This is a genomic window from Candidatus Solirubrobacter pratensis, assembly GCF_000425945.1.
Classification (GTDB): domain Bacteria; phylum Actinomycetota; class Thermoleophilia; order Solirubrobacterales; family Solirubrobacteraceae; genus Solirubrobacter; species Solirubrobacter pratensis.
Genome location: NZ_AUEK01000003.1, coordinates 502070 through 559740 on the forward strand (window position 1 = coordinate 502070; position 57671 = coordinate 559740).

Below are 57671 nucleotides of genomic sequence, written 5' to 3' on the forward strand. Positions count from 1 at the left end.
GCGTCACGCTGAAGATCGAGCGCAACGTCGTGACCGCGATCATCGGCCCATCGGGGTGCGGGAAGTCGACGTTCCTGCGCAGCCTGAACCGGATGAACGACGCCGTCCCGGGCTTCCGGATCGGCGGCCAGGTCCTCTACCACGGCCACGACGTGTACGGCGGCGGCGTCGACCGCGTGGAGGTGCGGCGCCGGATCGGGATGGTGTTCCAGAAGCCGAACCCGTTCCCGAAGTCGATCTTCGACAACGTGGCCTGGGCTCCGCGCAACCTCGGGCTGCGAGCGGGGCTGAGCGAGCGCGTCGAGCAGGCGCTGCGCGGAGCCGCCCTGTGGGACGAGGTCAAGGACCGCCTCAAGCAGAGCGCGCTCGGCCTCTCCGGCGGCCAGCAGCAGCGGCTGTGCATCGCTCGCGCGATCGCGGTCGAGCCTGACGTGCTGCTGCTCGACGAGCCGGCGTCCGCGCTGGATCCGATCGCCACGGCGGCGATCGAGGAGCTGATGCACAGCCTCAAGCGGCGCTACACGATCGTGATCGTCACGCACAACATGCAGCAGGCCGCGCGCGTGGCGGACCGGACCGCGTTCTTCAGCCTCGACGACCAGCGCACCGGCGCGCTCGTCGAGTACGACGCGACGGAGACGATCTTCACGCAGCCCGCGGACCCGCGGACGCGCGACTACGTCAGCGGCCGGTTCGGCTAGGGGTCCGTTGAAGAATGGTCGTATCGGGATTCTTCAACGGGCCCCTAGGCCGCCGTCGATCGAGCCGGCCTGCAGCTGCTGCAGCAGCGGCTGGCCGCACTGCCAGCAGTAGGTGGCGCCCGGCGAGTGCGGCGCGGCGCAGATCCCGCAGGACCCGGCGGCGCCGGTCTGCTCCATCCGCAGCAGCCGCTCGACCTCGCCGAGCTCGGCGTCGGCCTCCTGGAGCAGCGCGGCGCGCCGCGCGAGCAGGTCGACGTGGACCTGGTTGCGGATGATCATCTCGTAGGCGAGGCCGCCGAGGTCGAACTGCAGCTCGCTGACGCGCGCGGCGAGCTGGTCGCGCCGGCGCACGAGGTCGATCGGCAGGTCCGGTCCGGCCGGCGGCTCGTAGCCCGGATCGAACGGTCCGGGCGCGGCGACGTACTCGCGGCTCGAGTTGCGTCCGAACATCACTGGCCGAAGAAGTCGCCGGTGAACTTGCCGTCCTTGTAGCCCGCGCCCTTGCCCGAGCTGCCGACCTTCACGTCGGGCGGCGGCGTCTTGGCGGCCTTCGGCGTCGGCGTGGGCTTCGCCTTGCCGGCGGACTTCTCCGGCTTGGCCCCCGTCTCGTCGGGAGCCGGAGTGGCGGACGCCGTCGCCGCGGCGGTCGCGGCGGGCGCGGCCGCGCCCGCCCCGGGCACCGTCACGATGCGCACGGGCGCGGCGGCGGTCGGCGCGGCCGACTTGGGGGAGGTCCGCCCGATCTCGACGCCGACGCCGAGCGCGATCAGCAGCGTCGCGACGCCGGCGATCAGCGTCGCGCCGGGCGGCGGCGCCGCGCGCCGCGGCCGTGCCGGCGGCAGCGCGGGCGGAGCCGAGGCGGCGACGTACCGGCGCGGGTCGTTGCGGCGCTCGCCGCAGACCAGGCAGTAGCGCTGATCGGGCTGCATCGGCGAGCGGCAGGCCGCGCACAGCTCGGCGCTCGCCGGCATCAGGATGTCCATCGGGCGGGTGATGGGGCCAGTCTGCTTCCCCGCGGCGCCCAAGTTGTGAACCATTCGTTGCGCCCGCCGCGCACGAGGCGCCGCGGCGGATAGACATCAGCGGCCGTGACCTGCGCGGAATGCCAGGCGCCGCTCGACTCCGGCCAGCGCTACTGCCTGGAGTGCGGCGCGCGCAACGACCCGCCGCCGCCGCGCTCGTGGCTGCCGTCGCCGCGCGCCGCCGCCGTCGTGATCCTCGGCGTGCTCGCGTTCGGCGTCGCGCTCGGCTCGGCGCTGGCGCCGCCGACCGAGGGCGCGGCGGCCGAGACCGTGGTGCTGGCGCTCCCGCCCGCCGCGACGCCCGTCGCCACGCCGGTCGCGACCCCCGCCCCGACGGCCGAGCCGACGCCGGAGGAGACGCCGGAGCCCGAGCCGTCCGCCACGGCCACCGCGACTGCGACGGCGACCCGCACGCCCAAGCCGACGCCGACCGCGACGCCCACGCCGGAGGCGCCGCCGGCCGTCAAGCACGTGTTCCTGATCCTGCAGTCGGGCGGCAGCATCGACGACGGCCTGCGCAAGCAGGGGGAGATGATCCCGAGCTACGCCGCCGTCACGCAGGGCGAGCTCGCGAACGAGATCGCGCTCGTCAGCGGCCAGGATCCGACGCCGGCCGTCACGGCGAACTGCCCGCAGTACGACTGCGTCTATCCGCCTGAGGTCAAGACCGTCGCCGATCAGCTGGCGGCGGCCGGCAAGACGTGGCGCGCCTACGTCGAGGATCAGCCCGCGGCGTGCAGCCATCCCGCGCCGGGCGCGTCCGACGCGCCGGCGGGCGACTACGTCACCTGGCGCAACCCGTTCGTGTACTTCCACTCGCTGACCGGCGGCGACGCCTGCGCGAACTTCGACGTCGGGCTCGACCAGCTCGGCTTCGACCTGACGGCGGCCGACACGACGGCGTCGCTGTCGCTGATCGTGGCCAACCGGTGCCACGACGGATCGGACACGCCGTGCCCGGCGGGCTCGGGCGATGCCAAGGCGTTCCTCGAGACGACCGTCGCGCAGATCCTGCGCTCGCCCGCCTACAAGGAGGGCGGTCTGATCGCAGTCACGCCCGCCCAGGGCGGCGGCCTGCTGCTGATCTCCCAGCAGGTGAAGCCGGGCAGCAGCGCCGACACCGGCGCCTACAACCACTATTCGCTGCTGCGCTCGATCGAGGACCTGTTCGGGCTCGATCCCCTCGGCCACGCCGCCGACCCGAGCGTGCTCGCATTCGACAAGGCCGTGTACAACGCCGGGGGGTAGCCTGGACGGCATGTCCGTCTCCGCACCCTCCCTCCCCGCGTTCGATCCGCTCGACCCGCTGGGGGTGGGCGCTCAGCTCGACGACGAGGAGCGGCTGATCCGCGACACCGTGCGCCAGTACGTGCACGAGAAGTTCCTCCCCGTCGTGGCCGAGCACTTCGAGGCGGGGACGTTCCCCGTCGAGATCGCGGCCGATCTCGGCCGGCTCGGGCTGCTGGGCATGCACCTGCACGGCTACGGGTGCGCCGGCGCGTCGGCGACCGCCTATGGCATCACGTGCATGGAGCTCGAGGCGGGCGACTCCGGCCTGCGCTCGTTCTGCTCGGTGCAGGGCTCGCTCGCGATGTACGCGATCCACCGCTGGGGCAGCGAGGAGCAGAAGGAGCGCTGGCTGCCGCGGATGGCCGCGGGCGAGGCGATCGGCTGCTTCGGCCTGACCGAGCCCGACGCCGGCTCCAACCCCGCGGGGATGCGCACGCGCGCGCGCCGCGACGGTGACGAGTGGGTGCTCGACGGCGCGAAGATGTGGATCACCAACGGCTCCGTCGCCGATGTCGCGGTCGTGTGGGCGCGCACCGACGAGGGCAAGGTCAACGGCTTCCTCGTGGAGCGAGACACGCCGGGGTTCAGCGCGCCGCGGATGGAGCACAAGCTGTCGCTGCGCGCGAGCGTGACGAGCGAGCTCGTGCTCGACGGCGTGCGCGTGGGCGAGAACGCGCGGCTCCCGGAGGCGACGTCGCTGCGCGGGCCGCTCTCCTGCCTCAACGAGGCGCGCTACGGGATCGTCTGGGGCGCCGCCGGCGCCGCGCGCGCGTGCTACGCGGCGGCGCTCGACTACGCGCGCACGCGCGAGCAGTTCGGCAAGCCGATCGCCTCCTACCAGCTCACGCAGGCCAAGCTCGCCGAGATGGCCGTGAAGGTCGGGCAGAGCTACCTGCTCGCGCTGCACCTCGGGCGGCTCAAGGACGCCGGGACGCTGCGCCAGGAGCAGGTCTCCTTCGGCAAGTACCACAACGTCTCGGCGGCGCTCGAGGTCGCCCGCAGCGCCCGCACCGTGCTCGGCGCCAACGGCGTCACGCTCGAGTACCCGGTGCTGCGCCACGCGAACAACCTCGAGTCGGTGCTGACCTACGAGGGCACGCACGAGATGCACACCCTGATCCTCGGCGAGGCGATCACGGGGATCGCGGCGTTCACCGCGTAGCGTCGCCGAAGGCGAGCGAGAGCGCGGAGCCCTCGCTCGCCTGGCAGGCGAAACCCCTCGTCTACGGGCTTGTCGTGGACAGCGTGAACGTGAGCGTCTTCGAGTAGCTGCCGGTTCGCAGCGCGTCGTTGGCGCCGATGTGCTGGGAGAACCCGATCGCGACGGCGGCGTTGGACACCGGTGCCGTCCACGAGGCCGGCGCCAGCGTCACCTGCAGCGCCTCCGGGAGGGAGAAGCTGCCGTTGGCGAGATGGCCGGGATCGCTGACCGTCAGCGTCGCGTCGCCGGCCGTGCTGATCACGTTGGCGGTGGTGGCCGCCGTGTAGGTGTTCGCGACGCCGGGCGTGAACACGCCGAACGACGCCGGACCGGCCAGCGTGAGCGCGAGCGTCGCCGGCACCGTGCCCGAGACGCCGCCCGGCGTCTCGGTCAGCGCGAAGCCCGCCGTCGTGGCGAGCTTGGACACCGCGTTCGCGACGTTGCCGACCAGCAGCTCGTGCTCGGCGTCGGACGTCAGCTTCGCGGACGCGGGCGTGATCGCCGCCTGCTGGGCGTAGTCGCGGGCGATCGAGACGACGAGGTCGTCGACCGTCCACGTGTCGGCGCCGGTCTGATCGAGCTGGCGGGCGATGCCCGTCAGCCGCAGCAGCACGTCGCGCTCGTCCCACGTGGGCAGCGCGGCGAGGGCGGTGAGCGCGTCCTTCGCCGGGCCCGCCGGGAGTGCGGCGGCGGCCGCGGACGCGCGCGCCGCCGGAGCGTCCGTGCGCAGGCCCCAGCCGAACGGGTACTGCGGGTCATATGACGCGTCGCCGACGTTGATCGGCTCCTGCGTGAGCGCCTTCGGCCACGTCATCGGCAGCCGGCCGGTGAACGGCTTGTCGCCGAACAGCACGTCGGCCACGCCCGCGCCCTCGCTGCCCGGCAGCCAGGAGGCGACCGCGGCGTTCATCTTGCCGAGCCGGTCGGAGATGGCCAGCGGGCGGCCCGAGATCACGAGCACGACGCACTTCATCGCGCCACAGACCTTGTCGACGGCCGCGCCGTCGGCGGCCGGGAGCGTCATGTGCTGGGTACCGCTGCCGCTCATCGAGACGTCGCCGTTGCCCTCGGCGTACGGCGTCTCGCCGACGACGACGACACCGACGTCCGAGCCGCTCATGTCGGCCGACGCGTCACGGCTGTAGGTGACCGTCGAGCCCGGAGCGACCTGCGAGAGACCCGCCCGGATCGACGTCGCGCCCTGGATCCGCGCGTTGCCGGAGGCACCCTGCCAGTCGACGGTCCAGCCGCCGGCCTGGTTGCCGAGGTCGTCCGCGCCCGAGCCGGCGAGGTAGATCTTCGCCGACTTGCTGAGCGGCAGGACGCCGTCGTTCTTGAGCAGCACCTGCGACTCGGCGACCGCCTGGCGCGCCGACGCGCGGTGCGCCGCCGAGCCGACCTCGCCGATGTGCGTGCGGTCGGTGAGCGGGTGCTCGAACAGCCCCAGCTCGAACTTCTGCGTGAGGATGCGCTTGACGGCGTCGTCGATGCGCGACATCGGGACGTACGTCGGCGAGCCGGGCGCGGCGTTGACGTCCGCGATCAGGTTGGTGATGAACGTGCGGTGCGCGGACGGCTCCATCGCCATGTCCATGCCCGCGTTGATCGACGTCGCGACCTGGAGCGTGTTGGGCTGGCTGCCCGTGCCGCCGGGGATCTGGTGGAGCGCGTTGTAGTCGCTGATCAGGAACCCGTCGAAGCCGACCTGGGTCTTGAGCCAGTCGGTCATGAACTCCTTCGACGCGCTCATCTTGAGCGGGTTGCCGATGCCGTCGTCGGTGAAGTCGTAGCTCGAGTACGACGGCATGATCGTGCCCGTATGGTGCTGCTGGACGGCCTGCACGTAGGGAGCCAGCGCAAGCCGCTCGAAGTCGGCGCGGCTGACCCGGTCGATGCCGGTGTTGATCGCGTTCGGCGTCTCGGCGCCGTAGGTCGCGAGGCCGTCGCCGGCGAAGTGCTTGGTGCTGGCGACGACGCGATCGTTGGCGGCCTTCGCCGTAGGCGTCGTGCCCTGGAAGCCGTCGATCGACGTCTCCAGCAGGGTCACGAGCGCGGGATCCTCGCTGTAGGACTCGTACGTGCGGCCCCAGCGGTCGTCGCGTGCGACGCAGATGCAAGGAGCGAACGCCATCTGCGGACCGGTCGCGCGCGTCTCGGTGGCGGCGATGTGGCCCTCCGCCTCGGCCAGCGCCGGGTCATGGGCGGCGCCGATGCCGATGTTGTGCGGGAAGATCGTCGCGCCGACCAGGTTGTTGTCGCCGTGCACGGAGTCGATGCCGTAGATCAGCGGGATCTGCAGCGGCGTCCGCAGGGCGCGCGTCTGGAAGTCGTCGATCATGTTGGCCCAGGCCGCGGGGTTGTTGCCGTTGGCCGGCACCGATCCGCCGCCCGACAGGATCGAGCCGATCCCGAGCGCCGCGATGAAGTTCGCGTTGTTGTTGGACGTCGCCTGGTTCTGCGCGTTGCTCGTGACCGAGCCCGACTGCGAGAACGCCGGCCGCTCCGGCTGCGTCATCTGCCCGACCTTCTCGTCGAGCGACATGCGCGAGAGGAGGTCGTCGACGCGCTGGGAGATCGGCAGCGACGCATCGAGGTACGGGAACCCGTGCGCGTTGATGACGACGGACGGCGGGCTCTGGTTGTTGGTGATGGCCGAGCCGTTGGCGCTCGTGGCCGTGAACGGGACGGTGATCGTCTTCGCCTTCGCGGCGCCCGTGACCGCCAGCGTGGACACGTCGACCGTCTTGACCGTGCCGGACGCGCTGCCGGCCGGGAACGTCACCGTGCCGGTCGCGGCCGTGTAATCGGTGCCCGGGACGGCCGTGTCGGGCAGCGTCTTCAGGTTCGTGCCCGAGCCGATGCTCAGCGTCCCTCCGGTGCTGTAGCTCACCGTGACGTCGGCGTCGGTCGCGACGTTGCCCGTCGTGGTGAGCCGGATGCCGACGTGGGCGGTGCCGCCCTGGTCGACCAAGTAGACCGCCTGATCCGCCTGCAACGTCACCGGCACGGCCGCGTGGGCGGGCTCCGTGATGACGACGACGGCAGCAGCGGAAAGCAACGCGGCGATCCCCGCCGCGCGCGCTTGCCAGCGCATTGACCCCTCCTCCTCCTTGGGACTGAACGGCCGCGACTTTCCCGCCGCGCCCATCCGATGTCAAGGTTCGAACGAAATCGAGCGTTCCCGCTCTCATTTTCGTTCGGACCCCGAAGGACTACGCGCCGAGATACGTCAGCACCGCCAGCACGCGGCGGTGGTGCTGGTCGTCGTGCGAGAGGCTGAGCTTGGCGAAGACCTTGCGGACGTGCTTCTCCACCGCGCTGTGCGAGATGTGCAGGCGCTCGACGATCGAGGCGTTGGTGTGGCCCTGGGCCATCAGCGCGAGCACCTCGGTCTCGCGCGGGGTCAGGCGATCGAGCGGGTTCTCGCGCTGCTGGCGGACGAGCAGCTGGGCGATCACCTCGGGGTCGATCACCGTCCCGCCGCCGGCGACGCGCTCGATCGCGGCGAGGAACTGGTCGACGTCGGCGATCCGGTCCTTGAGCAGGTAGCCGACGCCGCGAGCGCCGCCCTCCAGCAGGTCGGCCGCGTAGCGGTCCTCGACGTACTGGCTGAGGATCAGGATGCCGGTCTCCGGGTGGCTGCGGCGGACCTCGACGGCGGCGCGCACGCCCTCGTCGGTCTGGGTCGGCGGCATCCGCACGTCGATCAGCGCGATGTCGGGGCAGTGCTCCTCGATCGCGGCGACCAGCGCGTCGCCGTCGCCGACCGAGGCCACGACCTCATGGCCGCACTCGCTCAGGAGTGCGGCAAGACCCTCACGCAGGAGGGTCAGGTCCTCAGCGATCACGACTCGCACGGCAACCAAGCACCGTACGCGGTACGGAATTGGCGGGACAGGCGGGGAGCCAACACCCGGGGGGTACGGCGAGCCCTACCCCGCTATTGCGGGAATGCCCGTGATCTCGCGTCCGACGATCAGCGACTGGATGCTGTCGGTGCCTTCGAACGTGAAGATCGCCTCCATGTCCGCGTGATGGCGCGCGACGTGGTTGGCGAGCAGGATGCCGTTGCCGCCGAGGATGTCGCGTGCGTGGCCGACGATCTCGCGCGCCTTGGCGGCGTGGTTCATCTTCGCCATCGACGCCATCCCCGCCGTCAGCCGTCCGTCCTGGGCGAGCTCGGACAGCCGCAGGCACAGCAGCTGCATCGCCGTGATCTCGGCGAGCATGCGCGAGAGCTTGTCCTGGACGAGCTGGTAGGACGCGATCGGGCGGCCGAACTGCTCGCGCTCGCGCGCGTAGGCGAGCGCCGCCTCGTATGCGCCGAGCGCCAGCCCGAGCGCGCGCCACGCGACCGTGTAGCGCGTGCGGGTCAGCACCTCCGCGACGTCGCGGAAGTTGCGGCACCCGGGCAGCCGGCTCTCGGCCGGCACGCGTACGTCGTGCAGCTCGACGTCGGCCTGCCAGACGGCGCGCAGCGCGGTCTTGCCCTTCATCACGAGCGCGTGGAAGCCGGGCGTCTCCTTCTCCACCAGGTAGCCGCCGACGTGGCCGTCCTCGTCGCGCGCCCACACGATCACGACGTCGGCGATCGAGGCGTTGCCGATCCAGCGCTTGGTGCCGCGCAGCACCCAGGAGTCGCCGTCGCGCCGCGCGCTGGTCTCCAGCCGCACGGCGTCCGAGCCGTGGTCGGGCTCGGTCAGCGCGAACGCGCCGATCGCGTCGAGCGCCGCCATCTCGGGCAGCCAGCGCTGCCGCTGCTCCTCGGACCCGAGCATCGCGATCGACTGCATCGCGAGGTTCGAGTGCACGCCGAAGAACGTGCCGATGCTGCCGTCACAGCGCGCCCACTCCATGCTGACCAGGCCGGCGGCGGTCGCGCTCATCCCGGGACAGCCGTAGCCCTCCACGGTGCCGCCCGCGATCCCGAGCTCGGCGATCTTCGGCACGAGCTCGTGCGGGAACTCGGCGCGCTCCCAGTAGCCGTTGATGATCGGCGCCACCTCGCGGTCGCAGAAGGCGCGCAGCCGGTCGCGGATCTCGCGCTCCTGCGCGGTGAGCTTCTCGTCGAGCAGGTAGAAGTCGGTCATGGCCGCACGACCGTAACGCCCTCCTGCGCGAAGCGCGACATCGAGGCCAGCTCCTCGCCCGCATCCTCGAGCGCGATCGTCTTGGCGACGAGCTCTCCCGGCCGCACGACGCCGGCGCCGACCGCGCGCAGCAGCGCGTCGTAGTGGCGCACCGCCATCCCGTGCACGCCGAGGACGCGCAGCTCGCGCGAGATCACGCGCGCCATCGGGATCGCGACCGCGCGCTCGCCGGCCAGCAGCAGCCCGACCTGCACGTGGCGCCCGCGCCGCCGCAGGCACTCGATCGAGGTCACGCACGTCTCGGCGCTCCCGAGCGCGTCGATCGACACGTGCGCGCCGCCGCCCGTGATGTCGGGGATCGCCTCCACGCCCGCCGGCACCGCACCGAGCTCCCGTGCGCGCGCGAGCTTGCGCTCGTCGATGTCCAGCGCCACCACCTGCGCGCCCGCCGCGACCGCGATCATCACGGCGGCGAGGCCGACGCCGCCGCAGCCGTGCACGGCGACCCACTCGCCGGCGCGCACCTGCGCGTGCACGTGCAGCGCCGCCCACGCGGTCATGAAGCGGCAGCCGAGCGAGGCCGCCTCGTCGAAGCCGAGCGCGTCGGGCAACCGGACGAGATTGAGATCGGCCTGCGGGAGCGCGACGAGCTCGGCGAACGAGCCCCAGATCGTGAAGCCCGGCTGGACGTCGCGCTCGCAGATCTGCGTCTCGCCGTGGCGGCACGGCTCGCAGCGCCCGCAGCCGCAGCAGAACGGCACCGTCACGCGGTCGCCCTCCGAGAAGCCGCGCACCTCCGCACCCGTGGCGGCGACGACGCCGGCGAGCTCGTGGCCCGGCACGTGCGGCAGCGCGATCGACGGATCGTGACCCATCCAGCCGTGCCAGTCGCTGCGGCACACGCCCGTCGCGCGCACCTCGACGACCACACCACCGGGCGCGGGCGCGGGGTCGGGCACCGTCTCGACGGAGAGCGGCTGGGTGAACGCATGCATCACGGCGGCGCGCATCTGCGTATTGTCGCCGCGTGCCCGGATCGGACCCATTGAGCCTTGACCCCGAGGAGCTGCGCCGGCTCGGCTACGGCGTCATCGACCGCCTTGTCGACCACTACGCGACTCTGAGCGCCAAGCCGCCGATGCCGGTGCCGGACCCGGGCTGGTCGGCGGCGTCGGTCCCGCCCTGCCCGGACGGCCCGACGGACCCGGACGCGGCGCTCGACTTCCTCTTCGGCGAGGTGCTCACGCGCGCCCAGTACACGAGCCACCCCCGCTTCTTCGCGCGCATCGGCGCCCCGAGCAATCCGGTCAGCGTGCTCGCCGACCTCGCCGGCGCGGGCGTGAACGTGTTCGCCGGCGGCTGGGTCGGCGGCGCCGGGCCGTCGGCGGTCGAGCTCGCCGTGCTCGACTGGCTGCGCGACTGGATGGGGATGCCAGAGGGCACCGAGGGGGTGCTGGTCAGCGGCGGCTCGGTCGGCACGCTGACGGCGCTGGCGGCGGCCGCTCTCGCGCGCGTGGGCGCGCGATCGCGCGCGACGGGATACTGCTCCGAGCACGCGCACAGCGCCGTCGCCCGCGCGTGGCGAACGCTGGGCTTCGACCCGGACAACCTGCGCGTGCTGGCCGCCGACGAGCACCACCGGCTCCCGCGCGACGCGACGCGCGACACGATCGAGGCCGACCGCTCCGCCGGACTCGAGCCGTTCGTCATCATCGCCACCGCGGGCACGACGAGCACCGGCGCCGTCGACCCGCTGGCCGGGCTCGCCGACCTCGCACGCGCCGCGTCGGTGTGGCTGCACGTCGACGGCGCCTACGGCGCGCCGGCCCGCCTGACACCGGCGGGCCGCGACCTGCTCGCCGGGATCGAGCTCGCCGACTCGCTCGTGCTCGACCCGCACAAGTGGCTCTTCCAGCCCTACGAGGTCGGGTGCGTGCTGATGCGCGAGCCCGGGCTCCTCGAGCGCACGTTCGCGCTCGACGGCGCCTACCTGCGTGACACCGCCACGACCGAGGTGCAGTTCCGCGACCGCGGGCCCCAGCTCACGCGCGGCTCGCGCGCGCTCAAGCTGTGGCTGTCGCTGACCGTCTTCGGGCTCGACGCGTTCCGCGCCGCGATCGCCCGCGGGCTCGAGCTCGCCGAGCTCGCGCAGCGGCTGCTGGAGGAGCGCCCAGGCTGGGAGATCGTGACGCCCGCCCAGCTGGCGATCGTCTGCTTCCGCCGCGTCGCGCCGGGGCTGAGCGACGCCGAGGTCGACGCGCTCAACGACCGCATGGTCGCCGCCGCCGTCGCCGACGGCTTCACCGCGCCGAGCACGACCGTGCTCGGCGGCCGCCCGGTCGCGCGGCTGTGCACGATCAACCCGCGCACCACCGACGAGGACGTCCGGGCGACGATCGAGCGCCTCGAGCAACTGGCCGGCTGAGACATCTCCACGCCCAATCGCTCGACAGACGCACCCGCGAGCGGTAAATAGCGCGGAGAGGGTCGGCGCCGGACGCGCACCTGGGGCGCGCACCGGCGGAGGGGTTGTTCAAGGGGGTTGGTCAAAACGTGACCGGTCGGAGCAGGGCATGCGCCGCGATCATCGCGGCGCTCGGGACGCTTGCCGTCGCGCCGGTGGCGCGCGCGGCGACGTTGACCGTGGACGACGACGGCGTGGAGTGTCCCGCCGCCGGGTTCTCCACGATCCAGAACGCGATCTTCGCCGCCGCCAAGGGCGACACGATCGCGGTCTGTCCCGGAACGTACGTCGAAGGTCCGGGCAGCGTCGGCTCCAACGCGCTGACGATCATCGACGACGTCACCATCAAGGGCGCCGGCGCGGACCTCGTCCGCATCGTCCCGCGCCACACGACGGCGGCCGGCGGTCAGATCGCCGCGAGCACGCCGAACATCCGCGACAACGTCGGCGCGATCGTGATGATCGACGGCGACTCCGAGGATCGCCAGAGCAACGCCGGCAAGACCCACCTCACGAAGGTGGACATCTCCGGCGTGACGATCGACGGCGACGGCGTCTACGCCGAGGCCGGCGTCGTCTTCCGCGACGCGGTCGGCTCCGTCGTCCGCAGCCGCGTGACGAACCTCGTCACGACCGACAAGTCGCTCGACACCCCGCGCCCGGGCGAGTACAAGGGCTCGCCGGACGGGTTCGGCATCGCCCAGGTCACGGCGTCCGGCGCCGTCTTCCCGACCGTGGCGCGCCAGGTCAAGGTCGATCACACGCGCGTCGACAAGTACAACTCGGCCGGCATCCTGGTCGACTCCGCGACCGGTGACGTGCCGCCGCTCACCGCGTCGGGCATCACCAACATCGGCACGATCTCGTCCAACCAGATCGTCGGCCGCAACATCTGCGCCGACTACCAGGTCAACGGCAACTGCCAGTCGCCCGCTCCGGTCCCCGCCACCAACGGCCCGCTGTACGGCCAGGACGGCGTGCGCATCACGGCCGGCGCGATCGGCAACCTGACCAACAACACGATCTCGCAGAACCTCGTCCAGGGCACGGGCTCGGCGGTTCGCAACTCGGCGACCAACAACTCGACCCTGTGGATGGCGGCCGGCGTCCGGATCATCGGCGGCGGCGCCTCGACGATCAGCGCCAGCAACATCGTCGACAACTCCTACGGCGTCTTCAACGCCAAGCTCGACGGCACGACGGCCAACACCGACGTGCCGGTCAAGGCGGAGAACAACTGGTGGGGCCTGCGCTTCGGCGCCGTCACCGCCAACCCGGGCCCGGCGATCTCGCCCGCCACGAACCCGCCCGTGCCGGAGAACCCGGTCAACGGCGCGGGCGTCGCCGACGGGACCGGCACGAGCTCGGATGCCGTCGACTTCTTCCCGTACCGCAACGGCTTCCAGTCGGATCCCGACAGCGGCGAGCTCCCCACGGTCGACGCGCCGCTGCCCGTCAGCGACGCGCCGCCGTCGATCTCGCTGGCCACCGACGCGGGCACCTACCACCGCGGCGCCGCCGTGGTGATGACGGCGAGCCCGGCCGACGACTTCGGCGTCCGCCAGGTGCTGTTCTACGACGGCCCGTGGTTGATCGGCAGCGCCAACCGCCCGCCGTACAAGGTCACCTACAAGCTGCCCGGCGACATCGGCTGCACGACGCGCACGCTGATCGCCGTGGCGTCGGACTCGAGCGGGCAGACGAAGTCCGCCTCCTCGCTGATCGGGATCGACCCGGCCGACTGCGCCGCGCCGACGCCGACCCCGACCCCGACGCCGACGTCGACGGCTGGCCCGGTCACGACCGCGACGGGGACCACGACCGTCGGCGGCGTGGTGACCCCAGGCCCGGGCGTGACGACGGATGAGCCCTTCGTCCGCACGACCACGCCGGCGCCCGCCGTTTCGTTCGGTGCCATGACCGGGTCGATCGCGTCCACGGGCGTGATCGTCAACGTCACGCCGGTGGCCGCCGCGGGCGTCCGCCAGCTCGACGTGTTCCTCGGGACGCGCCGCGTCTGCTCGCTCACCAAGGCGCCGTTCCGCTGCAAGATCGTCCCGAACGGCCGCGACGTCGGCCGCCAGTCGCTGCGCGTCGTCGTGACCGATCTCAACGGCGCCAGCGCCGAGAGCAGCCGCAACGTCGTGGTGCTGCAGTTCAAGCCGAAGGCGCTCAGCGTCTCGGCCACGACTCGCCACTCGCGCACGGTCGTAAGCGGCAAGCTCAAGCTGCCGTCCCAGGTCACCCTCGACGAGGGCTGCGCCAGCGGCTCGGTCAGCCTGATCGTCAAGCGCGGCAGCCGCGTGGTCTCGGACTCGCAGGTGCGCCTGAGCAGCTCGTGCAGCTTCACGAAGCACGTCAGCGGCCGCTCGAAGAGCCGGCTGAGCGTCTCTGCCCGCTTCTCGGGCAACAAGGTCCTAGCCCCCGTCCGCGCCAACCGGAGGTTCTCATGATCCGCCGCTGTGGAGCCGCGCTCCTGCTGGTCGCCGCGGCGCTGGTGGCGGCACCGGGCGCGGCCAAGGCCGACGTCGACCCGGCCGGCTGCACCGACACGCTGCAGTACGACCCGTCGATCCCGAAGTACAGCGACTACATGGGGCTGCCGCTCGGCGGCGGCGCCACCGGAACCGCGTCGCGCCGCCCGACGGCCGACCTCTACAAGTATCTGGACGCGCTCACGCAGGCCACGGCCACCAACCCGCGCGTGCGGATCGTGCAGAAGTTCATGTCCGAGACGGCGCTGCAGGACCCGGCCAATCGGCAGAAGGACAAGCAGGTCTGGTACGCCGTCATCGGCACGCCGGAGAACATCGCCAACCTCGACGCCGGGCGCGCCGACGGCCCGTTCTGGGCCGGCGTCCGCGAGGGCACGGTCTCGGAGGCCGAGGGGCTGGCCGCCGTCCGCGAGCGGCCGGTGTTCGGCTGGGTGACCGCGACGCCGCACGGCAACGAGCCGGCGGCGGGCGAGGCGTCGCTGCGGCTGCTGTACGAGATGGCCGCCCGCATGGACTGCGCGAACGCGCGCCGCCTCGCGAACATGGACACGTTCGTCGCCCCGGTCACCAACCCGAACGGGCGCGACAACAACCAGCGGACGACGGCATGGGGCTTCGACCCCAACCGCGACCGCGGCACGCGCAACAACGTCGAGAACTACGGGTTCACCGACGCGATCTCGAAGTACCCGGGCGTGTTCGTGATCGACGCCCATCAGCAGTCGAGCGGATACTTCTTCCCGCCCAACGAGGATCCGGTCCATCACGAGATCTCGAACTTCGCGCTGGACTTCATCCAGAACGACATCGGCCCGATGCTCCAGCGGATGTTCAACGACCAGTCGTCGAACTACCAGAACTACAACCGCTACGACCTGTTCACGCCCGAGTACGGCGACACCGTCCCTGCGCTGCTCGACGGCGCGGCCGGCATGACGTACGAGAAGGGCTCCAGCGAGAACTACGGCAAGCAGGTCTACGACCACTACCTGGCGATGGACGCGACGGTCAACGTGACGTCCGACCAGAAGGTCCAGCTGCTCACCGACTGGGTCAAGCAGTGGCCCGAGGCGGTCCAGCAGGGCGCGCAGTGCCAGTTGCAGCCGAACAAGCTCGTCAGCCCGCTGCACAACGTCGTCACGCAGCAGCCGGACGTCAACGTCTGCGGCTACTTCTTCAAGCCGGACCTGCACTCGGGCGACGCGGCGAAGCTGATCAAGGACCTGCAGACGGTCGGCGTCGACGTCTACCGGCTCAACACCGACGTCAACGCCGGCGGCGTGCACACGTTCGGGCCTAAGGGCTCGCACCCGGAGACCATGCCCGCGGGGACGATCTGGGTCCCGATGAACCAGGGCAACAAGCACTGGATCCAGGCCATCCTGGGCGAGAACCCATTCATCCCGTTCCCCTACTACTACGACGTGGTGACCTGGTCGTACTCGCTGATGCGCGGCCAGAGCGGCAACGGGTTCCTCACGTCGCCGATGCCCGAAGGCGTCTCGATGACGCCGATCACCGACCCCGACTACGGCAAGGTCGCGAACACCGGCAAGCCGGTCTACGCGTTCAACACCGACTCGGCGGCCGGCATCAGCCTGGCCATCGACCTGCTCGCCAAGGGTGTGTCGGTGTCGCGCTCGGCGGCGGCGTTCGACGCCGCGGGCCGGCACTTCGACAGCGGCACCGCGCTCGCCGACGCGGGCACGCTGGGCGGCGCCGACCTGGCCGCCCTCGCCAAGGCGCGGGAGACGCCGGTCTACGGCATCGACGGCTACCCGGCGCAGCGCTACCCGCTGGCGACGCCGAAGATCGGCCTCTACACCGCCGGCGCGACGGTGCCGACGAACCCGATCGACCGCGGCACCGGCTCGGGTGAATGCCCGAGCGCCTCGACGACGTTCTGCGAGGCGTACTTCGTCCTCACGCAGAAGCAGAAGCTCCCACCGTCGGTCATCAAGCCGGTCACGTCGGCCGACCTGACGGCGGGCCGGCTGGTGAACGAGGGCTTCACCGCGTTCATCCACTCGGGCGTCACCGGCAGCGCGAACACGGTCAACGCCAATGCCATCTCCGGCCCCGCGGCGACCGCGGTGCAGGACTTCGTCAATCGGGGCGGCCGCTTCATCGCCACGACGTCGAGCGGGCTGCTGAGCGCGCGCAACGCGGGCGTCACCGCGGTGAGCTCGGACTCGGTGCCGACGCTCAACACCCCGGGCTCGACGTTCGACGGGCAGTTCGACACGTCGAACCCGCTCGTGTGGGGCTTCGACTCCGGCGGCTGGTTCTATCGCTCGGTGAGCGCCGATCCGCTGTACAACAACAACTCGCTGGCCGGCAACGGGACCACGATCCCGCCCGCCGTCCCGGCGGGCAAGTACCCGGCGCAGATGACCACCAGCTACGGCTACGAGGTCAACGCCACGGCGCCCGGCTCGCTGCCCGGCCGCCCGGCACTGATCGACCAGCCGTTCGGCGCGGGCCACACGTTCCTGTTCGGCTTCAACCCGTTCTTCCGGGCGTGGTCGGACCAGGAGGAGCGCTTCGTGCTCAACGGCGTGCTCTACCCGACCGGCGCGCCGGTCGGCGCGGCGGCCGGGCCCGCCGCGGTGGCCGAGTCCAGGACGGAGCCGGTCGCGGCGCCCGAGGCCCGGGCGGCGCTGCCGCAGGTCAAGCTGCGGCCGATCAAGACCACCACGATCGACCGCGACGTCCGCATCAAGGTCCGCCGCAGCGACGCGGCGAAGCTGCGAGCGGCGGTCAAGAAGGCGCACCTGCCGAAGAAGTGGGCCAAGAAGGTCAAGTGGGTGGGCGCCCGCTCCAGCCTCACGCTCGTGATCAAGGGCGTGCGCACGAGTGACGAGCACACCCGCCAGATGTACGTGAGCCGCATCATCGGCAGGCTGGACGCCGGCGGCGTCCGCGCGCTGCAGGCGCAGCTCTAGCCCGGAAAGGGGGCGGGGAGGGCCGGCCGAGCGCCGGCCCTCCCCGGTTGCTCCAGAGCCGCTCAAACAGCCGATCCTGGCTGTGTCTGGTCAGGACGAGCGGGAGGTCGGCGGGGGTCTCGTCGGGGGGTCCGGGAGGGGCTGCCGACCCGTTGGGCATGACAATGACAGCAGAGTCCCGCCCCCCAGGTCAAGGTGTCTCAAGCAATCGCTGACCGAATCGCGCCGATCGGCGGAAATCCGGCGCGCGGGCACGCCTCCGGACGTCGGAGTTGGCGCGTGAGCGCTCAGGATCGATTCTTGCGTCTCGACGTGTAATCCGGATGACCGCTAGGCTTGCTTCCGACCATGCCCACCAGTACGCAATCCCCGTCCGGTACCCGGACGCGACCACCTGGCGAGACATCAGAGGCGCGAATCGCGAAGGCGCTGGCTCATCCGCTGCGGGCACGCATCCTGCAGCGGCTGGGGGAGCGTGTCGCAAGCCCCGGTGATCTCGCGTTGGAGCTCGGCGCCCCGTTGGGCGTCGTGAGCTATCACGTTCGCATGCTGCGCGACTACGACTGTGTCGAGCTCGTGCGGACCGAGCCGCGCCGCGGCGCGCTGCAGCATTTCTATCGGGCGACGGCGCGGCCGACGCTCGACGAGGATCAGTGGAAGACGCTGCCGTCGAGCCTGCGCAAGGAGCTCTCGGGCGAGACGCTGGCGGAGATCGTCGAGGACATGCGGGCGGCCTCGGAGGCCGGCACGCTCGACGATCCGGAGGTGATCGTGCAGCGCACGCCGCTGGAGCTGGATGAGCGGGCCTTCAAGAAGCTCAACCGGCTGCTGGCGCGCACGCACGAGCAGGCGCTGGCGATCGCGGCCGAGAGCGCCGAGCGTCAGGGCGAGAAGAGCACCGAGGTCTTCCCGACCGAGCTCGCCGTGCTGCATTTCCGGCGCGCCGAGCAGTAGACGGCCAGGGGCCCCGCCGGAATTCCGGCGGGGCCGCCGTGCCGCCTACTTGGCCGTGACCGTGCGGTTGGTCTTGGCCTTGCCCGAGGCGATCTTGATGATCACCTTGGGCGCCTTCTTGAGGCGCTCCGAGGAGCGCAGCTTCATCGTGACCTTGCCCTTGCCGGACCTGGTCGTGACCTTCTTGGTGCCGGCGATGCGGGCGGTGCCGGTCAGCTTCGCCGAGCGGCTGGTCGGCGGGATCGCCGTGATCGTGCAGACGATCGTCTTGCCATTGGCGCTGAGATCGCAGGTGACGCGGACGTCGGGCGTATCGCCCTTGTCGCCCTTCGGGCCGGCGGGACCCGCCGGACCGGTCGCACCGGCGGGGCCGGTCGCGCCGGTGGCACCGGCCGGACCGGCCGGGCCCTGAGCGCCCGCCGGACCCTGAGCGCCCGCGGGACCCTGCGGACCCGGCGAACCCTGCGTGCCCGCCGCCGAGACGGTGAGCTCCTCCGACGTGGCGTCGGCCTTGCCGAGGTTGTTCTCGACCGTGATGCGGCACGAGATCCGGCGGCCGATGTCACCGTTCACGGGCATGTAGGTGCTCGTGGTCGCGCCGCCGATCGCGGTGCCGTTGCGCAGCCACTCCACGAGCGTGGAGTTGAACGGCCCGTTGGCGAAGCCGCCGCTCGTGCAGGTCAGCGTCGAGCCCACGGCGGGGATGCCGCCGAGGGTCGGCGGGTTGACCGGCTCCGGCGGCTTGACCGCGACGGCCGCGTTCGTCACGCGGACGTTGAGCGGCGCCGACGTCGAGACGTTGCCGGCCTTGTCGACGGCCTTCGCCGTCAGCACGATCGTCTGTCCGACGGCCGAGGCCGGCGGCGTGTAGCGGAACTGGAACGGATAGACCGGAACGGTCTGGACCAGTGCGCCGTTGGCGTAGAGGCTGACCTGCTTCATGTCGCCGCGCTCGTCATAGGCGGTGAGCTCGGCCTCGACCGGATCCGACGGCGTCGCCGTGAACCCGTCCTGCGGGTACTTCCAGCCGACGATCGTCGGCGTCGTCGTATCGGGCGCCGCCGGCAGCAGGTACGCCAGGCTGCGCTTGAGCAGCTCGACGCGGGTCGCCTCGTCGACCTGCTCGAGGCCGAACCCGAACGCGACCGAGTCGCGCGTCGAGATGATCGCCCCGCCGCCCGTCGTCAGCGGCGTGGCGGTGTTGTAATCGGCCTGGACGGTCTCCGCCCGCAGCGGCTCGTTGCTCGAGCCCCACGCGCGCAGCCGGGTCGGGATCTTCGCCAGCGGCAACGCGCTGCCATCGGTCGCCTGGTTCGGGTCGTTGCCCGCGGCCTGGTCGATCACGATCGGCGGCATGCCGTCGAAGATGCCGCCGGTCTTCGCGCCGACGGGCAGGTTCGCGATGTCCGGGTTCGTGGCGTTCGCGGCGGTGCTGAGCGACAGGCCGATGCCGGACTGGTAGCCCACGACGCCGAGGTAGTTCTGCCACGTGTCGTTCGACGTGCCGCGCGAGCGCTGGAACGCCGTGCCCGCGACGTCGTCGTCGCCGCCGTTGTTCGGCGGGTAGTTGAAGCCCCACAGCTGGTCGGGGGACCACGTGAAGGGGCCGGTCGCCGACAGGCTCGAGCCGTTGGACGTGAACGTCTGGTGGACGTTGCGGCCGTCGACGATGAGCTTGCCGCCCTCGTTCTGGTAGTCGCGCAGCTCGAGCATCACGTGATGCGCCCAGCCGGCCATCTCGCGCCCGCCGGACTGCGCGGTGGCGCTGGTCATGTGGCGCGGCTCGGCGTTGTCGCTGAGCAGCTCCGGCGCGAAGTCGTCGCCGGAGTAGTAGTCGACCGCATCGAAATGCGAGAGCACGCCGAGGAAGGTCGGGTACTTGGTCTGCGGCGCCGGGTTGGAGTTCGGCGTTCCGCCGCCGGCGGGCGGGTTGTCGATGTCGTAGGTCTCGACCTCGTAGCCCGCGGCCTCGAGCGCCGCCTTGTGCTGCGCCAGGTAGCGCGGCCCGTTGGCGTAGCCGGGCTTGACGTTCGGCGAGACGCCGGTGTAGTCCTCGGCCGCGACCACCAGGACGCGCTTCTTGGCCGTGTCCTGCTGGACCGAGGCGACACGGTAGTTGAACTCCTGCTGCAGGCCGCCGGCGAGGATGACGACGTTGACGACGTCGCCGACCCCGATCGTGTGCGTGCCGATGACCGCCGGGATTGTCGCCCGGCGGCGCTCGAAGTACACGCCCGGCGCCTCGCCGTAGCGCTCGCCCGCGGGCGCGGCCGACATCGGCAGCGTCGTGTTCGCGGTGCTGGTGCCGCCGTTGGCGTTGCGGTAGCTGACCGTCGCGCGGACGTTGGCGGCGCCGAGCTCCTTGCGGATGATCGCCTCGATCACCTGCGGCGTGCCGTAGGAGACGCCGAACGTCTTGGCGTCGATGTCGCGCGTGGCCTTGACCTGGTACTGGCTCGGGTCGTTCTCGAAGTTGCGCGGACGACCCAGGTTCGGCAGCGACTTCACGACGTTGAGCGCGAAGAACAGGTTCTTCTCGAACACCGCCGCGACCTTGCTCTCGTCGTCGGGCGACGCGAACTGGTTGCAGCCCTGGGGCTCGCCCATCGTCGCGCAGGTGTCCATCTCCGGCGTCCAGCCGATCACGCCGTAGTTCAGGTAGGCGTTGTCGATCGTGTCGCCGTTGGACTCATAGAGGTCCGACGAGCGCTGCGGCTGGTACGGGAAGACGGCGCTGTCGCCGTCGGTGCCCGTGATCGCGTTGAACAGCGTCGCGTCCGGCGGGGCGTAGTCGGTCGTGTTGGAGACCGGCGTCAGCAGCAGCTGGCCGGCGGAGTGGTAGTTGATGTTCGCCTTGAACTTGACGCGGCGCAGGAGCCGGTCGAAGGCGAGGTCCTCGGGCTCCGAGAGCGCGTACGGGCCGCGGTAGGTCTCTGAGGAGAAGCTGTTGCTCGCGCCCTCCTCGTCGATGGCGCGCTTGGCCGGGTAGTTGCGGTTCGGGTCGACGCCGTCCTGGTTGTCGCCGTAGACGCCGTTGTTGTTGTTGTCGCGCAGCGTCTTGCGCCAGAAGCGGTTGTCGTCCGCGGTCCGGACGCGGTAGTCGCACGGCTCGGTGGCCGTGCCCTGACCGCACGTGAACGTGAAGTCGTAGCCGTCCGGGTTCTGGATCGGCAGGAACCAGATCTCGCGCGTCTTGATCAGCGCGCGGATCTCCGCGTCGTTCTTGTGCTGCGCGAACCAGCCGGGCAGGCGGCGGCCCATCTCCGCGGCGATCCATTCGCGCGCGTGGTTGACGGCCGAGAAGAGGATGGCGTCGCGCGTGCCGTCGGGCACGGTGCGAGCGTTCTCGGTCATCTTGATCGCCATGATCGGCTTGCCGAGCGTCGTGGTGCCGATCTGCTCGAGCTTCATCACGTCCGGGTTGGCGTCCGCGATGGCCTTCATCTCGTCCTTGATGCCGCCCGGCTCCATGTAGGAGCGATAGACGTTGAAGTACTGGTTCGGACTATTCCCCAGTGCCTTCGACTTCGCGACCGGCTTGTCGATGGCGAGCGCGGAGAGATCGACCCCGTCGCTCTCCAGCGCGGCCTTCTGCTTTTCGGTGGCGATGATCTGGACCTCGCGACTCCCGGTGGCGCTCGGGTTGACGATCGCCTCCTCGAGGTCGAAGCCCTGATCCTTGAGATCCGCGGCCTGCGCCTGCGTGACCTCGGCCGAGTACGGCTGTCCCTTGTCAGCGGCCCAGCCGGCCGCCGGTACCGCGAGACACGCCGCTAGTGCGGCGCACAGCACTGCTGGTGCGCGTGAGCGCATATATGCAACCCCTCCGTTTGAGACGGGAAATGCCTCCCACCCCAAGGGAGGCCGGGCGATTGCATCTCAGGCGTGACAGGATCGCAACGATCCCGCCGTGGACTTCTCTCAACGAGCCTTCATGCCGGAGTACCGGATCTCTCCTCCGGCGCGCCGGAAACGTTCAGCGTGCGCCGGCCGAGCGCCCGGACGACGAGGCCACCCGCAGGTCGGCCTCGATCCGCGCGGCGGTGTCCAGCAGCGGCGGCAGCAGCGTCTCGCGGACCGAGTCCCGGCTCGCCCGGCTGGCATGGGCCGAGACGTTGACGGCGGCGATCACCGCGCCGCTGCGATCGCGGATCGGGGCGGCGATCGAGCGCAGGCCCTCCTCGAGCTCCTGGTCCACGAGCGCCCAGCCCTGGGCGCGGACGGTGTCCAGCTCGGCGCGCAGCGCGTCCGGCGTGTCGAGCGTGTGGCTGGTGAGCCGGCGCAGGTCGGCGCGCTCGAGGTAGGCGGCGAGCTCGTCCTCCGGCAGGCCGGCGAGCTGGACGCGCCCCATCGAGGTGGCGTACGCGGGGAAGCGCGTGCCGACGTTGATCGCGACGCGCATGATCCGCGACGTGGGCACGCGCGCGACGTAGACGATGTCGTCGCCGTCGAGCACCGACACCGAGGAGGACTCGCGCACCTCGGCGACCAGCCGCTCGAGGTGCGGCTCGGCGACCTCGGGCAGCGTCAGCGCCGAGAGGTACGCGTAGCCCAGCTCCAGCACGCGCGCCGACAGCGCGAAGCGCCGCCCGTCGCTGTGCACGTAGCCGAGGTCGGTCAGCGTGAGCAGGAAGCGCCGCGCGGCGGCGCGCGTGAGGCCGGTCGAGCGCGCGACGTCGCTCAGCGTCAGCTCCGGGTTCTCGGCGTCGAACGCGCGGATGACGGCCAGTCCGCGCTCCAGCGACTGCACGAAGTGCGCGCCGCGCGGCTCTTCGGTCATAGCTCGTCCAGCGTCCTCTGCGCGATCGCGAACGCGCTGTTGCCCGCGGGCACGCCGGCGTAGACCGACGTGTGGATCAGGACCTCGCGGATCTCGTCCGGCGTCAGTCCGTTGCGGATCGCCGCGCGCACGTGCATCGGGATCTCGTTCTCGGCGCGCAGCGCGGTGAGGACCGCGAGCGTGATCATGCTGCGCTCCCGGCGCTCCAGGCCCTCACGCGTCCACGCCTCGCCCCACGCGGCGCGCGTGATGAACTCCTGGAAGGGGCGGCTGAAATCGGTCGCGTTCGCCGCCGCGCGGTCGACGTGCGCGTCGCCGAGCACCTCGCGCCGCACCTTCATGCCGGCCTCGTAGCGCGGATCGTCCATGTCAGGCCTCCAGATGCTCGGTGATCAGGCGGACGACCGCGTCGCCGCGCTCGAGGTTCGCGAGGTGCGCCGCGCCGTCGAGGACCTCGAAGCGGGCGCCGCGGATGGCGGCGGCGATGCGCTCGCCGTGCTCGGGCGGGGTCGCCTGGTCCTGCCGGGCCGAGATCACGAGCGTCGGCGCGGTGATCTCGTGCAGGCGCGGGATCAGGTCCATGTGCTCGATCGCCTCGCAGGAGGCGGCGTAGCCGTCGTCGGGCATCGAGGCGAGCATCTCCTGCAGCTCGGGCCTGCGGTCGGCCTGCGCGTCGGTCACCCAGCGCTGGACGACGGCCGGGGCGATCGCGCCGGTGCCGTTCTCGCGCACCGCGGCGGCGCGGTCCCGCCACATCTCGGGCGGTCCCAGCTTCGCCGACGTGCACGTGGGGACGAGCTTCTCGACCCGCTCGGGCGCGTTGATGCCGAGCCACAGCGCGGTCATGCCGCCGAGCGAGATGCCGGCCACGCTCGCGCGCTCGACGTCGAGGTGGTCGAGCAGCTCCACCACGTCGCGGCCGAAGTCGTCGATCGCGTACGGCCCGGGCGGGACCTCCGAGCGCCCATGGCCGCGGGCGTCGAAGCGGATCAGCCGGAAGCGCTCGGCGAGCTGGCGCGCCTGCCCGTCCCACATCTGCAGCGCCGCGCCGAGCGAGTTGCCCAGGACGAGCGCCGGCGCGTCCGCGGGGCCGCTGACGATGTGATGGGGGATCACGTGTGCACCTCCGTCCGGTGGGCGGCGAGCGCGCGGTCGACCAGCTCGCCCGCGGAGCCGAGGTACTCGACCGGGTCGAGCAGCCGGTCGATCTCCGCGCGCGGGAGCTCGGTCGCCCGCTCGAGCGCGTCCGCGAACGGCAGCGAGGACGCGGCCGCGTGCTCGACCAGCTCGTGCGCGGCCAGGCGGCCGAGCTCGGGCGCGAGCGCGCCGACCACGCGCTCGGCGAGCAGTAGGCCTCCGGTGGCGTCGAGATTGGCGCGCATGCGGACGGCGTCGACCTCCAGCCCTTCCAGCGACGCGCGCAGCCAGGCGGCCGCGGAGCCGGTCGCCAGCAGCAGGTCCGAGAACGGCTTCCACTCCGAGTGCCACGCGCCGGCGGCGCGCTCGTGCTCCTGGATCATCGCGGCGAGCAGCGTCGCCGCCATCCCCGGCGCCTGGCCCGAGCACGCCAGCGCGGCCACGGCGGCGACCGGGTTCTGCTTGTGCGGCATCGTCGAGGAGCCGCCGCTCGCCGTCTCGCGCACCTCGGCGACCTCGGTCTGCGCCATCAGCGTGACGTCGCGCGCGGCCTTGCCGATCGAGCCCGCGGCGCCGCCGAGCGCGCCCGCCAGCTCGCCGACGCGCGTGCGCAGCGTGTGCCACGGCAGCACGGGCTCGTTGAGCCCGAGCTCACCGGCCAGGCGCGCCAGTACCTCCGGCCCGGCGTCGCCGAGCGACGCGAGCGTCCCGGCGGCGCCGCCGAGCTGCACCGCCAGGCGCGTCTCGCGCAGGTCGCGCAGCCGCGCGGCGGCCTCGTCGAACGTCGTCATCCAGCCCGCCGCCTTCAGCCCGAACGTCACCGGCACGGCCTGCTGGAGCAGCGTGCGGCCGGCCATCGGCGTGTCGCGGTGGCGCAGCGCATGCGCGGCGCACGCGCCGGCGGTCGCGGAGAGGTCGGCGAGGATCGGCTCGAGCGCGCGCTTGGCGACGAGCATCGCGGCCGTGTCGAGCACGTCCTGGCTCGTCGCGCCCTTGTGCACGTGCCCGGCGGCAGGCCCCTCGACGCGCGCGGTCAGCGCCTTCACGAGCGGGCCGGCGGGGTTGCCGATCCCCGCCGCCGCCGCGCCGATCTCGCTCACGTCGTAGCGCTCGGCGACGCACGCGGCCGCGATCGCCTCCGCGTCGTCGTGGGGGATCAGCCCCGCGCCGGCCTGGGCGCGCGCGAGCCCCGCCTCGAAGTCGAGCATCGCCTGCAGCCACGCGCGGTCCGAGGTCGCCTCGGCGGCGCCGCCGCGCGCCTCGATCGCGCCGAACAGCTCAGACCTGGAAGAAGACGGTCTCATCCTCGCCCTGCAGGACGACGTCGAAGCGGTAGCCGCCGGCGTCCTCGGGCTGCGCGAGCAGCGTGCCGCGCCGGTGCTCGGGCACGGTCTGCAGCACCGGGTCGGCCGAGTTGTCCTCGTCGGCGAAGTAGATGCGCGTGACGACGCGGTTGAGCAGTCCGCGGGCGAAGACCGAGACGTCGATGAACGGCGCCTTGCGCGTCGTCACCTCCCAGTGCCCCTCGTCGTCGGTCCCGGCGCGCGCGAAGGCGTGCTCGGGCTCGGTCTGCCACGTCTCGACCATCGCGTCGGGGACGGGATCGCCCGCGCCGTCGACGACGTGGCCGTGGATCCGGATCCCGACCGGGAACGCCCTCGGGCCGTCCGCCCACTGCGTCAGGCAGATGGAGAAGAACGGCCCGACGGTCTGCGACGGGGTGATGCTCACGCGTCCTCCATCGGCGTCCTGCGGAGCACGATGTCCCACCTGTACGCGAGCGCCCACAGCTCCTCGGTGCTCTCGTAGTCGAACGAGCAGATCATCAGCTCGCGCGCCTTCTCGTCGCGCACCGAGTTGAAGATCGGGTCCTGGAAGAACAGCGGGTCGTCCGGGAAGTACATCTGCGTCACGAGCCGCTGCGTGAACGCGCGCCCGAACAGCGAGAAGTGGATGTGGGCCGGACGCCACGCGTTGGCATGGTTGCCCCACGGGTACGCGCCCGGCCGGATCGTGGTGAAGCGGAACTCGCCGTCGGCGTTGGTGATCGTGCGCCCCAGGCCGGTGAAGTTCGGGTCCAGCGGCGAGGGCCAGTTGTCGTTGCGGTGCCAGTAGCGCCCGCCGGCGTTGGCCTGCCAGACCTCGACGAGCGTGTCCGGGACGGGGCGCCCGTCCTCCTCGACCACGCGCCCCTGCACGATGATGCGCTGGCCCTGCGGCTCGCCCTCGTGCTGGCGCGTGAGGTCGTTGTCGAGCGGGCCGATGCGGCTGGGGCCGAGCACCGGCGCGGTCAGCTCGGTCAAGCTGCTGGGCAGCGCGATCAGCGGCTGCTTGGGATGGCGCAGCGCGGTCGACTTGTAGCCGGGCCAATCAAGCGGTGGATCGATCATGCGGCCTCCAGTACGACGGCCAGTCCCTGTCCCACGCCGATGCAGATCGCCGCGACGCCCCAGCGCCCGCCGTTCTTCTTCAGCGAGTGCGCGAGCGTCCCGAGGATGCGCGCGCCGGACGCGCCGAGCGGGTGCCCGAGCGCGATCGCGCCGCCGTGCGGGTTGAGCCGCTCCGGGTCGAGCTCGGTCCACTCGGCCACGCACGCGAGCGACTGCGACGCGAACGCCTCGTTGAGCTCGGCGACGTCGACGTCGCCCCAGCCGATGCCGGCGCGCTTGAGCGCGCGGTTGGCCGCCTCCACCGGGCCGATGCCGAAGACGTCGGGGTCGACGGCCCAGGTGCCGCGGCCGGCGATCCGGGCGAGCGGCTGCAGCCCCGCGGCGTCCGCGCCCGCCTCGCTGCCGATCAGCACGGCGGACGCGCCGTCGTTGAGCGGCGACGAGTTGCCGGCGGTGACCGTCCCGTCCTTGACGAACGCGGGCTTGAGCTTGGCGAGCTTCTCCATCGAGGAGTCCGTGCGGATGCCCTCGTCGCGCTCCAGTCCGGTGTCGGGCACGGGGACGACCCAGTCGTAGAACCCCTCGTCCCACGCCTTCGCCGCGTTCGCGTGGCTGCGCAGCGCGAACTCGTCCTGGGCCTCGCGCGAGATGTCGTACATGCCGGCGAGCTTCTCCGCGCTCTCGCCGAGCGAGATCGTCCACTGCTCCGGCATCTCCGGGTTGACCATGCGCCAGCCGAGCGTCGTCGAGTGCAGCGTCTGGGGTCCGGCGGGGAAGCCCTTCTCGGGCTTGAGCATGACCCACGGCGCGCGGCTCATCGACTCCACGCCGCCGACGAGCACGACGTCCGCGTCGCCGGTCTCCACCGTGCGGCTGGCCTGCATCGCGGCGTCGAGGCTCGAGCCGCACAGGCGGTTGATCGTGGTGCCGGGGACCGAGGTCGGCAGGCCGGCGAGCAGCACGGCCATGCGCGCGACGTCGCGGTTGTCCTCGCCGGCGCCGTTGGCGTTGCCGAACATGACGTCGTCGATGCGCTCGTGGTCGAGCGCGGGCGCGCGGTCGAGCAGCGCCTTGACGACGTGCGCGCCGAGGTCGTCGGGCCGCACGCCCGCCAGCGCGCCGCCGTAGCGGCCGAAGGGGGCGCGGACGGCGTCCAGGACGTAGGCCTCGCTCATGTGGCGGCCACCAGCTTCCTCAGTTCTCGCAGTTCGTCGTCGGTCGGCGGCTCGGTCGTGCGCAGGTCGCCGGCCACCTCGAGGTCCCAGCCCGTCGCCTCGCGCGCCTGCTCGGCGGTGACGCCTTCGTGGACGTGCGTCAGGACGAGCTCGCAGCCGCCGCCAGGCTGGAGGATGCCGAGGTCGGTGATCACCTTGGTCGGGCCCTTGCCGATCAGCCCGAGCCGCTCGCGGTCGCCGGGCCCGCGGCCGTGCCCGACGCTGGTGATGAAGTCGACCCGCTCGACGAAGGCGCGCGGGCTCTGGCGCACGATCACGATCACCTCGCCGCAGCCGGCGGCGATCTCCGGGGCGCCGCCGGCGCCCGGCAGGCGGACCTTCGGCTGGTCGTAGTCGTCGCCGATCACCGTCGTGTTGATGTTCGCGAAGCGGTCGATCTGCGCGGCGCCGAGGAAGCCGACGTCGATGCGCCCCGGCTGCACCCAGTAGTTGAAGACCTCGGGGACCGTGACGACCGCGTCGGCCGTCTCGGCGAGGATGCCGTCGCCGATCGAGAGCGGCAGGCGCGGCGGCTTGGCGCCGATCGCCCCCGCCTCGTAGACGAGCACGAGGTCGGGCGCGTGCGTGCGGCGCGCGAGGTTGGCGGCGGTGCTCGGCAGCCCGATGCCGACGAAGCACGCCGTGACGTCGCGCAGCGCGCGGGCGGCGGCGACGCTCATCATCTCGTCCGCCGTGTAGTCGCTCACGTCGTCGCCTCCTGGGAGAATCGCCCCCTGGGCGATTGCTCCCCGCGACGCGAGCGCGCAGCGCGAGTCGTCGCCAGCCAGGCGGCGAACCTGTCGTCGTCCTTGGAGATCGCGTCCCACGCGCGGTAGGCCTCGTTGTCGCGGTCGTAGTAGTCCTGCGCGTAGGACGGTCTGGCGCCGCCGGGCACCTCCGCCACGCGGGAGACCACCCAGCGCGGGAGCACGACGCCGTTCGGCCGCGGCCGGAGCTCGTCCACGATCTCCTCGACCGTCACGAGCGAGCGCTTGGCGCCGAGCACCGCCTCCTTCTGGATCCCCGTCAGCCCCCACAGCTGCACGTTGCCCTGGCGGTCGGCCTGCTGGGCGTGGATGACGGCGACGTCGAGGTCGAGCGCCGGCACCGCGGTCAGCACCTCGCCGGTGAACGGGCACGTGATCGGCTTGATCGTGTCCGTGTGCTCCGGCAGCGACGTGCCGTTGTACCCGCGCAGCACCGCGAACGGCAGCCCCGACGCGGCGGCGACGTAGCGGTTCGCCATGCCCGCGTGGCTGTGCTCCTCGATCTCCAGCGCCTGCGCCTGGACCGCCTTGCGGAACCGGTGAAGCGAGCCGACGCCCGGGTTGCCGCCCCAGGAGAAGATCAGCCTGCGCGCGCAGCCGGCGCCGATCAGCTGGTCGTAGATGATGTCGGGCGTCATCCGCACGAGCGTCAGGTCGCGCCTGCGCTGCCGGATGATCTCGTGCCCCGCGGCGACGGGGATCAGGTGCGTGAAGCCCTCCAGCGCGACGGTGTCGCCGTCATTGACCAGGTCGGCGACCGCGTCGGCGAGGGAAACGATCTCGGCGTGTGTTCGCATGACAAACGTTGGTGCGGAGACCGCACGGTATCACCGAACCGCGCGCAGCGCGGCCGGCGCCTGCAGCGCGGTGATCGCGAGCAGCACGACCAGCGGGGCGTCCCAATTGCCCGTGGCGTCGTGCACCGCGCCGACGATCGCGGGCCCGAAGGCGGCGACGGCATAGCCCGCGCCCATCATCAGCGCCGTCATCGATGCGACCTCGGCGGCGCTGCGGCCGCGCAGCACCGGCAGGATCAGGCCGAGGCCGAGCGCGCCGCCCTGGCCGAGGCCGAGCAGGAACATCCACAGCAGCGCCACGCCGGGCACGGCCAGCACGCCGGCGAGCCCGGCGAGCGAGAAGGCGACGATGGCGAGCAGCACCCCGAGCTGGCTGCGGGCGCGCGCGGCGAGCACCGGCACGGCGAACGCGGGGATGACCTGGACGAGGTTCGTCACGCCGTTGAGCGTTCCCGCGCGGCCCTCGCTGATGCCGGACGCGTGCAGGATCTCGGGCAGCCACGAGTTGCTCGAGTAGAAGCCCATCGACTGCAGGCCGAAGAAGGCCGCGATCGACCAGGCGACGGGATCGCGCAGCAGCGGGTGCGGATCCGGCGCGCGCACCGACTCGCGGCTCGAGAGCGCCGCCGGGAGCCAGGCCGCCGCGGCGACGAGCGCGGGGATGCCCCAGAACGCGAGCGCCGGCCGCCACGAGCCGAACGCCCGCTCGAGCGGGACGGCGGAGAACGCGGCGATCGTCGCGCCGCCGACGAGCGACATCGAGAACGCGCCCGTGAGCACGCCTGCGCGCTCGTGCGCCCGCGCGCGCACGAGCGAGGGGATCACGACCTGCGCGAGCGCGATCGCCGCGCCGGCCAGCAGCGTGCCGAGGTAGAGCGGCGCCGTCCCGCCGATGCCGCGCGCCGCGCAGCCGGCCGCGGTGGCGAGCGCACACGCCACCAGCAGCCACTCGACCGGCCAGCGCCGCGCGATCCGCGGGCCGAGCGGCGCGAGCCCGCCGAGGCACAGCAGCGGCCCCGTGGTGAGCAGACCCGCCGCCGCGCCGCTCAGCCCGAGGTCGGCGCGGACGTCGTGCAGCAGCGGCGGCAGGCTCGCGAACAGCGGCCGCAGATTGAGCCCGATCAGGACGACCGGGACCGCGAGCCGCGTGACGCTAGCCGAAGAAGACGGCAGCGGTCTCGTAGATCTCGGCGTCCACGAGCTTCGGCTCCGCCAGCGCCTCGGCGAGCTCCACGCGCATGATGTCGGTACCCCGCAGCGCCACCATCTTGCCGAAGTCCTCCTCGGTCGCGGCATCCACGGCCGCGACGCCGAAGCGCGTGCCGAGCACGCGGTCGTACGCCAGCGGCGTGCCGCCGCGCTGGACGTGGCCCAGGATCGTCATGCGCGACTCGTAGCCCGTGCGCTCCTCGATCTCGCGCTCGAGCTGGATGCCGATGCCGCCGAGCCGGACGTGGCCGAACGCGTCGGTCTCCTGGTGCTCGGTGATCAGGTCGCCGTCCTTGCGCATCGCGCCCTCCGACACGACCACGATCGAGAACAGGCTGCCGTTGGCGTGGCGGCGGCGGATGTGGTTGCACACCTCGTCGATGTCGAACGGGCGCTCCGGGATCAGGATCACGTCGGCGCCGCCGGCGATGCCGGAGTAGACGGCGATCCAGCCGGCGTGACGGCCCATCACCTCGACGATCATCACGCGGTTGTGCGACTCCGCCGTCGTGTGCAGGCGGTCGATCGCGTCGGTGGCGATCTGCACCGCGGTCTGGAAGCCGAACGTGAAGTCCGTCGCCGCGAGGTCGTTGTCGATCGTCTTCGGCACGCCGACGACGTTGACGCCGTCCGCGTGGAGCTTGCCGGCGACGCCGAGCGTGTCCTCGCCGCCGATCGGGATCAGCGCGTCGAGCCCGCGCGCCTCCATCGTCGAGCGCACCATCTCGACGCCGCGGTCGATCTTGTACGGGTTCGTGCGCGAGGAGCCGAGGATCGTGCCGCCGCGATGCAGGATGCCCCGGGTGCTGGAGAGCGTGAGGTCGCTCGCCTCGTTGTTCAGGACGCCGGCCCAGCCGTAGCGGAAGCCCACGAACTCGTGTCCGTGGGCGTTGATGCCCTTGCGGACGATGGCACGGATGACCGCATTGAGGCCGGGGCAGTCTCCGCCGCCGGTGAGCACGCCGATACGCATGGTGCCGCATGCTGGCAGAAACGAAGCGGGCCCTCCGTGGAGGGCCCGCTCAGTCGTGAATCACGCGTGAACCGGCTCGGGCACAGGGCCCTCGTGCGTGAGCTTCGGCAGCCAGCCGAGGCGCTTGGGCAGGTACCAGTTGCGCTCGCCGAGGAGCTTCATCGCGGCCGGCAGGAGCACCGCCCGGACCAGCGTCGCGTCGATCAGGATCGCGACCGCGAGGCCGACGCCCATCTGCTTGAACTCGATCATGCTCAACGTCGCGAAGATGCTGAACACGGCGACCATCACGACGGCCGCGCTGGTCACGACGCCCGCCGTGGACTTGATGCCGTGCGCGACCGCGTCCTCGGTCTTCATCCCGCCGTCGACCGCCTCGCGGATGCGGCTGATGATGAACACGTGGTAGTCCATCGAGAGGCCGAACAGGATCACGAACAGGAACAGCGGGAGCCAGCTCGTGATGCCGCCGACCGACTGGAAGCCGAGCACGTTCTCGAGGTGCCCGTCCTGGAAGATCCAGGTCAGGACGCCGTAGGCAGCGCCGACCGACAGCAGGTTCAGCACGATCGCCTTCAGCGGCACGATCAGCGAGCGGAAGGTGACGAGCAGCAGGATGAACGCGAGGCCGAGGACGAACGCGAACACGAGCGGCAGGTGCGCCTTGATCGTGTCGTTGAAGTCCTTCGAGCCGGCGGTCATGCCGGTCACGTTGGTCTGGGTGCCGCCGACGCGATCGATCGTGCTCGGGATGACGCTGTCGCGCAGCGTCGCGAGCGCGGTGTCGGACTTCGTGTCGGTGCCGTTGCCCTGCATCGGGATGTTGACGATCTCGACGGTCCTATTGGGCGCGACGCGGGTCGTGACCGGGCCGGACATCTGACCCGTCGCGATCGCCTCGTCGGTCATCCGCTTGATGGCGCTCTGCACCTCCGGGGTCGTGACGTCACTGGCCTTGACCACGACCGTCGCGGGGAGCGGGCCGCCGGGGAACGCGGCCTGGATGCGGTCGTAGGTCTTCATCACCGCGAGGTCACGCGGCAGGCCCGCGACGCCGGGGTTGATCGTGTGCATGTTCAGCGCCGGGACCGCGAGCGCGATCAGGATCGCGGCGGCGGCGACGACCGAGATCACCGGGCGGGCGAGGACGCGGTCCAGGACCCAGCCCCACACGCGCGACTCGCCGTGGTTGCGGTGGCGCATGCGGCCGATGAAGGGCACGCGCGCTTTCTCGATCCGGTCGCCGAGCTTGGACAGCACGGCGGGGAGGAACGTGACCGACCCGAGCATCGCGACGGCCACGACGAGGATCGTGCCGACGGCGAAGGAGGTGAAGGTCGCGTTGCCGGCGAGGAACATGCCGGCCATGGCGATCATCACGGTGACGCCGGAGACGAGCACGGCGCGCCCGGAGGTGGCGGCGGCGAACTCCAGCGCCGCCTCGTTGGAGCGGCCGGCGTCGCGCTCCTCCATCTTGCGGCGGACGTAGAACATCGAGTAGTCGACGCCGACGGCGAGGCCGATCAGGAGGATGACCGAGCTGATGCTCGAGTCCATTGGGAAGATCTGGCTGATCGGGCCGACGAGGCCGAGCGTGGCCATCACCGCGGTGAGGCCGAGGATCAGCGGGACGCCCGCGGCGACGAGCGCGCCGAAGGCGACGATCAGGATCAAGAGCGTGATGGGGAGGGAGAGCGTCTCGGCGCGCTGGAAGTCCTTGCTCAGCGCCTTGTCGAGCGCCTTGCCGGCGCTGGCGTCGCCGAACTGCTCGATCCGGAGATCAGGATGGGCGGCCTGGGCGGCACCGATCGCGGCCTCGGACGTGTCGACGCGCTTCTGCGCGACGTCGGTGTCGCCGGTGATCGAGAAGGAGACCAGAGCCGAGCGGCCGTCCTTGGAGAACTGGCCCTCGTTGCCCTTGGCGAGCGGCGACTCGACCTTCGTCACCCACTTCGTGCGCTCCAGCCGTTGCGTGACGTCCTTGACGGCGGCGGTGAAGGCTGGACCGGACGCCCGGGCGTCGCCCTTGGCCTGGATCAGGACCTGCTCGTCGGACTCCTTCGGGAAGTCGGCGGCGGCGATCTGGCGGTCGGCGGTGCGCGACGCGCCGTTGCCCTGGTCCTCGTCCTTGATGCTGTTGGTGCCGATCGCGCCGCCGAGGACGAACGCGATCACGACGAACGCGAGCCAGCCGATGATGGCGGTCTTGCGGTGGCGGGCGCTCCAGTGTCCTGCGCGCGCCGCGAGTGTCTTCTTGGGCAACTTGGGAGCCTTCCTAAGACCGGGGGTGGGGTCGAAGGAGAGACTGCCTCTGCGCGGCCGGCGACGCACTCGCGTCCCCCGGCGTCCTGTCTTGGGGAGCCCCACCGGAGGTCCGGTGGGGCTACCCCTACCTGCCGCTAGAGCAGGATGATCAGGAGGATGATGATGATGAGGAGCGTGCCCAGTCCGATGTACATGGGCCTCCAGTACCCCGTGTCAGTGATCCTCAGGCGGGGTTGCGTTCTCGGTCTTGTCCTCATTCGGCTTCGGTGCGCGCCGGTTGACCACTTCGCAGGAGCCGTTCGGGTTCTGCGGGGTCGCGTCCGCGATCACGTCCTGCGCGTCCAGCAGCGCCGTGTCGACGCCCGGGCCGCAGTCGATGACGTCCGCCTCGCCGTCGCGCGTCTTGAAGCGGTCGTTGCCGTTGCCACCGTGCAGGACGTCGCCCGCGGTGTCGTCGGCTGATGTGACGTCGTTGCGCGCGAGCGCCCACAGCGTGTCGTTGCCGTCCTCGCCCCACGTCTCGTCGCGTCCGGCGCCGGCGTAGATCGTGTCGTCGCCCGGGCCGCCGTACTGCTTGTCGTCGCCGGGGCCGCCGCCCATCAGGTCGTTGCCGTTCTGGCCGTAGGAGGTGTCGTTGCCGCTGCCGCCCCACAGGCGGTCGCGGCTGTCGCCGCCGTAGAGCGTGTCGTCGCCAGCGCCGCCCCAGAGGCGATCGAAGCTCGTGCGGTCGCCGGCGTCGTTGGCGTCGCCGATCAGCGTGTCGTTGCCCTGGTTGCCGATGAGCCGGTCGTTGCCGGGCCCGCCCTTGACGTTGTCGTCCCCGCCGAGCGCGCGCACGCGGTCGTTCCCGCCGCCGGCGTCGATGGCATCGGCCACGCGCGAGCCCTTGATCGAGTCATTGCCCGGCGTACCGCCGATATTGAGCGCATAGGCAGTCCCGGACAGTGCCAGCACGGCCGTCAGCGCTACGGGAAGAACGACGCGAGGCCTGACTACATTGGACATTGCCCTACCTCCGGGCTCAGATCGGTTGACGCCCCCGCTAACACTCGCCGGTGGACGCAGTTGCGCCCGCGGCGGTCGCGGCTCGGGCCCGGCGGGTAGGGCGCTATCCTTCGCGTCCACGCCCCGGGGGGCGTAGCTCAGTTGGTTAGAGCGCCGGCCTGTCACGCCGGAGGTCGCGGGTTCGAGTCCCGTCGCTCCCGCTCCTCAGTCCGCCGCATTCGCCCGCATGCGCCGCAGGTGAGAGGTCTGCGACGGGCCAGTCGCGTCGGCTCGCGATCCAAGACCTCCCGGACCGGGGCACCAAGTACACCTCCGTGGCCTGCGTGGGAGTCGGGGTCGAGCTCTGCTCTGGTCTGCTCATCCCTCGCATACCCGGAAACCCGAGCGATAGCGAGCAGTCGCCGGCGAGAACCGGGCGCCGGATCGGTGTCGCGCCCGCGACCACTATGCGCGGCGTTCCGATCGACGAAGAACGCCGCGCCAACCAGCGCTTGCGCGTGTAGCCCTGCCTATCCGAGATCGGTGGCCGTGACCCGCTGCGGTGCTCCTTGGATCGTCGACAACGAGGTGCGCGTTTGGTTTGAGCCGTCAGTGGAGCTCCGCCACGAGCTCAGGGCGCTCGCAGACGGTAAGCGAGAACACGTCGGCGAGCCGCGCCGGCAGGCCGGCGAGCCCGTCGTCCGCGACGTGCCTGCGCTGGCGCTCGTAGCCGGGATCGGCCGCGAGCGCCGTCGTCGCCGCCAACTGCTCGGTGCAGCCCAGCACGGCGGCGAACGGCTTGCACGCATCCAGCAGCTCCGCGAGCGCGTCCCGCAGCGGTCGCCGGCTCCGGGTGCGATCGTCGATGAGCTGCGCGCTCATGCCGTCGCGGGCCGCGACGAAGCGATTCTCGGCGAGTACCTCCGATCCGGCGCCGCCCGCACGCCGTCCCTCGACATGCAGACCGACGAGGCACTGGACGACGGCGGCCAGCGCGGCCACGTCGGCCATCCCGGTCTGGGCGTCCATGATCCGGACCTCGACGGTTCCGAGTCGCGGCTGCAGACGGGCGTCCCACCACAGGAACCCTGGATCGGAGATCGCCTCGGAACGCACGATCGCGTCGACCGCGCACGTGTACTGCGCGTAGCTGCCGAACCGGCGGGCGATGCCGGTGCGAGGGAACATCGAGAAGATCGGCGTACGCACCGACGCGAAGCCGGAGTCGGCGCCGCGCCAGTACGGCGAGTTGGCCGACAGCGCCAGCAGCAGCGGCAGGTCATCAGCCAAGCCGTCGAGCGCGCGCACCGCCGCCTCGCCGTCGGCGACCGCCACATGGACGTGCTGGGCCATGGTCGGCTCGCGGTAGGCGAGCGCTCTCATCGACGCCGCGATCTCGCGGTACCGGTCCCCGGAGGAGAGGGCCACCTCGGCGCGTGTGGCGAGGGGATGGGTGCCGGCCACTGCCGCCCGCAGCCCGAGGGCGTCGCGCGCGGTGTCGTCGAGCGAGCGCCGCAGGCCTGCCAGCTCGGCCACCGCGCCCGCGACCGTCGCGTGCGGAGAGGTCATGAGCTCGATGACGCACGCGTGTGTCTCGGCGGCCGCGCGAGCGGCGACAGATGGCGGCAGGGCCTTGAGCACGTCGTCGATCCGGTTGGCCACGGACCAGTCGCGCGAGTCGAGCAGCATCGCCTCCTCCTCGATGCCGACGGTCCAAGGCCGCTCGGCGCCCGCGGGATTCCAGCGCGCCCAGTCCGGCACCCGCGCCGGGCGCAGCCGGGCAGGCCGGCTACGCATCGACGGCGCCCGTCGGAACGGTCGCCACGGGGCGGAAGGACTGCTGCTCGAGCACGCCGCCGCGGCGCACGGTCACCGCAGTAGACGGTGGGATCTCCTCCCACACGCCGGGCAGATCCGAGAACGGCTCTGACACGATCAGGCGGTCGTGGGGGCTGAGGCGCTGGAAGCGCGGGTTGTCGGGATGCAGCCGGCGGACCGACTCGACGTCGGCCGAGGCGAACAGCGACCGCGGGCGGCCGGTCGTCGCATATCGCACCGCCCACAGAGCGTCGCCGTCGGACACTCCGAACGTCCCCTGCACCGCGTCGGGCACGCCGTGCGTCTGCGCTACCGCTTCGATCAAGCCGACCGTGCGCGCGAGCGCCTCGATCGGATCGTCCTCGAGCCCGAACGTGAGCGCGAGGTTGAACACGATCTCCGTGTCTGTCGACCCGTGGACGTCGGGGTACAGATCGGGGTCGATCGCAAGCATGAGCTCCCGCCGGACCTCTCGGAGACCGCCGAGATAGCCGTTGTGGACGAACAGCCAGCGACCGTGGCGGAACGGATGACAGTTGGTCTCCTGGACGGGTGAGCCGATCGCCGCCCGGATGTGGACCATGAACAGCGGCGACTCGGTGTGCGCTGCGAGCTCGCGCAGATTGGCGTCTGCCCAGGCCGGCGAGATGCTGCGGTAGAGGGCCGGCCCTTCGCCGTCGCCGTACCAGCCCACGCCGACGCCGTCGCCGTTCGTCGGCTCGGCGCCCATGCGCGCGTGCAGGCTCTGGTCGACGATTCCGTGCTCGGTCTTGAAGAGCAGCTCGTCGATCAGCACCGGCTGCCCTAGCCACGCCATCCAGCGACACATCACAACGCTCCTTGTCAGCGGTCCTGGGGAGTCTGAGCGGCTCGGTCAGGGCCGGCCAGAGTGCCCGCACGACGGTCGCGGTCGTGTACACGCTTGTTCGCGCGGGCGAGTACGAGACGAGCTACGGGAACTGACGATCCGGACCGCCGTGGCGCTGCTCCCCGCCCTGGTTCACCCCTTCGGGATGATGCGTCGCGCCCCGACGCTGCGACGCTGAGCGCCGGTCCCCGAGTCCAGGTGCGGCAGATAAACAGGGCGGCGCAAAAAGGGAGCGCGAATGGCGACACCCGCAACAGGAGCTTCCCGTCCCGGCGTCAGCGTCGGCCCGACGAGCGAGTTCAGCCTCTTCTTCCGTGTCAAGGCCGGCGAGGGCGAAGCGCTGCGGGCCGCGCTGCGCGACCTGCAGCGGACCCCCGGGTATCGGCCGGGGGACTACGGCATGGCGGTCTCGACGATCCATGAGGCGCGGTTCGTGCTCTTCGACGACGACACGCGGCTGGCCTTCATCACGAGCTTCGACGGCCCGTGGGACGCCTACATGGAGGACTTCTTCACGTCCGGGCCGACGCTGGAGTTGTTCGACGTCATCTTCCGGCACACGGAGGGCTACGACGGCCTGCCCGATCTGGCCGCGCTTAAGGCCTTCATCTACGACGCCCAGCACACCGCGGGCGCGTACGCGCGCAACTACGCCGGCACGGTGAAGGAGATCCGGAAGGCGCAGCGTGTGAACGCGGCGTTCCAGCAGGTGCTCGATCACCCGCAGGCCGCCGAGGCGCTGGCGCACCCGGCGCTGAAGCCGCTGCTGGACGAGGCCGCGGACTGAGATGTCCGATCACATCTCAGGACCGCGGGCCTTGGCCGACCCGATCGCCGACATCACCGATGTGTACGCGTTTCCGAGCCCGGAGAGGCCGGGCCATCTCGTCCTCGTGATGAACACGCTCCCCTTCGCCAAGCCAGGGGACGCGCTCTCGGACGGGCTCGTGTATCGCTTCCGGCTACGCCCGCTCACGCGGGCCGTCGCGGATGATGCGGCGCCGTTCGCGGCCGGTGCGGAGGAGTTCGTCTTCGATTGCGTCTTCTCTGCGCGGGAAGCCGGCAACGGCCGGCAGCGCGTCGAGCAGGAGGGCACCTGCACCACGCCGGCGGCCGAGACGGTCTCGTTCCGCGTCGGCGACGAGCGCGGAGGTTCCGGGCACGGCGTCCGAGCCTTCGCCGGCGCGCGCTGGGATCCGTTCATCATGGACGCCCCCGCGGCGCTGAAGACGATCGCGACGGGCAAGCTGGCGTTCACCGATCCCAGCGCGATCTACCTCGACGGCAAGAACGTCCTCAGCCTCGTCGTCGAGCTCGACACGGCGCTCCTGGGCGGCGCGACGCTGGTCGGCGTCGTCGCGGAGACGCTCACGCGCGGCACGTTCAACGTCCGGATCGAACGCGTCGGGCGACCCGAGGTCAAGAACATGCTGCTGGCGCCGAAGCAGTTCGACGGCGTCAACCGGGACCTGGAGATCCGCGACCTCTACAACATGGAGGACGCGTTCCATCTCGGCGCCGCCTATTCGGGGGCCTACCGGGCGCGGCTGAACGCCAACCTCGCCTTCTGGGACGGCCTCGACGGCAAGACCGACTGGCACACGGGGAACGGCAGCCATCCGCTGACCGAGCTGGTGCTCGCCGACTACCTCGTCGTCGACACCACCAAGCCCTACCGCGAGCAGGGCTCGTTCCTGGAGATCGAGCTCGCCTCCCGTCGCGGCAAGGCGCACGAGACGTGCGGGGGAAGGGCCCTCAACGACGACGTGATGGACACGCTGTTCACCCAGTGGATCAATGCCGGCGAGGGGCCCGTCATCCGTGACGGCGTCGACCGGTCGACGAGGCCCGGCTCTCAGACCTTCCCCTACCTGTCGCCGCCCAATCCGGATCCGCCCGAGCCGCCCGAGCACCACTGAGATCGTGACCGCGACCGAAGGCGTCACCCTCGAGCTCGACGACATCCAGAGCGGAGCGCTGCACGAGCGTCCCTCGCCGTACGTCGGCACCTATCTGTTGCTGCGCATCGATGATCGTGCGGCCGGACGCGAGCTGGTGCGGCGACTGCATCGGTTCGTCGACGCCGGCAGGCCCGCGCCGGTTCCGGAGCAGGGCGCGTGGCTCACCGTGGCCTTCACCTACAACGGCCTGAAGGCACTCGGGGTCCCGCAGGTCTCGCTCGACAGCTTCGCCCCGGAGTTCCGGGAGGGGATGGCCGCTCGCGCGGCGGAGCTCGGGGACGTGGGCGAGAGCAGCCCGGAGCACTGGGAGAAGCCGCTCGGGACGGCCGACGTCCACGTCGCCCTGGCGTTTCTGTCCCCCGACGCGGCGCGGCTCGAGGCCGTGCTCGAGAAGGCGCGCCGCGCGTACCGCGAGCTCGCGGGCGTCGAGCCGATCTGGCGCCAGGACTGCTATCAGCTGCCGAGCGGGCGCACCTCCTTCGGCTTCAAGGACGGGATCGGCCAGCCGGCGGTCGAAGGGAGCGGGAGGCCTCCTTCGAACCCGCACGAGCGGCCGCTCAAGGCGGGCGAGATCATCCTCGGCTATCCGGACGAGACGGGCGAGCTGCCGCCGATGCCGAGCCCGGACGTGCTCGGCCGCAACGGCACCTACGTCGTCTTCCGCAAGCTGCACACGAAGGTGGCGGTCTACAGGCGCTACCTGCGGGAGAAGGCCGCGAGCCGCGAGGAGGAGGCCCGCCTCGGGGCGAAGATGGTCGGCCGCTGGCAGAGCGGCGCGCCGCTGGCGCTCGCTCCGGAGCGCGACGACGCCGAGCTCGGCGCCGATCCGCGGCGAAACAACGGCTTCGTCTACGCCGACGACCCGCGCGGCCTCAAGTGCCCCGTCGGCGCCCATGCGCGCCGCGCGAATCCGCGCGACGCATTCGACCGCGACGGCAGCGTGGACGTCCGCCTGCACCGCATGATCCGGCGCGGTACGAGCTACGGGCCGATGCTGCCCGACGGCGTGTTCGAAGACGACGGCGCCGACCGCGGCATCGTCTTCGTCTTCGCCGGCGCGCACCTCAAGCGCCAGTTCGAGTTCGTCAAGACCCAATGGCTCAACGACGGGATCTTCATCGGTGCGCCGCTGGAGAAGGACCCGCTCGTCGGCCCGAACGACGGCTCCGGCAGCTTCACCATCCCGGAGCGCCCGATCCGGCGCCGGCTGCAGAACCTGCCGCCGTTCGTCGTCACCCGCGGCGGCGAATACTGCTTCGCGCCTGGGCTGACGGCCATGCGCTGGCTCGCGGAGCTCGATTCGTGACTCGAGAAGGGACACCATGACGACACGCACCGATCGCTGGAAGGCACTCGACTTCGGTCCACCCACGGCGGACGGCGTGGAACCGGACTCCCCTGTGCTCGTCGACTATCTCGCCGGCGATCGCGTCGCGGTGATCACCCTCAACCGGCCGCACGCCGACAACGCCATCACCACCGAGATGGGTGCGCGCCTGACCGCGATCGTCGAGACGATCGCCGTCCGGCCCGCCGTCCGGGTCGTCGTCCTGACCGGAGCGGGGGAGCGAGCCTTCTCCGTCGGCAGCGACCTGCGCCAGCGCAAGAGCATGACCAAGGAGGACTGGCTGCGCCAGCGGCAGGACTTCGACCGCACGCTGTACACCGTGCGCCAGCTGCGCAAGCCGATGTTCGCCGCCGTCAACGGGATCGCCTACGGGGGCGGGTGCGAGCTCGCCCAGAGCACCGACTTCATCATCGCCTCGGAGAACGCCACGTTCGGCCAGCCCGAGGCGATGCTCGGCCTCGCGGCCGGCGGCGGCTCACCGGCATTGCTTCCGCGCCTGCTGCCGCGGGGCAAGGCCCTGCAGATGCTCATGACCGGCGACCCGATCACGGCGCAGGAGGCGCACCGGCTGGGCATGGTCAACGAGATCCACGCCAAGGGCGAGCTGATGGACGCGGCGATGCGGATCGCGGAGAAGATCGCGAGCAACTCACCCACAGCGGTGCAAGCGGTCAAGCGAGCCGTGCACCTCGGTGAGGGACAGCCGATCGAGCAGGCGATCGCGATCATGATGGATTCGCACTGGCGCTCGGCCGTCCATCCCGACCGCGTCGAGGGCATCGGCGCCTTCAATGAAGGCCGCGAGCCGACCTTCCAGGACTCCGACTACTGATGCGCCGACGAGGAGGCTGACATGGCCGTCACACACGATCTCGACGCGGCGCGCGCCGCGCTCCAGATGATCAATCCGGCTCCCTACAACGCCGAGGCCCCGCCCGAGGCCCTGGGCGGAGAGATCACCCCTACCGGGCAACACTACGTGCGCAGCAACTTCGCGCTGCCGGCACACGACGGCAAGCTCGAGGTCGGCGGCGCGGTCGAGCACCCGACCACGTTGACGCTCGACGACCTGCGCGCCATGCCGGCTCACGAGCGCGCGGTCACGCTCGAATGCGCGGGCAACGGGCGCCTCGAGATGCGGCCGCTGCCGACCGGCGAGCCCTGGGGCGACTACGCGGTCTCGACCGCCCGCTGGACCGGCGCCCTCCTGGCCGACGTGCTCACGCAGGCGCGGCCCGCGGCCGACGGAGTCGACGTCCGCTTCGAAGGCGCCGACCACGGCGCCTACCACCTCCAGCCGATCCTCCCCGAGACCGACAACGACGACCTCGCGTTCGTACGCGCCCTCCCGCTCGCCCACGCCGCCGATCCGGCGGCGGAGATCCTGATCGCCTACGAGATGAACGGCGAGCCGCTCACCGCCGACCACGGAGCCCCCTTCCGCATCATCGTGCCCCACTGGTACGCCGTCGCGTCCGTGAAGTGGCTGAAGCGGATCGACGTGCTGACCGAGCCCTACACCGGCGAGTTCCAGACCGGCCACTACATGTACGAGTGGCCCGACCGGCCGCCCGAGCCCGTCGACGTCATGCGCGTACGTGCGCGCATCACCGACCCGGCCGCCGGATCGACCATGAGCTCCGGCACGTGCACGGTGCGCGGCAAGGCCTGGTCCGGAACCGGCCCCGTGACACGGGTCGACGTCAGCCTCACCGGCGAAGGCGAGTGGCACGCGGCGCGACTCGACCCGCCGTCGGCTCCGTACCACTGGCAGGACTGGGCGTTCGACTGGGAGGCCAACGACGTCGGACGGCACACGCTCCGCGCCAGGGCCACCGACGCGGCCGGCAACGTCCAGCCCGAGGTCCCGCCGTGGAACCGGCTCGGCTATGGCAACAACGCCATCGAGGTGATCTACGTCGACGTCGTCTGACCTCCGTTCGCGCCTCCTAGCCGAGGCTCAGAGCAACGACGCGCCACGCGGGCGGAAGATGCCGGAGATTCACATCCTGATCGGACGATGCCTCCGGCGTCCCGCTCCGCGACGGTACGCCCGTGAGACATCGGATGCAGCGGCTGCTGGGCCGCCTCGATGGCTGGCAGCGGCGCCGCCGGCTGGTCGCGTTCCCGGTCGCCGTGGTGCGGAAGTTCGCGGACGACCGCGCCTCGCGGCACGCGGTGCGGATCGCCTATTACGCGTTCTTCTCGGTCTTCCCGCTGCTGCTGGCGTTCGTCTCGATCGTCGGCTTCGTCCTCCAGGACGATCCGGGCCGGCGCGACGACATCCTGAACTCGGCATACGCGGAGATGCCCGTGGTCGGGCCATTCGTGCGCAGCGACATCGGGACGATCGGCGGCAGTGGCGTCGCGCTCGCCGTCGGCGTCGGCGTCGCGCTGTGGGCCGGCCTCGGGATCACGCTGGCACTCGGCCAGGCGCTCGACGCGACCTGGAACGTCGCCCCGGTCGAGCAGCTCGGCTACGTCGCGCGGCGCGTGCGCGGGCTTGCCGTGCTGGCGACCGCCGGGCTCGCGATCGTCGCGAGCTCCGTGCTGAGCGGAGCGGTCACGAGCGGGCGCGTCGGCGGCGAAGCATGGACGGCCGCCGCCGGCCTCATGCTCTCGCTCGCCGTCGACACGGTCGCCGTGCTCGCCGGGTTCCGGCTGCTCGCGTCCGAGCGCCGCAGGGTCGCCGAGCTTCTGCCCGGCGTGGTCGTCGCGACGCTCGGCCTGCTGGTGCTCCAGACGCTCGGCGCCTGGTACGTGAACTCCGCGATCGCGCGCGCGAGCGACACCTACGGGCTGTTCGCGACGGTCATCGGCGTGCTCTCATGGCTGTCGCTCGCCGCCCAGCTCATCCTGATCGCGGCCGAGGTCAACGCCGTCGGCGCCCTGCGCCTGTGGCCGCGCTCGCTCACCGGCGACCCTACGGCCGCCGACATGCGCGCGCTCGAGCGCTACGCGGAGGCGGTGCGGCGCGACCCGCGGGCGCAGGTCGACGTCCACTGGGAGCACTAGTCATGCGATCGGGATGATGCGCGTTCCGCGGCAAGCGCCTTAGCTCCCTCGTAGGGGTCCCGGCGATGCCGACGGGATCGCCTAAGGAGGCGGAACGATGAGCACGACGGATCCCGGGCATGCGCCCCGGAGGGAGTACTCGAGCGCGACGGAGTCCTACTACGTCGAGGGCGACCGCGGCTACGGCTGGGTGAGCTTCGCAGGCGTGATGCTCTCGATGCTCGCGGTACTGAACTTCATTGACGGCGTCGCCGCGGTGTCGAACTCGAGCTTCTTCGCGTGCCTGTTCGCGCTCGACATCATCGTCATCTACGCGCTCGTCGTGCACGGTGCGCGCCGGCGGACGTGATGTCCGCGCCACGCTTCACGGCTCGCCCGACCTACGACGTCGACCCCGGCCGCGGGCGGATCCCGTTCGCCGCGATCATGCTCGGCCTGGCGGGCGTCCTCGACGTCGTCTACGGCCTCGCGGCGATCTCGGGCTGTCGTTGGCGATGTTCCTGGTCTACGTGAACGAGCTGCGAGGGCGCGGCGACGACGGCGCGCGGCTCGCCGAACCGGCAGCGGTGGGCTGACGGGAGACGCATCGTGGAATGGGCACTTGCCATCCTGGCGCTCGCGCTGCTCGCCGTCGCGACGATCTCACGGCGGCTGTCCGGCACGCCCGTCACGCCGGCGATGCTGTTCGTCGCGATCGGGTTGCTGGCCGGGCCCAAGGTGCTCGACGGGATCGACCTGCAGAGCTTCAGCGGAGCGGTGCGGTCGCTCGCTGAGGCGACGCTGGCGCTGGTCCTGTTCTCCGACGCCTCGCGGATCGATCTCGGCCAGCTGCGCCGCGAGGTCGGCCTCCCGTTGCGCCTGCTCGGCATCGGGCTGCCGCTGACGATCGCACTCGGCGCCGTCGCGGGGGCGGTGATCTTCGATCAGCTGAGCCTCGAGGAGGCGCTCATCCTGGCGGTGGTGCTGGCGCCGACCGACGCGGCGCTCGGGCAGGCGGTGGTGACCCAGCTGCGCATCCCGGCGCGAATCCGCCAGGGACTCAACGTCGAGAGCGGACTCAACGACGGCATCTGCGTCCCGCTGCTGTTCGCCGCCGTCGCGGTGGCCGACGTGCAATCGGAGATCTCCGAGGGCCGCAGCGCGGGAACGCTCCTGCTGGAGGAGATCGGCTACGGGGTCGTCGGCGGTGTGACCGGCGGACTGCTGGTCGCGGCCATCGTCATCTACGCCGGCCGCGCGGAGCTGATCGACGGCGCGTGGCGACAGGTGATCCCCGCGGCCGGCGCGGCGCTCGCCTACGGGACGGCGAGCGCGCTCGGCGGATCGGGCTTCATCGCCGCCTTCGTGGCCGGCATGACCTTCCGGCTCGCGCTGCGACGCGACCCGGGTCAGATCAACGAGCTCAGCGAGCAGGTCGGCAATGTGCTCAACGGCATCACGTTCGTGCTCTTCGGGGCGATCCTGCTCGGGCCCGCGCTCGGCGAGCTCACGTGGGCGCTCGCCCTCTACGCGGCCCTCAGCCTCACGCTCGTCCGGATGCTTCCGGTCGCGATCGCGATGCTCGGGAGCCGGGCGCGGTTGCCGACGCTCGGCTTCATGGGCTGGTTCGGTCCTCGCGGTCTGGCTTCGATCGTGTTCGCGGTGATCGTGGTCGAGGAGTCAAACCTCCCGCACGAGCACGTGATCGTGCTCGCCATCTACGTGACGGTGGGCCTCTCGGTCCTCGCCCACGGCCTCACCGCCGCCCCGCTCGCCGACCGCTACGCCGGCTGGTACGAGCAGCACCCGCGCGACAAGGCTCCGCCCATGGAGAGCGCCCCGACCGATGACACCCGAGTCCGCGGACCGGCGGCGCCGGCCGCCAAGGTGGCGGTATGAGCCGGGCGAGGCTGTCGTCGCGCCGCGGCGAGCGCTGCTGACGCATGCAGCGAACCGAGGCGTGTTGTGTTGGCCATCCGGTCACGGGTAAGGTCCGCTCTCCCGACGCCACCGGCCCGCCATGAAGCTCCTCAAGACCATCCGCCGCTACACGCCGAGGCTGCGCACGCTCGGGCTATGGCGCCCGTGCTGATCGAGACGCGCCCGCTCGGCCGCTCGGGCCTCGAGGTGCCACGGATCATGCTCGGCTGTGGCAACTTCGGCGGCGTCGGCTCGGCGCCGGAGTTCTTCGGCCAGGGCATCGACGAGCACGGCGCGTTTGCACTTATGGACGCGGCGTGGGAGCTGGGGATCCGGCACTTCGACACGGCCGACGCGTACGGCGGCGGGCGCAGCGAGGCCATGATCGGGCGCTGGTGCGCCTCGCGCGGCGTGCGACCGGCGATCACCACGAAGACGTTCAACCCGATGACCGCCGGCGCCGACCGCGGCCTCGCGCCCGAGCGGATCGAGCGCCAGCTCGCGGCGAGCCTGGACCGGCTCGGTACCGACCGCCTCGACCTCTACCTCGCTCACGAGTACGACCCGGACGTGGCGCTCGAGGACACGATCGGCGCATTCGAGGCGGCGCGCGCGGAGGGCTCGATCGGCGCCTACGGAGTGAGCAACTTCGACGCCGCGCAGCTCGCGCGCGCAGCCGCGGTCGGTGCGCCCGCGTGCGTCCAGAACGCGTACTCGCTGCTCGATCGCGGAGACGAGGACGGCGTGCTCGGCCTGTGTGCGCAGTGCGCCGTCGCCTACGCGGCGTACGGGCCGCTGGCCGGCGGCTGGCTGACCGGCAAGTACCGTCGCGGCCGTCCGTTCCCCGGCGGGTCCCGGATGAACCAGCGTCCCGAGCCCTACGCCCACTTCGTGCGCGACGGCGTCTTCGACGCGCTCGAGACGCTCGAGCGGATGGCGCGGGAGCGCGGCGTGTCGATGGCAGGCATGGCGCTCGCGTGGCTGCTCGGCGAGCCGCGCCTGGACGCGGTCGTCGTCGGGCCGACGCGGCCCGAGCACCTCGAGCCCGTCCGCGAAGCGCTCGGAGACCCGCTCGACGCCACGACACGTGATGAGCTGTCAAGGATCTTCGCCTGATGGCGCTGATCCTCGGCCATGCCGACATTGCGCGAGCGCTGCCGATGGAGGAATGCATCGAGGCGATGGCGGCCGTGCTGGGCGCACAGGCGCGCGGCGAGGTCCACCAGCCGCTGCGGTCGGTCAGCGTACCCCCGGCGTCGGAGGGGTTGATGGGGCTCATGCCCGCGCACCGCGGCGGCGCGCGGCCGCTGTTCTCGCTCAAGGCGGTCTGCATCTTCCCCGGCAACTCGGCCCGAGGCCTCGATGCCCACCAGGGCACCGTCACGCTCTTCGACGGCGAGACCGGCGCCCCGAGCGCGATCCTCGACGCGTCGGCGATCACCGAGATCCGCACCGCCGCGGTGTCGGCGCTGGCGACCCGGCTGCTGGCGCGCGAGGACGCGCGGACCCTGGCCATCCTCGGTGCCGGGGTCCAGGCCGCCGCCCACCTGCGCGCGCTGCCGCTCGTGCGCGACTTCGACCGCGTGCGCGTCTATTCCCCCACATGCGCGCACGCGGAGCGACTGGGCGTCGAGGTCGCCCCCAGCGCGCGGGACGCGGTGCGCGACGCCGACGTCGTGGTCACCGCCACCAACGCGCGCGAGCCGGTCCTCGAGCGCGCGTGGTTGGCCGAGGGCGCGCACGTCAACGCGGTCGGCGCCAGCGCGCCGACGTCGCGCGAGCTCGACACGGCGACGGTCGCCGCCGCGGCGCTGTTCTGCGACAGCCGCGAGTCGCTCGAGCACGAGGCGGGCGAGTATCGCCTTGCCGTGGAGGAGGGCCTTATCGACGGCGCGTCGCACGTGCGGGCCGAGCTCGGCGAGGTGGCCGCGGGGCTGCGGCCGGGCCGGACGAGCCCGCGGGAGATCACGCTGTTTCGCTCGCTCGGCCTGGCGATCGAGGACATGGCCGCGGCCGAGCACGCGGTCGACAATGCCCGAGCGCTCGGGCTCGGGACCGAGGTGGAGCTGTGATCGCAATCGAGGAGATCGAGGCCGCGCGCGCGCGGATCGCCGACGTGGCCGTGCGCACGCCGCTCGTGCGTCTCCAGGCCGACGCCGACGCCGAGATCTGGCTGAAGCTCGAGACGCTCCAGCCGATCGCGTCGTTCAAGATCCGCGGAGCAGCCAACGCGGTCCGCCGCGCGGGCGCCGAGCAGCTGCGCGCCGGGTTGGTGACCGCCAGTGCCGGCAACATGGGGCGCGGCGTGGCGTGGCTCGCTCGCGAGCTGGGGCTGCCGGCGACGATCGCCGTTCCCGATCACGCGCCGCGGACGAAGGTCGACGCGATCGAGCGGCTCGGCGGGAGGGTGCTGCGCGTGCCCTACGCGGACTGGTGGCGCGCGATCGAGACTTCGCGCCTCGACGGCGTCGAGGGTTTCTTCGTGCACCCCGTCTCGGACTCCGACGTGATGGCCGGCAATGGAACGATCGGCCTGGAGATCCTCGAGGACCTCCCCGAGCCCGACGCGGTGCTCGTGCCGTACGGCGGCGGCGGGCTGGTCACCGGGATCGCCAGCGCGCTGCGGGCGCGTAGCCCGCGCACGCGCATCTACGCCGTCGAGCCCGCGACCGCGGCGGCGCTCAACGGCGCGCTGGCCGCCGGCGAGCCGACCAAGGTTCCCTTCGAGCCCTCGTGGGTGGACGGGTCGGGCAGCCCCAGCGTCCTGCCGGACATGTTCGCGCGTGTGCGCGAGCTCGTCGACGGCGCCTTCACCGCATCGCTGGAGGAGACCGCCGCGGCCGTGCGGCTGCTGGCCGAGCGCACGCGCATCATCGCCGAGGGAGCGGGGGGCCTGGCGCTCGCCGCGGCGCTTGCGGGCAAGGCCGGGAACGGGCGTGTGGTGTGCGTCGTGTCCGGCGGGAACATCGACCTGTCGAAGCTCGCGCCGATCCTTCTCGACGAGCTCTAGGCGCTCGCGGCGATCTGCGTCAGCTCGCCGGCGAGGCGGTCGACCTCGTCGGCCGTGTTGTAGTGGATGAAGCCGATGCGAACCGAGCCGTCGGACCCGTAGCCGAAGCGCTCGTAGAGGTTCAGCGAGTACCACGAGTCGTGGGCCCAGACGCCCATGCCGCGGTCGGCGAGCCGGCCGGCAACCTGCGGCGCCGGCACCCCATCGAGGTTGACGAGGAACGTCGGCACCCGGCCTTCCATCGTCTGCAGGCCGTAGACGCGCGCGGCGTCGGGCAGCGCGGCGAGGAAGCGCTCGCCGAGCGCACGCTCGTGGGGAACGATCACCTCGAAGCCACCGATGTCGTCGAGGTAGTCGAACGTGGTGTTCAGGCCGGCGAGCAGCTCGTAGGGCATGGTCCCGGTCTCGAAGCGGCGGCCGAGCGGCGTCGTGGCCGCCGGGCGTGCCTTGTAGGGACGCCAGCGCTCGATGACCTCGGCCTTTCCGTAGGCGAGGCCCAGGTGCGGGCCGCAGAACTTGTACGGCGAGCAGAGCAGGACGTCGGCGTCGACGGCGCGGACGTCGATCGGCTCGTGCGCGGCGTAGTGGACCGCGTCGATCCATGCCAGCGCGCCGACCGAGTGCGCGAGCGCGCAGACCCGCCGCGCATCGGTGATCGTGCCGATCGCGTTCGATGCCCACGCGAACGCGACCACCCGGGTGCGGTCCGAGAGCTTGGCCCGCAGGTCGTCGAAGTCGAGCGTCGTGTCGTCGTTGAGCTCGACGTGGCGGACGACCAGGTCGCGGTCGTGAGCGAGCTCGAGCCACGGGGCGACACCGCCGTCGTGGTCCAGCGAGGAGACGAGGATCTCGTCGCCGGCCTGGAAGCCGCGGCCGGCCGTCCGCGACAGCGCGAAGTTCAGCGACGTCATGTTGGTGCCGAAGACGATCTCGTGCGGCTCGCAGCCGAGGAAGCGCGCGGAGCGCTGCTCGGCGCCGTCGAGGATCGCCCCGACGCGCCGGCTCGTCTCGTACGGCGCTCCGATGTTCGCGCTCGCCTCGCGCAAGCAGCGCGCCATCGCGTCGCCGACCTCGTCGGGGACCTGTGAGCCCCCAGGTGCGTCGAGAAACGTGAACTCGCCCTGCAGCGAGGAGAAGCGACGCCGTACCGCGCCGAGGTCGGGCACCACGCGTGTCATGCGACGGCAGATAATCACATCGGCACCACACCCACGAACTGGAGAGCAGATGAGCTTCGCAATCACGCGCACGGCCCAAGCGAGCTGGCGCGGAACGGTGGCGGAGGGCGGCGGACGGCTCGGGCTCGGGAGCGGCGCGTTCGAAGGCCCGTTCACGCTCAAGGCGCGCGTCGAGGACGGCCAGCCCAGCGCCAACCCCGAAGAGCTCATCGGGGCCGCGAACGCGGGGTGCTTCACGATGTCGCTCGCGGACCTGCTGACGAACGCCGGGCACCCTCCGGAGGAGCTGCGCACGACCGCCCGCGTGCGGCTCGAGCAGCGCCCCGAGGGCTTTCGGATCGCCCGCATCACGCTGAGCACCGAGGGTGAGGTTCCGGGCGTCGACGACGCCCAGTTCCAGGAGTTCGCCGAGCGCGCGAAGTCGACGTGCCCGGTCTCGCTCGCGCTGGCGGGGACCGAGATCGCGCTCGAGGCGCGGCTGCTCTACGGTACGCCGTAATGGGGGGCTGCGTCGTCGCCGAGGTGGACGCACCGGCGCATCAGGGCGATCGGCTGACGTCGCGCGCCACGCTCGGTCCGCACGTCGGCTGCACCCCACTCGAGCAGCAGGTGCTCGAGCTCGCGACGGGCGGCTCCACGGCGCGCAGCACCGGTGAGCGCGAGGAGGTCCTCTTCGTCCTGTCAGGTCGCGGCGACCTGCGCCTCGACGGCGCCGAGCATGCGCTCGAGCCCGAATCCGGCGCCTACCTCGCGCCCGGCGAGACCTACGAGCTGCGCAACCCCGGCCGCGAGCCGCTGCGGCTCGTCGCGGTGTCGATCCCCGACCCGGCGCCGCCCGGCGCCGCCACCGGCGAGCGGGCGGTCGTGCGCCGGCTCGCCGACCAGGACGCACAAGCGGCCACGACCCAGCGCGAGTTCAGGATCGTCGCCGATCCGGCCAGCGGGCTGCGCTCGGCGACACACTTCGTCGGCTACATCCCGACGACCCGCGCGCCGGACCACATGCACCACTACGACGAGGTGATCTACGTCCTCGACGGCGAGGGCGTGATGCGGATGAACGGCGAGGCGACGCCGCTGCGCGGCGGATCCTGCATCCACCTTCCCGCTCGCACGGTGCATTGCCTCGAGAACACCGGCCCGGACGTCATGAAGGTCGTGGGCGTGTTCCGTCCGGCGGGCTCGCCCGCCGCCGCGTACTACCCCGACGGCACGCCGGCGTACGCGGGCACACCGCCGGAGTGACTAACGGGCCGGGACGTGCCAGGATGCCCACGACCCTGAGGAGGGAGAGAAGATGAGGAAGGCTTGGCAGGTGGTCACGTGCCTGGCGCTGCCGGCGCTCGCGCTGAGCGTCGCGGCATGTGGTGGCAGCGACGACAACGGCTCGAGCGCCGGCGGTTCGGGATCCAAGCAGGCGAACGCGAACTGCACCGCGCAGATCGGCGTCGAGGCGCCGATCACCGGGCAGGTCGCTCAGCTCGGCGGCGAGCAGCTGCACTTCGCCCAGCTCGCGGTCGAGCAGGACAACGCGAAGAACAAGACGAAGATCTCGGTCGTCCAGGGCGACACGCAGCTGCAGCCCGCCCAGGCGACGACGGTCACCCGGCAGTTCGTGGCCAACGACAAGATCGTCGCGATCGTCGGGCCCGCCGGCAGCCAGGAGGTCAGCGCGATCGGCACACAGATCACGCGTGGCGGGCTGGCCACCGTCGCCGGCTCGGCGACGGCCACAGACCTGACGAAGAAGGGCTCGTTCCCGACGTTCTTCCGCGTCGTCCCGCGCGACGACGTGCAGGGTCCCCAGGACGCGAAGTACATCGTCGACAACATCAAGCCCAAGGCCGTGATGCTCGTGGACGACCAGACCTCGTACTCGACCGGGCTGGCGGACGCGATGACCCCGGTCCTCGAGCAGGCCGGGGTCAAGATCGACCGCGAGTCGGTCAGCCAGAAGCAGACCGACTTCTCGTCGCTCGTGAGCAAGGTCACCCCCGACACGGGCGTCGTGATCCTTCCCTGGCAGGTGGCGGCCAACGCGCAGCAGCTTGGCGAGAACCTCAAGGAGCAGAACAAGTCGGCGGTCATCTTCGGCACGGACGGCCTCTACTCGCCCGACCAGTTCAAAATCCCGGGCTCGTACGTGTCCTCGTTCGCGCCAGACATCACCGGCATCCGCGGCGACGAGGAGATCGTCAAGGTCGCCAAAGAGAAGTTCGGCTCGTTCGGGACGTTCGGCCCGGGGACCTACGCTGCGACGCACGTCGTCAACGAGGCGATCGCGGCCGTCTGCAAGGCGGGCGATACACCGTCGCGCAAGAACGTGCTCGAGCAGATCAAGAAGACCAACCTGCCCGAGTCGATCCTCGGTCAGCCAATCAAGTTCGACTCCAACGGCGACCTGATCGACGCGAAGTTCTTCCTGTTCAAGGTCGGCGACGACGGCAAGTACACGGTCGTCCCCTGATGCCTCTGCGGTTCACCGCCGGCGTGCGCGCCGGCGGTGAACCGCGCTCGGCGCTCCCCATGCACACGTTCTTCCAACAGGTCGTCAACGGCCTCACGACCGGCAGCCTCTACGCGCTCATCGCGCTCGGCTATACGATGGTCTACGGCGTCCTGAAGCTCCTGAACTTCGCCCACGGCGATCTCTACATGATCGGGGCGTTCATCGGCTACTTCGTCATCCAGGCGTTCGGCGGGTCCAGCGCGCTGGTGATCCCGGTGCCGCTCTTGCTGCTGGTGATGTTCGTCGCCGCCGGGGTCGGCGCCGGCGGGTTGGGTGTGGCGATCGAGCGCTTCGCGTATCGACCGCTGCGCCAGGCGCCGCGGATCGCGCCGCTGATCACCGCGCTCGGCGTCTCGTTCTTTCTCCAGAACGCGGTCCTGCTGCTGTTCGGATCCCAGACGCGGATCTACCACACATCGGATTTCATCTCGTTCGGGACCGGGATCGACCTCTGGTCGCTGCACATCGACATCGTGCGGATCATGGTCGTGGTGCTGAGCGTCGTGCTGATGGTGGCGCTGCGCCTGATCGTGACCAGGACGACGCTCGGCAAGTCGATGCGCGCCGTGGCGACCGACCACGAGGCCGCCGAGATGCTCGGCATCGACGTCAATCGCACGATCGCGATGACGTTCTTCCTCGGCTCAGCGCTGGCCGGTGTCGCCGGTGTCATGGCCGGGCTCGTGTTCAACCAGGTCTTCAACCTCATGGGCTTCGTGGCCGGCCTGAAGGCGTTCACCGCGGCCGTCGTCGGCGGGATCGGCAGCATCGCCGGCGCGGTGCTCGGCGGGATGCTCATCGGCCTCACCGAGGCCTTCGCCACCGGCTACATCTCGTCGACCTACACGAACCTCATCGTGTTCGGGGTCCTGATCGCGGTCATGCTCGTGCGGCCCCAGGGCCTGCTCGGGCGCGCGCCGCTGCAGAAGGTGTGATCCGGTGTCACCTGTAGGAGTCGACGAATGGGTGGCGCGCTCGGGGGAGCGGCGCGAGGCCGCGAAGGGCTGGCGGGGCGCGGCCGAGCGTGCCGGCGGGCGCGTGGGCTGGTGGCCTCGCCTGGCGATCGTCGGCGCGGTCGGCGCGCTGATCCCGCTGCTGGGCCTCAATGACTTCCAGCTGCAGGTCGGCGTCAACGCGCTGCTGCTGGCGATGCTCGCGCTCGGGCTCAACATCGCGGTCGGCTGGGCCGGCCTGCTCGACCTCGGCTACATCGCGTTCTACGGCTTCGGCGCGTACGCGTTCGCGTTGCTGTCCTCCAACCAGCTCGGGGAAAACGGCATCCACCTGCCGGCCGAGGTGTCGATCCCGATCGTCATGCTCGCGGCGGCGGCGCTGGGGCTGCTGCTCGGCCTGCCGTCCCGGCGGCTCATCGGCGACTATCTCGCGATCGTGACGCTGTTCTTCGGGGAGGTGTTCGTCGAGGTCGTCAACAACGTCGACTCAGAGCGCCTCGGCGGCCCCAACGGGATCCCCGCCGTCGACCCGATCAATCTGTTCGGCACGCAGATCCTCACGGTCAAGGGCTACTTCTACTTCGCGCTCGTGCTGATCGTGATCACGATTGCGGCGCTGCACCTGCTCGACAACTCGCGCACCGGCCGAGCGTGGAGGACCGTTCGCGAGGACCCGCTCGCGGCGAGCCTGATGACCGTTCCGGTCACTCGCGTCAAGCTGATGGCGTTCAGCTTCGGCGCGGTCGTCGCCGCGCTGGCGGGAACGATCTTCGCGGCACAGCAGGGCGGGGTCTTCCCCACCGACTTCGACACGCCCTTCCTCATCCTCATCTACGCCGCACTGATCCTCGGCGGCAGCGGGAGCATCGCCGGCGCCGTGCTCGGCGGATTGGTGCTGAGCGTCACGCTCGAGCTGCTGCGCAACCCGAACCAGGCGGCCTACGTGTTCTACGGGCTGATCCTCGCCACGCTGATCGCGCGCATGCGCCCGTGGCGCAAGCTCGTCGCAGTGCTCGCCGCGATCGTCGCCTTCGGGTTCGCCGCCCACGCGATCGTCGAAGCGATCTCGCCCACCGCGGTGGCCGGCTCGCCCCAGAGCGGCGGCTGGCTCGGCTCCGCGCTCGAGCATTGGGTGATCGTCCCGGAGAACGCGAAGACGTCGGGCAACATCGGCTTCGTCGTGCTCGTCTGCGCGCTCATCGCTCTGGTCCAGATCAAGGGCCGGTGGCGGACGATCCTGCTCGTCCCCACGGTCTATCTGGCTGCGTGCGTGTGGGAGGCGCGGCTGGCCGTCGAGCCGAGCGTCACGCGCCAGATCCTCGTCGGCGCGATCCTCATCGTGATGATGAACGCGCGCCCGCAGGGGCTGCTCGGCACGCGGCGCGTGGAGGTCGTCTGATGGCACGCCTGCTCGAGCTGCAGCGCGCGAGCCTCGCTTTCGGCGGCCTGCACGCCGTTCGCGACCTCGACCTCGACGTCCGCGAGGGCGAGATCGTCAGCCTCATCGGGCCCAACGGCGCGGGCAAGACGACGATCTTCAACCTCATCACCGGCGTCTACACGCCCACGGGAGGCGACATCCGCTTCGCCGACCAGAGCATCGCCGGGCTGCTGCCGCACAAGATCACGCGCTTGGGCGTCGCGCGCACGTTCCAATCCCTGCGGCTGTTTCTCAACATGACGGTCAAGGAGAACGTCAAGGCCGCGACGTACGGTGCGACGAAGGCGATGCCGTGGGAGTCGATCCTGCGCACGCCGCGCGCCCGGCGCGAGGAGCGCGAGGTCGACGCGCTCGCCGAGGACGTGCTGTCGTTTTTCGGCGAGCGCCTGATGGGCTACCGCTGGGACCAGCCCGCCTACGTGCTCTCCTACGCGAACCGGCGACGGCTGGAGATCGCCCGCGCGCTCGCCGCCCGGCCGCGGCTGCTGCTCCTCGACGAGCCGGCGGCGGGGATGAACCCCTCCGAGACGCATGAGATCACCGAGCTCATCGGGCGCCTGCGCGACGAGCGCGGCGTGACGATTCTCGTCATCGAGCACGACATGCACGTCGTCGAGGGGATCTCCGATCGCGTCATCGCGCTCGACCACGGCGAGAAGGTCACCGAGGGCACGTTCGACCACTGCGCCACGCATCCGGCCGTCGTCGAGTCCTATCTGGGTCGCGACCCCGATGCGCTGGCGGCGGAGTGACCCGATGACCGGTCCGCTGCTCGCTCTCGACCAGATCACGACCTACTACGGGCAGATGCGCATCCTGGAGGGGATCTCGCTCGAGGTCCACCCGGGCGAGCTCGTGTGCCTGCTCGGCGGCAACGCTTCGGGGAAGTCGACGACGCTCAAGACCGTGCTCGGGATCGTGCGGCCGCGCGCGGGCGCGGTGGTCGTCGACGGCGAAGACGTCACCGCGCGCAGCGTGCCCGAGCGGATCGCGCGCGGGCTGGCGATCGTCCCCGAGAACCGGCGGCTGTTCGGCGACATGACGGTCCGCGAGAACCTCGAGCTCGGCGCGACGCTGCGCCGCGGCGAGGACCTCACCGAGGACTTCGAGCGGGTCCACACCCTGTTCCCTCGCGTCTACGAGCGCCGGGACCAGCTCGCCGGGACGCTGTCGGGCGGCGAGCAGCAGATGGTCGCGATCGGCCGGGCGCTGATGTCGCGGCCGCGCCTGATGCTCATGGACGAGCCGTCGATGGGCCTCTCGCCCGCGCTCGTCCAGCAGAACTTCAGGATCATCAAGCAGGTCCACGAGGCCGGCGTGGCGATCCTCATGGTCGAGCAGAACGCGGCGATGGCGTTGTCGATCGCCGACCGCGGGTACGTGCTGGCGACGGGCGAGATCGTCTTGTCGGGCAGCGCGGAGTCGCTGTTGCGCAGCGACGATCTCAAGCGGGCGTACCTCGGGCGCTGACGAACGTCCCGTCCTCCGCTGGTGGAGGTGGGCAGGAGGGCAGCCTGCCGATCGGAGGCCGCCGCGCACCCCTCGCCACGCCCGCCCAGATCGGTCACACCGCCTCGGTGACGAGAACGATCGCGGGTGGCGATGCGGCGATCGCGAGACCTGATCCGCACGGTGGTGATTGCGCCGAACGTTCCGCGCGCCGGGGCTGAATACGCGACACGGCTCAAGAAGCGCGAGCACGCCTCCAGGCGCTCGTCGTCGGCCTCCTGGCCACGCGCAGGGGTGGAGCTCGGCGCCGAAGTCGCCGGGCTGTGGACCGGATCTGTCGTAGGAGTCCTTGGCCATGCTCTCCCTGATCGGGAGTGCCGCCGGTGTACCACAAGGGCGGTACACTTGGGTCATGGCGTCCACGCATCCACGCGTTCAGGTGACCGTCGACGCCGAGCTGGCGGCGGCGATGGACGCCGTTGATCCGCACCCGCAGAGCCGGTCGCGCCTGATCCGGGATCTCGCGATCCGTGGTGCGGAAGCGGAGCGGGATGAGCGGGAGCGGCGCGACCGGGCGATCGAGCACCTGCTGAGTATCTCCAGCGGCGAGACCGACTACGACTTCGACGCCGCGCGCACGATCCACGCCGAGCGCGAAGCCGGTCGTGGCTGAGCCGTTCGCGGCGATCCCGCTGGTCGTCGACACATCCGCCTGGGTCCGCCAGCGCGAGCCTGCGGTCCGCGAGCGCTGGGAGGCGACCGTGCGCGCGGGTCTGATCGCGTCCTGTCCAGTCGTCGCGCTCGAGCTGCTCGCTGCCGCGCGCGACGAGGAGGAGCATCGCGCGCTGTCGATTGCGCTGGATGCGCTGCCGCAAGCGCCGGTGACCACGAGCGTGTGCCGTTCCGCGCTTGCCGCCTCCCGCGATCTCAGAGGCAGCCGCCGACTTCCCGCGATCGACTATCTGATCGCGGCGGCGGCGGCCGAACGCGGGTTTGGGGTGCTGCACGAGGATCGCCACTTCGACACCCTCGCCGGCGTCCTGGGCTTCCCCACCGTGCGGCTCAGCGCCTGAGACACCGTCGAAACACCCCCCGAAGCCGCCGCCGAGCGGACCGCACACGTCATCGGGCGTCCAGAAGACAGCCGATGCCGAAGCTCGATCCCAGGAGGAGTCTCGCCCACCCTGCACCGGCCACGCGCGTTCGATCGCCATCCTGATCGGGACCGTGAACCTCAACCGCACGACGACGCCTCCCTCCGAGCCGAACGCCGCCGCCATACAGGCCCGGGGGCAATCGCGCACCGCGCTGGTCTCGATCGCCGCCGCGACGCTCCTGGTCGCGTTGAAGCTGGGCACCGGCATCGTCACCGGGAGCCTGGGCCTCGTCTCTGCCGGGATCGAGTCCTCGGGCGACGTCGTGGCGGCGATCCTGACGTTCCTCGCCGTCCGCCTCGGCGGCCGCCCCGCCGACGTCGCTCATCCCTACGGGCATCGGCGGGCGGAGAACCTCGGCGCGCTGGGCGAGGCCGCGATCCTCCTCGG

The 57671-nt window shown here is 71.4% G+C and carries 52 protein-coding genes and 1 tRNA gene (2 of these 53 running past the window's edge); 30 read left to right on the top strand and 23 right to left on the bottom strand.

The genetic code is table 11. The features are described from left to right. Window positions 1-701: the 3' portion of a phosphate ABC transporter ATP-binding protein PstB gene (gene pstB, locus H958_RS0102610; RefSeq protein WP_028057514.1), read on the top strand. Its footprint begins 115 nt before the window's first position; only the last 701 of its 816 coding nucleotides appear in the window; its start codon lies off the left edge, out of view; its stop codon occupies window positions 699-701. A gap of 33 nt (window positions 702-734) precedes the next feature. Here pstB and H958_RS0102615 read toward each other — a convergent pair whose 3' ends face one another. Both H958_RS0102615 and H958_RS0102620 read right to left on the bottom strand, forming a co-directional pair. Then, window positions 735-1151 (bottom strand): hypothetical protein, encoded by a 417-nt coding sequence (locus H958_RS0102615; RefSeq protein ID WP_028057515.1) that lies wholly within the window; start codon window positions 1149-1151, stop codon window positions 735-737. Continuing rightward, window positions 1151-1684, bottom strand: coding sequence for a hypothetical protein (locus tag H958_RS0102620; protein ID WP_028057516.1), 534 nt, complete (start codon window positions 1682-1684; stop codon window positions 1151-1153). The genes H958_RS0102615 and H958_RS0102620 overlap by 1 nt, the downstream gene beginning before the upstream one ends. Window positions 1685-1789: 105 nt before the next feature. On the opposite strand from H958_RS0102620, the gene H958_RS42645 reads away from it, so the two are divergent. After that, entirely contained in the window at window positions 1790-2971 is a 1182-nt protein-coding gene (locus H958_RS42645; RefSeq protein WP_051323721.1) for an alkaline phosphatase family protein, read from the top strand. A gap of 10 nt (window positions 2972-2981) precedes the next feature. Then, a complete protein-coding gene (locus H958_RS0102630; protein ID WP_028057517.1) occupies window positions 2982-4175 on the top strand; it encodes an acyl-CoA dehydrogenase family protein in 1194 nt (397 codons plus the stop codon). Between the two features lie 61 nt (window positions 4176-4236). On the opposite strand, the gene H958_RS34505 is transcribed toward H958_RS0102630, so the two are convergent. The 4 genes from H958_RS34505 to H958_RS0102650 all read right to left on the bottom strand — a co-directional run bounded on the left by H958_RS34505 (window position 4237) and on the right by H958_RS0102650 (window position 10314). Then, window positions 4237-7308, bottom strand: coding sequence for a glycoside hydrolase family 3 N-terminal domain-containing protein (locus tag H958_RS34505; RefSeq protein WP_051323722.1), 3072 nt, complete (start codon window positions 7306-7308; stop codon window positions 4237-4239). A gap of 118 nt (window positions 7309-7426) precedes the next feature. Beyond that, a complete protein-coding gene (locus H958_RS0102640; RefSeq protein WP_028057518.1) occupies window positions 7427-8071 on the bottom strand; it encodes a response regulator transcription factor in 645 nt (214 codons plus the stop codon). 75 nt (window positions 8072-8146) lie between these two features. Continuing rightward, window positions 8147-9304, bottom strand: coding sequence for an acyl-CoA dehydrogenase family protein (locus H958_RS0102645; RefSeq protein ID WP_028057519.1), 1158 nt, complete (start codon window positions 9302-9304; stop codon window positions 8147-8149). Continuing rightward, complete coding sequence (locus H958_RS0102650; RefSeq protein WP_028057520.1) at window positions 9301-10314, bottom strand: zinc-dependent alcohol dehydrogenase family protein; 1014 nt, start codon at window positions 10312-10314, stop codon at window positions 9301-9303. The genes H958_RS0102645 and H958_RS0102650 overlap by 4 nt, the downstream gene beginning before the upstream one ends. Window positions 10315-10349: 35 nt before the next feature. Between H958_RS0102650 and H958_RS0102655 the strand changes: the two genes are divergently transcribed. From H958_RS0102655 to H958_RS0102670, 4 genes are all read left to right on the top strand, one after another. Continuing rightward, window positions 10350-11729: a pyridoxal phosphate-dependent decarboxylase family protein gene (locus H958_RS0102655; protein ID WP_081685529.1), complete on the top strand. Its 1380-nt coding sequence runs from the start codon at window positions 10350-10352 to the stop codon at window positions 11727-11729. Window positions 11730-11857: 128 nt separating this feature from the next. Continuing rightward, the gene (locus H958_RS0102660; protein ID WP_028057522.1) at window positions 11858-14221 is read left to right on the top strand and encodes a right-handed parallel beta-helix repeat-containing protein; all 2364 of its coding nucleotides are present in this window, start codon (window positions 11858-11860) and stop codon (window positions 14219-14221) included. Next, complete coding sequence (locus H958_RS34510) at window positions 14218-17208, top strand: M14 family metallopeptidase (protein WP_037408847.1); 2991 nt, start codon at window positions 14218-14220, stop codon at window positions 17206-17208. The genes H958_RS0102660 and H958_RS34510 overlap by 4 nt, the downstream gene beginning before the upstream one ends. A 348-nt stretch (window positions 17209-17556) precedes the next feature. Then, complete coding sequence (locus tag H958_RS0102670) at window positions 17557-18162, top strand: winged helix-turn-helix domain-containing protein (protein WP_156027630.1); 606 nt, start codon at window positions 17557-17559, stop codon at window positions 18160-18162. Window positions 18163-18207: 45 nt separating this feature from the next. Here H958_RS0102670 and H958_RS42650 read toward each other — a convergent pair whose 3' ends face one another. The 14 genes from H958_RS42650 to H958_RS34540 form a co-directional block, all read right to left on the bottom strand. Beyond that, window positions 18208-21975 carry a M14 family zinc carboxypeptidase gene (locus H958_RS42650; protein ID WP_081685531.1) on the bottom strand — a complete coding sequence of 1256 codons (3768 nt, stop codon included), beginning with the start codon at window positions 21973-21975 and terminating at the stop codon, window positions 18208-18210. A gap of 163 nt (window positions 21976-22138) precedes the next feature. Beyond that, on the bottom strand, window positions 22139-22942 hold the full coding sequence (locus tag H958_RS0102680; protein ID WP_028057524.1) for an IclR family transcriptional regulator domain-containing protein: 804 nt from the start codon (window positions 22940-22942) through the stop codon (window positions 22139-22141). Next, window positions 22939-23310 (bottom strand): 4-carboxymuconolactone decarboxylase, encoded by a 372-nt coding sequence (pcaC, locus tag H958_RS0102685; protein ID WP_028057525.1) that lies wholly within the window; start codon window positions 23308-23310, stop codon window positions 22939-22941. Before pcaC ends, H958_RS0102680 begins: the two co-directional genes overlap by 4 nt. Before the next feature lies 1 nt (window position 23311). Then, a complete protein-coding gene (gene pcaD / locus H958_RS0102690; protein WP_028057526.1) occupies window positions 23312-24058 on the bottom strand; it encodes a 3-oxoadipate enol-lactonase in 747 nt (248 codons plus the stop codon). Beyond that, window positions 24055-25383 carry a 3-carboxy-cis,cis-muconate cycloisomerase gene (gene pcaB / locus H958_RS0102695; RefSeq protein WP_028057527.1) on the bottom strand — a complete coding sequence of 443 codons (1329 nt, stop codon included), beginning with the start codon at window positions 25381-25383 and terminating at the stop codon, window positions 24055-24057. Before pcaB ends, pcaD begins: the two co-directional genes overlap by 4 nt. Continuing rightward, the gene (locus H958_RS0102700; RefSeq protein WP_028057528.1) at window positions 25358-25810 is read right to left on the bottom strand and encodes a peptidase associated/transthyretin-like domain-containing protein; all 453 of its coding nucleotides are present in this window, start codon (window positions 25808-25810) and stop codon (window positions 25358-25360) included. The genes pcaB and H958_RS0102700 overlap by 26 nt, the downstream gene beginning before the upstream one ends. Further along, window positions 25807-26469: a protocatechuate 3,4-dioxygenase subunit beta gene (gene pcaH / locus H958_RS34520; protein WP_051323724.1), complete on the bottom strand. Its 663-nt coding sequence runs from the start codon at window positions 26467-26469 to the stop codon at window positions 25807-25809. Before pcaH ends, H958_RS0102700 begins: the two co-directional genes overlap by 4 nt. Beyond that, entirely contained in the window at window positions 26466-27644 is a 1179-nt protein-coding gene (locus H958_RS0102710; protein ID WP_028057529.1) for a thiolase family protein, read from the bottom strand. Before H958_RS0102710 ends, pcaH begins: the two co-directional genes overlap by 4 nt. Further along, window positions 27641-28366 (bottom strand): CoA-transferase subunit beta, encoded by a 726-nt coding sequence (locus tag H958_RS0102715; protein ID WP_051323778.1) that lies wholly within the window; start codon window positions 28364-28366, stop codon window positions 27641-27643. Before H958_RS0102715 ends, H958_RS0102710 begins: the two co-directional genes overlap by 4 nt. Before the next feature lie 20 nt (window positions 28367-28386). After that, window positions 28387-29247, bottom strand: coding sequence for a CoA transferase subunit A (locus H958_RS34525; protein ID WP_051323725.1), 861 nt, complete (start codon window positions 29245-29247; stop codon window positions 28387-28389). A 30-nt stretch (window positions 29248-29277) separates the two neighbouring features. After that, window positions 29278-30420 (bottom strand): MFS transporter, encoded by a 1143-nt coding sequence (locus H958_RS34530; protein ID WP_231379164.1) that lies wholly within the window; start codon window positions 30418-30420, stop codon window positions 29278-29280. Continuing rightward, the gene (locus H958_RS0102730; RefSeq protein WP_028057531.1) at window positions 30401-31429 is read right to left on the bottom strand and encodes a 6-phosphofructokinase; all 1029 of its coding nucleotides are present in this window, start codon (window positions 31427-31429) and stop codon (window positions 30401-30403) included. The genes H958_RS34530 and H958_RS0102730 overlap by 20 nt, the downstream gene beginning before the upstream one ends. A 60-nt stretch (window positions 31430-31489) precedes the next feature. Next, a complete protein-coding gene (locus H958_RS34535; RefSeq protein ID WP_037408849.1) occupies window positions 31490-33691 on the bottom strand; it encodes an MMPL family transporter in 2202 nt (733 codons plus the stop codon). Window positions 33692-33907: 216 nt separating this feature from the next. Further along, window positions 33908-34648, bottom strand: coding sequence for a calcium-binding protein (locus H958_RS34540; protein ID WP_051323727.1), 741 nt, complete (start codon window positions 34646-34648; stop codon window positions 33908-33910). Between the two features lie 177 nt (window positions 34649-34825). Between H958_RS34540 and H958_RS0102745 the strand changes: the two genes are divergently transcribed. After that, a tRNA-Asp gene (locus tag H958_RS0102745) sits at window positions 34826-34899 on the top strand. A gap of 388 nt (window positions 34900-35287) precedes the next feature. On the opposite strand, the gene H958_RS0102750 is transcribed toward H958_RS0102745, so the two are convergent. Next, window positions 35288-36475, bottom strand: a complete 1188-nt coding sequence (locus H958_RS0102750; protein ID WP_081685534.1) for a carboxylate-amine ligase — start codon at window positions 36473-36475, stop codon at window positions 35288-35290. After that, window positions 36468-37325 (bottom strand): class II glutamine amidotransferase, encoded by an 858-nt coding sequence (locus tag H958_RS0102755; protein ID WP_037408851.1) that lies wholly within the window; start codon window positions 37323-37325, stop codon window positions 36468-36470. Before H958_RS0102755 ends, H958_RS0102750 begins: the two co-directional genes overlap by 8 nt. Before the next feature lie 277 nt (window positions 37326-37602). On the opposite strand from H958_RS0102755, the gene H958_RS0102760 reads away from it, so the two are divergent. The 12 genes from H958_RS0102760 to H958_RS0102815 all read left to right on the top strand — a co-directional run bounded on the left by H958_RS0102760 (window position 37603) and on the right by H958_RS0102815 (window position 48597). Next, window positions 37603-38151 carry a hypothetical protein gene (locus H958_RS0102760; RefSeq protein ID WP_028057534.1) on the top strand — a complete coding sequence of 183 codons (549 nt, stop codon included), beginning with the start codon at window positions 37603-37605 and terminating at the stop codon, window positions 38149-38151. Between the two features lies 1 nt (window position 38152). Beyond that, on the top strand, window positions 38153-39283 hold the full coding sequence (locus H958_RS0102765) for a DUF4331 family protein (RefSeq protein ID WP_028057535.1): 1131 nt from the start codon (window positions 38153-38155) through the stop codon (window positions 39281-39283). 4 nt (window positions 39284-39287) lie between these two features. Further along, window positions 39288-40631, top strand: a complete 1344-nt coding sequence (locus tag H958_RS0102770) for a Dyp-type peroxidase (protein WP_028057536.1) — start codon at window positions 39288-39290, stop codon at window positions 40629-40631. Window positions 40632-40647: 16 nt separating this feature from the next. Beyond that, window positions 40648-41505 (top strand): enoyl-CoA hydratase/isomerase family protein, encoded by an 858-nt coding sequence (locus H958_RS0102775; protein ID WP_051323728.1) that lies wholly within the window; start codon window positions 40648-40650, stop codon window positions 41503-41505. 21 nt (window positions 41506-41526) lie between these two features. Continuing rightward, entirely contained in the window at window positions 41527-42606 is a 1080-nt protein-coding gene (locus H958_RS0102780) for a sulfite oxidase (protein WP_028057538.1), read from the top strand. Between the two features lie 122 nt (window positions 42607-42728). Next, complete coding sequence (locus H958_RS34545; protein WP_156027634.1) at window positions 42729-43688, top strand: YihY/virulence factor BrkB family protein; 960 nt, start codon at window positions 42729-42731, stop codon at window positions 43686-43688. 97 nt (window positions 43689-43785) lie between these two features. Then, complete coding sequence (locus tag H958_RS0102790) at window positions 43786-44037, top strand: hypothetical protein (protein WP_028057539.1); 252 nt, start codon at window positions 43786-43788, stop codon at window positions 44035-44037. After that, entirely contained in the window at window positions 44037-44201 is a 165-nt protein-coding gene (locus H958_RS45825; RefSeq protein ID WP_156027636.1) for a hypothetical protein, read from the top strand. Before H958_RS0102790 ends, H958_RS45825 begins: the two co-directional genes overlap by 1 nt. 75 nt (window positions 44202-44276) lie before the next feature. Then, window positions 44277-45566 (top strand): cation:proton antiporter, encoded by a 1290-nt coding sequence (locus H958_RS34550; RefSeq protein WP_051323730.1) that lies wholly within the window; start codon window positions 44277-44279, stop codon window positions 45564-45566. A gap of 177 nt (window positions 45567-45743) precedes the next feature. Further along, entirely contained in the window at window positions 45744-46703 is a 960-nt protein-coding gene (locus tag H958_RS34555) for an aldo/keto reductase (protein WP_051323731.1), read from the top strand. Continuing rightward, window positions 46703-47659 carry an ornithine cyclodeaminase family protein gene (locus tag H958_RS0102810; protein WP_037408854.1) on the top strand — a complete coding sequence of 319 codons (957 nt, stop codon included), beginning with the start codon at window positions 46703-46705 and terminating at the stop codon, window positions 47657-47659. Before H958_RS34555 ends, H958_RS0102810 begins: the two co-directional genes overlap by 1 nt. Continuing rightward, complete coding sequence (locus H958_RS0102815; RefSeq protein WP_028057541.1) at window positions 47656-48597, top strand: threonine ammonia-lyase; 942 nt, start codon at window positions 47656-47658, stop codon at window positions 48595-48597. The genes H958_RS0102810 and H958_RS0102815 overlap by 4 nt, the downstream gene beginning before the upstream one ends. Here H958_RS0102815 and H958_RS34560 read toward each other — a convergent pair. Further along, the gene (locus tag H958_RS34560) at window positions 48594-49775 is read right to left on the bottom strand and encodes a cysteine desulfurase-like protein (RefSeq protein ID WP_037408856.1); all 1182 of its coding nucleotides are present in this window, start codon (window positions 49773-49775) and stop codon (window positions 48594-48596) included. The genes H958_RS0102815 and H958_RS34560 overlap by 4 nt on opposite strands. Window positions 49776-49824: 49 nt before the next feature. Between H958_RS34560 and H958_RS0102825 the strand changes: the two genes are divergently transcribed. The 10 genes from H958_RS0102825 to H958_RS0102870 form a co-directional block, all read left to right on the top strand. Continuing rightward, on the top strand, window positions 49825-50274 hold the full coding sequence (locus H958_RS0102825) for an OsmC family peroxiredoxin (RefSeq protein WP_028057542.1): 450 nt from the start codon (window positions 49825-49827) through the stop codon (window positions 50272-50274). Next, window positions 50274-51020, top strand: coding sequence for a cupin domain-containing protein (locus H958_RS42655; protein WP_051323732.1), 747 nt, complete (start codon window positions 50274-50276; stop codon window positions 51018-51020). The genes H958_RS0102825 and H958_RS42655 overlap by 1 nt, the downstream gene beginning before the upstream one ends. 52 nt (window positions 51021-51072) lie before the next feature. Beyond that, window positions 51073-52242: a branched-chain amino acid ABC transporter substrate-binding protein gene (locus H958_RS0102835; RefSeq protein ID WP_028057543.1), complete on the top strand. Its 1170-nt coding sequence runs from the start codon at window positions 51073-51075 to the stop codon at window positions 52240-52242. A 59-nt stretch (window positions 52243-52301) separates the two neighbouring features. Next, window positions 52302-53219, top strand: coding sequence for a branched-chain amino acid ABC transporter permease (locus H958_RS0102840; protein ID WP_028057544.1), 918 nt, complete (start codon window positions 52302-52304; stop codon window positions 53217-53219). A 4-nt stretch (window positions 53220-53223) separates the two neighbouring features. Then, window positions 53224-54636, top strand: a complete 1413-nt coding sequence (locus tag H958_RS34570) for a branched-chain amino acid ABC transporter permease (protein WP_156027638.1) — start codon at window positions 53224-53226, stop codon at window positions 54634-54636. Further along, a complete protein-coding gene (locus H958_RS0102850) occupies window positions 54636-55430 on the top strand; it encodes an ABC transporter ATP-binding protein (RefSeq protein ID WP_028057545.1) in 795 nt (264 codons plus the stop codon). Before H958_RS34570 ends, H958_RS0102850 begins: the two co-directional genes overlap by 1 nt. Before the next feature lie 4 nt (window positions 55431-55434). Further along, a complete protein-coding gene (locus tag H958_RS0102855) occupies window positions 55435-56148 on the top strand; it encodes an ABC transporter ATP-binding protein (RefSeq protein ID WP_037409131.1) in 714 nt (237 codons plus the stop codon). 334 nt (window positions 56149-56482) lie between these two features. Continuing rightward, window positions 56483-56800, top strand: coding sequence for a hypothetical protein (locus H958_RS0102860; RefSeq protein ID WP_231379158.1), 318 nt, complete (start codon window positions 56483-56485; stop codon window positions 56798-56800). Beyond that, window positions 56793-57200 carry a PIN domain-containing protein gene (locus tag H958_RS0102865; RefSeq protein ID WP_028057548.1) on the top strand — a complete coding sequence of 136 codons (408 nt, stop codon included), beginning with the start codon at window positions 56793-56795 and terminating at the stop codon, window positions 57198-57200. The genes H958_RS0102860 and H958_RS0102865 overlap by 8 nt, the downstream gene beginning before the upstream one ends. A 154-nt stretch (window positions 57201-57354) precedes the next feature. Beyond that, window positions 57355-57671, top strand: the 5' end (the start) of a protein-coding gene (locus H958_RS0102870) for a cation diffusion facilitator family transporter (RefSeq protein WP_028057549.1). It continues 1099 nt past the right edge of the window; 317 of the gene's 1416 nt are visible here — the first part of the coding sequence; the start codon lies at window positions 57355-57357; its stop codon lies off the right edge, out of view.

Coding starts and splice junctions, on each gene's coding strand:
- H958_RS0102615 (WP_028057515.1), bottom strand. CDS start 1,151: ATGTTCGGACGCAACTCGAGCCGCGAGTACGTCGCCGCGCCCGGACCG.
- H958_RS0102620 (WP_028057516.1), bottom strand. CDS start 1,684: ATGGACATCCTGATGCCGGCGAGCGCCGAGCTGTGCGCGGCCTGCCGC.
- H958_RS0102630 (WP_028057517.1), top strand. CDS start 2,982: ATGTCCGTCTCCGCACCCTCCCTCCCCGCGTTCGATCCGCTCGACCCG.
- H958_RS34505 (WP_051323722.1), bottom strand. CDS start 7,308: ATGCGCTGGCAAGCGCGCGCGGCGGGGATCGCCGCGTTGCTTTCCGCT.
- H958_RS0102645 (WP_028057519.1), bottom strand. CDS start 9,304: ATGACCGACTTCTACCTGCTCGACGAGAAGCTCACCGCGCAGGAGCGC.
- H958_RS0102650 (WP_028057520.1), bottom strand. CDS start 10,314: ATGCGCGCCGCCGTGATGCATGCGTTCACCCAGCCGCTCTCCGTCGAG.
- H958_RS34510 (WP_037408847.1), top strand. CDS start 14,218: ATGATCCGCCGCTGTGGAGCCGCGCTCCTGCTGGTCGCCGCGGCGCTG.
- H958_RS0102670 (WP_156027630.1), top strand. CDS start 17,557: ATGCCCACCAGTACGCAATCCCCGTCCGGTACCCGGACGCGACCACCT.
- H958_RS42650 (WP_081685531.1), bottom strand. CDS start 21,975: ATGCGCTCACGCGCACCAGCAGTGCTGTGCGCCGCACTAGCGGCGTGT.
- H958_RS0102680 (WP_028057524.1), bottom strand. CDS start 22,942: ATGACCGAAGAGCCGCGCGGCGCGCACTTCGTGCAGTCGCTGGAGCGC.
- pcaC (WP_028057525.1), bottom strand. CDS start 23,310: ATGGACGATCCGCGCTACGAGGCCGGCATGAAGGTGCGGCGCGAGGTG.
- pcaB (WP_028057527.1), bottom strand. CDS start 25,383: ATGAGACCGTCTTCTTCCAGGTCTGAGCTGTTCGGCGCGATCGAGGCG.
- pcaH (WP_051323724.1), bottom strand. CDS start 26,469: ATGATCGATCCACCGCTTGATTGGCCCGGCTACAAGTCGACCGCGCTG.
- H958_RS0102710 (WP_028057529.1), bottom strand. CDS start 27,644: ATGAGCGAGGCCTACGTCCTGGACGCCGTCCGCGCCCCCTTCGGCCGC.
- H958_RS0102715 (WP_051323778.1), bottom strand. CDS start 28,366: ATGATGAGCGTCGCCGCCGCCCGCGCGCTGCGCGACGTCACGGCGTGC.
- H958_RS34525 (WP_051323725.1), bottom strand. CDS start 29,247: ATGCGAACACACGCCGAGATCGTTTCCCTCGCCGACGCGGTCGCCGAC.
- H958_RS0102730 (WP_028057531.1), bottom strand. CDS start 31,429: ATGCGTATCGGCGTGCTCACCGGCGGCGGAGACTGCCCCGGCCTCAAT.
- H958_RS0102750 (WP_081685534.1), bottom strand. CDS start 36,475: ATGCGTAGCCGGCCTGCCCGGCTGCGCCCGGCGCGGGTGCCGGACTGG.
- H958_RS0102755 (WP_037408851.1), bottom strand. CDS start 37,325: ATGTGTCGCTGGATGGCGTGGCTAGGGCAGCCGGTGCTGATCGACGAG.
- H958_RS0102760 (WP_028057534.1), top strand. CDS start 37,603: ATGGCGACACCCGCAACAGGAGCTTCCCGTCCCGGCGTCAGCGTCGGC.
- H958_RS0102765 (WP_028057535.1), top strand. CDS start 38,153: ATGTCCGATCACATCTCAGGACCGCGGGCCTTGGCCGACCCGATCGCC.
- H958_RS0102775 (WP_051323728.1), top strand. CDS start 40,648: ATGACGACACGCACCGATCGCTGGAAGGCACTCGACTTCGGTCCACCC.
- H958_RS0102780 (WP_028057538.1), top strand. CDS start 41,527: ATGGCCGTCACACACGATCTCGACGCGGCGCGCGCCGCGCTCCAGATG.
- H958_RS0102790 (WP_028057539.1), top strand. CDS start 43,786: ATGAGCACGACGGATCCCGGGCATGCGCCCCGGAGGGAGTACTCGAGC.
- H958_RS45825 (WP_156027636.1), top strand. CDS start 44,037: ATGTCCGCGCCACGCTTCACGGCTCGCCCGACCTACGACGTCGACCCC.
- H958_RS34555 (WP_051323731.1), top strand. CDS start 45,744: ATGGCGCCCGTGCTGATCGAGACGCGCCCGCTCGGCCGCTCGGGCCTC.
- H958_RS0102810 (WP_037408854.1), top strand. CDS start 46,703: ATGGCGCTGATCCTCGGCCATGCCGACATTGCGCGAGCGCTGCCGATG.
- H958_RS34560 (WP_037408856.1), bottom strand. CDS start 49,775: ATGACACGCGTGGTGCCCGACCTCGGCGCGGTACGGCGTCGCTTCTCC.
- H958_RS0102825 (WP_028057542.1), top strand. CDS start 49,825: ATGAGCTTCGCAATCACGCGCACGGCCCAAGCGAGCTGGCGCGGAACG.
- H958_RS42655 (WP_051323732.1), top strand. CDS start 50,274: ATGGGGGGCTGCGTCGTCGCCGAGGTGGACGCACCGGCGCATCAGGGC.
- H958_RS0102835 (WP_028057543.1), top strand. CDS start 51,073: ATGAGGAAGGCTTGGCAGGTGGTCACGTGCCTGGCGCTGCCGGCGCTC.
- H958_RS0102840 (WP_028057544.1), top strand. CDS start 52,302: ATGCACACGTTCTTCCAACAGGTCGTCAACGGCCTCACGACCGGCAGC.
- H958_RS0102850 (WP_028057545.1), top strand. CDS start 54,636: ATGGCACGCCTGCTCGAGCTGCAGCGCGCGAGCCTCGCTTTCGGCGGC.
- H958_RS0102855 (WP_037409131.1), top strand. CDS start 55,435: ATGACCGGTCCGCTGCTCGCTCTCGACCAGATCACGACCTACTACGGG.
- H958_RS0102860 (WP_231379158.1), top strand. CDS start 56,483: ATGCTCTCCCTGATCGGGAGTGCCGCCGGTGTACCACAAGGGCGGTAC.